Here is a 56,341-nt window from a genome sequence, read left to right as displayed (position 1 = left end):
CTCTGAATTCCGGGGGCCCCCCCGGAGAGGGTTACTGTTTTTTCAGCGCGTCGCTGACCATGGCGTCAAATTGCTCCCAGGGGATCCAGCCCGACAGCATCTCGTCGCCGACGATTGTGGCTGGCGTACCCTGAATGCTGAGTTTTTCGGCCACCAGCAGGCTTTGCTTAATCGTCGCCAGGCTTTGTTCATCCGGCGTTGCTACGCTGACCCCGGCCTTCGTCTTGGCTTGCTCAATGCTGGCGCCGTCGTGATATCCCTTTTTTGCCATCAGGATATGGTTAAATTTCACAAACTGTTCAGGATGCGCACGCCACAGAGTTAGCGCAGCCCTTGCCGAAGTCAGCGAACTTTCAGAACGCCAGGGCAGAAATTTAAAGACCACGGCAACATCCGGATATTTCTCGACAATCTTCTGCAGATACGGGTCAAACTTTTTGCAATACGGGCAGTTGTGATCCGTAAAGACGACCAGCGTCAGCTTCGGTCGCTGCGCGCCGATACGCGGCGAGTTGGGATCGTGAAAGATAACATCGCCGTACTGAGTAAGAACCTGCTGAAGCTGTTCCTGCCCGGCAAGGGCATTCTGCCGATCGAGCTTTTCGGCGGCGGCGATCAAGATTTCGGGATGATTAAGCAGCGTCTCCTGCACCAGTGCCTGGACGCGAGCCTCCTGCGCAGGGGTCAGCGGCGAAGATGCCAGTGTCGGCAAAGAGGCCGAAAGAAGAGTGAAAGCGAGCAGCGTTTTTTTCATCGTAAATTAACCTTTGGCACGGCTGAGGGCGTTGAGGACGGTTTGTTTATCGAGCAGCGGCGACAGTATGTCGCCTTGCGGCTGGCCTGGGCCGTAGACCTGATTAAACGGAATGGCGTAGCGATTTCTGCTTTGCAGGAAACGGGCGATCGGTTCGGAGGGCAGACTCCAGTCACCGCGCAGTGCCACCACGTCGGGCTGGGAGAGCGCGCTGATGATGGCGGGCTGATTTAATACCCGATGTTCATTCACTTTGCACGTCACGCACCAGTCGGCCGAAATATCGACAAAGACCCGTTTGCCCGCCGCCAGCGCGTTCTGGATAGCCTCCTCGCTAAGGGGCTGCCAGCGGATCGGCTGAGCCATTGCCTCCGTGGTAGCGCGCGCGGGCTCCCCTGCCAGCAGGCCGCGAAGCTGGAAGCCGGCAAACGCCGCCAGCGCAATAATCACCAGCCAGAAGGCAGATGTCGTACGCTTATGGGTTACCCGTAGGGCGGCCAGCGCCGCCAGGGTAAGAACTAGCGCAATAATGCCGCCGGGGGTCTCACCCAAATGGAGGCCCAGCAGCGTCGTCAGCCAAAAACTGGAGGCCAGCATCATGAGGCCGAGCGCCATTTTCAGTGAATTCATCCAGCGACCGGGGCGCGGGATCAGAGCGGCCGACCCGGGCAACAGGGCGACGAATAGCCAGGGGATGGCCATACCCAGCCCGAGCGCCAGGAAAATTAGCCACAGTTCCTGCAGTGGGGCAGCAAGCGCAAAAGCGACGGCGGTCCCCAGGAAGGGGGCAGAGCAGGGGGTCGCCAGCAGCGTGGCAAAAATGCCTTCACAGAAACTGCCCGCCATGCCGGTGCCGCCGGCGGTCGCCATCCGGTTAACGGCTGATGACGGTAGCAGCACCTCGAAGACGCCAAACAGGTTGAGCGAAAAGATAAACGTAACGGCAATCATTAAGCCGATAAACCAGGGGTTCTGGAACTGGATCCCCCAGCCCAGGGACGCGCCGGTAAGCTTCAGTATCGTTACCATCAGCGCCAACAGGACAAATGAGGTCAGAATACCTGCGCTGGTAGCAAGAAAACGCCGCCCGATCGCGCGCTTATCTGACCCGGACTGCAGCACGGCGCTGAGCTTCATGCCCATTACCGGCAACACGCAGGGCATCAGGTTAAGAATTAATCCGCCGATCAGGGCAAAAAGCAGCATCTTCCAGAGGCTAACCGTTGAGGTTGGCGCAAGATCTGCGCCGATCGTCAGACTGGTCTGCTGCGCCTTTGCGCCATTTGTCAGCACCAACGACAGCGCTTTCCCCGCAAGGGTTGCGGGCTCTTCTCCCCATTCATTGGTTACCGGTACCGTTACCTTGAGGCTGGCGCCCTCGGTACGGAGGCGCGGAGCGCCAGCGATTATCCCGCCCTCCATGGGATCAAAAAAGATAGCGGGTTTTTTCCACTCACCGACCGTGGTGGCGGTTATCACCAGGTCGCTGCCGACCCGATGCGCGGCGAGATCGCCCGACACGCCTTTATCAGTCGGAATGGTTCGCATCGCCTGTGCAAAAGCCTCCTGAAAACCGGCAGTGGCGGGCTGACTCAAATCCAGACGCAGCCTGTAGTCGGTTAACAAACAGACGTTGCTGCAGGTGGATAGCGTGAGCGTACCGTCCAGCAGGTCGCCGGGAACGGCGGTGATGATTATCGGGATAACGACCCGCTGATGGTAGCCCTGGGTCGTCAGACCGGAAATCTCGAACCTTGAGGGAACCGGCCAGTACCACTGCGCCTGTTCACCGTTATGCCAGACGATTTGCGGGGCGAGGCCGCCCTCACCTGGCGAGCGCCAGTAAGTTTTCCAGCCGGACGCCAGCTCAATAGAGAGCAGGGCGTCTATCCGATCGTTCTCTTTCTCCGCCTGGAAGCGGACCCGGGCGTGGTCGTTCTGTGGGGATGTCAGCCATCCGGTGTCTGCCGCATGAGCAACGCTCGCGCAGGTCAGCAACAGGAAGACGAGGCCCCTGAAGATATTCAGCATTATTTTCTCCGTGAATTAAAAAATTAATCGTTTAAAAAAACGATTTTTTCATTCACGGAAAACGCAGTTTTTGAGATGAATTCGTAGCGTGGGCGGCCGAACGGGATCGACCCGGAAGACCCAGGCACGTGCCGCGGCAGTCAGCTGAAGCAGAGTAAGGAACAGAATGATGGCCGGTAAGGCGCCATCGAAGAACAGCGGCTGCGCGCAGAGCAGAGATTTGGCGCTCAGCTGACAGGGAGAGGGCCCTTGCTCAGCTTCATCCGCTGGCGGCTGCTGCGACAGCGCGCTGACGGCGGGTTCCTCAACCTGGCGCGCGGCGTTGTCCAAAAAATGGTGTACATAGACCGCCCGCTGAACAAGGCAAATAGCCATGACCAGGCAAGTCAATACCAAAAACCATTTTCCAGGAAGCTGACGATTGCGCATAGGTGACCCGTACGTTTCAGAACCGAGGATCATAAACAATACTTATCAATGTTCAAGAGGGTACCGTGTAAGGTTTTGTCTGTCTGCTTAACGGGGCGGCGACTTTCCAGCAGATAGCGCTGTCACAGGGATATTTCATGCATTTATATTATTTACATGGCTAATTATTCTCGATACCATGCGCGCCGCTCTTCGTTATCGGCACGCCGCTGCTGACGTTGAGCGATTAGCATCTGACCGCCATTAGCTCATCAGGAAGAGCGAACGACGTACGTTGTAGGGAACGGGGTTCGAGGCCTCGATGGCGGCCCAAATCCGATTTAGCCCACTGATTAACATTGCACACCTGGCAACCGCCGACCGTCCGTCAGCCTTTCCCGGTCATGACGCGCACTAAAGACGCTAGCGCTGAAATTAACGATTTCTTTATCACAGTCCGATAATCGCTTTATGACGATTACTACATTGAGGTGACCATTACGCGTGTAATAGTTTCCGTTGTCAGTTATTCATCGCGATGGAATGTTAATGAAAAGTATTATTGGTTACCGCCGGTAAATTAATATCTGGATTTTGGTTTTTTCTGCGATTTACCTAAGAACATCTTAATAATTTCAATGAGAATTAACTTATTCGGATTAAGTCGCGTATTTTTCAGAAATTTCACCACTTTTTATATGGTATTCTCTTTTGTTCAAGGAGTGAACGAAAGGAAAAATAATGCTTTACCGCTATGCCGTTTTCTCCAGAAAACACAACACGTTTCATATTCTTCTGCTGTTTACCATTTTACTAATAAGTTTCGTCCATTTGAGCGTGCTGCTGGAAACCGATAACACATGGCTACTGTGGCCGATGATGATTTATCTGCCTGTTTTTTTGCTTTGGCGAAAGGTCTCAGTGTTACGAAGCAGGATCGCTGATTAATGTGCTGGTGGAGTTCCCTACATGAGTGAAAATACAATATCTAAACCAACCTCTGAACCGAAAGTCCTGCAGCCCGTATTACGGAAAGTCGATCTTAACCTGCTGACTATTTTCGATACCGTTATGCAAGAGCAAAGCTTAACCAAGGCGGCACAAACGCTCGGCATGTCTCAGCCAGCGGTGAGCAGTGCGGTATCGCGCCTCAAGGTGCTGTTTAAGGATGAACTGTTTGTCCGCAACGGTCGTGGGATTAAACCGACCGATCGCGCCTTTCAGCTATTCGGCTCGGTTCGACGCGCTCTGCAACTGGTGCAAAATGAGCTACCGGATACGCTGTTCGATCCGCTGGACTGCGAACGTATTTATCATCTTTGCGTCTGTAGCCCGCTGGATAACTATCTGACACCGCTTATTTTTAACAAAGTGAGCGAGATTGCGCCTCGGGTCAGTCTCTCCTTTAAATCTACCCTAAGCCAGCAGGTCATCAACCAGCTTCGCTATCAGGAAGTTGAATTTGTTCTCGATTACAACAAGTTCAACCACCCGGAGTTCACCAGCATCCCGCTGTTCAACGATCGCATGGTGCTGGTGGCCAGGCGGAATCATCCGCGTATTGCATCGCCGTTGACCGAGCAGGATATTTATCGCGAGCAGCACGCTACCGTCGCGCTGGATCGCTATGCCTCATTCAGCCATCCCTGGTATAGCTCTGAGGAACAGCAGGCCTGCGTCGCATTCCACGGAAACGCCATGGTCAGCGTGCTGAGCGTGGTGTCGCAAACCAATATGGTGGCCATCGCGCCTGAGTGGCTGGCCAAAGAGTTTGAAGAACAGTTTGCGCTCCAGCTGCTGCCGCTGCCTTTAGAAATGAACAGTCGCACCTGCTATCTTTCATGGCATGAAACGGCGGCCCAGGAGAGGAGCCACCGCTGGATGGCGGAATTGCTGATTAACATTTGCCAGCGTTAATGCTATTGCAAAAAATGCCTGGTGGCACGCCAGGTATTTTATGACTCCTTAATCAATCCTGGAACAGAGAAATATAATCATATCTGATTTTTTCGCTTCCTGGCGGCATAATTATCTGACGAAATGCGCTATCTAAATCTTATTCATCTTTAAAACTACATTTAAATATCTTTTTGCAGAAAATTTATCATTTCTCAGGCAGGGGCCACCGACGATTTCTATACTCTGATTATCCAACCGGGCGGCGACCTCAAGCAGAGGATGATGTTAATGGGCACAAAGATAACCATCGCCGTGGCGAGTGCTGCCCTGATGGCTGCGTCGACGGCCGCAGAGGCTGATGAAATCACTCTTTATTCGGTTAATACCGGCTCCTGGATCTATCATCTGTCAAACAATCACGGCCAGTACACCGAGGGCTTTGATAACCAGTTTGCCTCGGTTGAACGCAAGTTCTCCGAGGATTCGAAGTACAGCCTGCTGGTCGGGACGATGAAAAACAGCTTTGACGATCGCTGTATTGCGCTCGGGGTACGCCGCGACTGGGCGTCGTTGGGCAGCGGCTGGGTATTTAAGGGGATTTATGGCTACGTCGGCGAATTTTTCTTCGATGCTTTTGAGCACTGCGGCGACCATGGCTCATATAAGGATTTTAAAGATGCGACCGGCATTGGATTTTCTCCCTATATTTACCATGGTCTCCAGTATAACTTTACCGATTATTTCGGCATCGAAAGCGGAATTATTCTCCCGGCCGTTTTTGTCATCAGCGTGCAGTGGAGTTTTCGTTAATACTGCATACAACATTCGCCAGCCGCGATGTTTTTCATGTATCGCGATAACGCCTTTACTTCATAAGATTATTGCTTGAGGCAATGGAGCCTGTTAAATCGTACTTATTCGTCATTAACCCTCGGTGCCCCCGCTGGCTTATGATTGATTGTATTACGGGCAGGTCACAGGCCAACGCCGCCGGGCTATAAATCAATGCACAAATTCGCTGACCGGCTGCGCGAGCAGCACAGGGCTATCTGCTGCGCGCTGGCGGATTTCTCTGCCTCCGACTGCACGGTATCGCGGTGGTCGACGATGCCTTCAATAACCGGCGTCAGGCAGGCGCCGCAAATCCCCATTTCGCAGGAGAGGGGGACGGCGATGCCGTTCTCCTGGAGGACCTGAGCGATGGTTTTATGCGCGGGTACCGGCCAGCGTTCGCCCGAGGAGGCAAGGATCACGTTAAAGGTGTTTTCCTCTGCGCACGCCGCTGGCGTAGCGACAGGCTGAAAGGCTTCGCTGTGGATCCGCGCTTCCGCCCATCCCTGCGCCAGGGCGGCCCGGTGCGCGGCGGCCATAAATCCTGCCGGCCCGCAGAGATATATCGGCTGCCCGGTATGCGCACTATTCAGCGCCGCATCCAGGTTTTGCCTGGCGCTGCGCCCTTCGCTTGAACAGTGAATTACCACGCTTTCGGCGCTAAATCGCTGTTGCAGTTCGCGGATAAACGCCCCGCGCGCGCGGCTCTTAAGATAGTAGTGCAGGGTAAACGGTACGCCTTCTGCCTCCAGCCTTAGCGCCATGGCATACAGCGGCGTAATCCCGATGCCGGCGGCCAGCAGCGTCACCCGCTCCGCCGCCTGCAGAGGGAACAGATTGCGCGGAGGGGAAATCAACAGCGTCTGGCCGGGGCGCAGCTGCTGATGAATGTAGCGCGAGCCGCCGCGGGATGCGCTGTCGAGGGCCACGCAAATCAGATATCCGTCAGCGACGCTATCAGGGCCGGTAAGCGAATACTGGCGGATAATGCCGCACGGCAGATGAACGTCAATATGCGCGCCGGGCTGCCAGGCAGGGAGCGTCTGACCCTCCGGCGCCACCAGCCTGACGGCGAGGCTCTGGCTTCCCTGACGCCAGAGGCCGTCGACAATGACCTGTAATACCTCATTCATATTGCTGCTCCACTTACACGAGGAAAAAATCGCCGAAGCCCATTTTCTTCAGCCCGCGCCGATAGGCGATGGAGCTGCGGTCGGCAGGAATATGCGCTTCCAGCGTTAAATCCAGCGGCAATCTTTCCGGGCGCTGGGTCTCTACCATCATGCGGTCTTCCTCAAAGACGCGCAGGTTAAAGGCATGGACGTCTTCCACCGGTACGTGCAGATCGAAATTGCGCGCGATGGGCGCGAACATACGGGTAATGCGCGAGGATACCGGCGAGGCGGCGTTCATAATCACCAACCTGGCGTCCCCCGGAAAATGAATCGTCAGGGTGGCGGTAAACGGCAAATGCATTTCAAAATGGCGCAGCCACTGGAAGCCTTCCGGCGCGCGAAATTCGGTGCTGGCGGGATAGTTGCCGACTGAACTCCAGTAATCGGCGATAAACCCAAACGCCGTTTCCTGCGGGTTGTAGTCCGGCACCACCTGGTTATTGGGGTCGGCGAAAGTCCCGGTATGGATCCAGGCAAAATGGGCAACATCAAGAAATCCCTCGACCTGGCGACCCGCAAAACCGTTGACCTCAAAAGCCGGGCAGTTGATTTGCTGAAAGCCATCGTCGTGCCAGTGCGGCATCACCGGCAGCGGCATCGGGTCTTGCGGATCGAAGGCCAGGCAGGTCCAGATCAGGCCATAACGTTCTTCTACCGCAAAGCTGGTGAGGTTGAGTTTCGCCGGTACCGGCTGGTCGGGGCTGGAAGGGATACGGTTGCAGCGGCCATCCTCACCGAAGCGCAGGCCGTGGTACGGGCAGACAATCCCCTCTTCATCGTGAAAACCGAGCGTCAGTGGTACGCCGCGATGGGGGCAGACGTCGCGTGCAACGACCACCTGGCCCTTAATACGATAGATGACCAGCTGTTCATCAAGCAGGGTGGCTTTCACCGGGGCGGGGCCAATATCGCAGGCGCGGGCAACCGGGTGCCAGCATTTTGCCAGGCGCAGCCAGTCCTCTGGCGCAAAGGTGCAGTGGGCGGGTGGGGTAGGTTGTGGTCTGTTCATGGCTTCTCTTCCTGCTCACAAAAATATTTGTTTAATTGTTGTGAGTTTATTGTTGCCATATTAGGGTGTTGACATCCATCAGCAAGAATTCATTCAGCTGTTGCAAAAAAGAGAACAGGTCCACGATGAGCCCATTTTCACGTTTCGCTATCTATTTTACCGAAGTGGCGCGCAGCGGTAGCCTGCGGCGGGCCGGGGAGAAACTGCATATTTCCGCTTCGGCTATCAACCGGCAAATTCTGCAGGCGGAAGAGGATTTCGGCACGCCGCTGTTTGAGCGTCTGCCGGAGGGGCTACGCATGACCACCGCCGGCGAGCTGCTGTACGACAATCTGCTGCGCTGGCAAAAGGAGTTTCAGCTGACGCGGCAAAAGTTTGATGAGCTGCAGGGGCTTAAACGCGGCTCCGTCAGCCTCGGCATGGTGCAGGCGCTGGCGGAAGGGAGCTTTGCCGCCGCGCTGGCGGACATTATCAGCAGCTGGCCATGGCTGGAACTGGATCTGCAGGTGGCGGATAGTCATAGCGTCAGCCAGAAGGTACGGCAGGCGGATCTCGATTTCGGTCTGATTCTCGATCCCGAAGGCCAGGCGGGGCTTAGCGTGCTGGCTTTTGCCGAACTGGAGATGGGGGTGGTGATGTGTCCGGATCACCCTCGGGCGCAGGCTAAAATGCTGTCTTTGGGCGAGCTAAGCGAGGAGCGGCATATTCTTCCCGGCGCGCCGCTGATCGTCCACGAGCGGGTCGCGATGCTCTATCGCCATTATGATTTTTCCCCGACGAACAGCATCAGCTGCAACGATATTCGGTTGATTAAATCGCTGGTGCTTAAAGGCGGCGGCGTGACCCTCCTCAGCCGTCTGGACGTGCTGGAGGAGATCGCGCTCGGCCAGCTGGCGTTTGTCCCGCTGCGCAACCGTCTGCTGCGGCCGCTTACCCTGGCCCTGTGCGCCGCGCCATCACGCCAGCTTTCACGTCCGGCGCAGATGGCGATCCAGAAGCTGACCGCGGTGATGGAGGCGATACAGGGCGGGACAGCGGCTTCCCTCCCGTCTGCGTAAACTGTCCGGCCTGCAATTCTCTGCGGCCTGCTTCCCCGGTGGCGTTGCTGTATGACCGGGCTACGGGTTCCCCGGTGTCTGCGATCCGGTAGCCCGGCTAAGGCGTTTACGCCGCGAGCCGGGAACAGGCCCGGCCTGAAATACTCTGCGATCTGCTTCCCCGGTGGCGCTGCGCTGACCGGGCTACGGGTTCCCCGGCGTCTGCTCACCGGTAGCCCGGCTAAGGCGTTTACGCCGCGAGCCGGGAAGGGGGCTGATGCCAGGATCTTTACCCCAGCGGGCCGCCCTGAATGGTTTCGCACAGGCCGTTGATAATTCGCTCTCCGGTTTCGGATTTCAGCTCCTGATACCAGGCTTCCGTCAGCGCCATATCTTTACCGTGGGTCACATCGCAGCGCTTACGCGCCTTCAGCACCAGGTCGCGCACCCGGTCGCAGCGCTGCGCTTCGTACTGACGCAAAACCCCGCTGATATCGCGGCTCTGGCTGAACACCTCCCCCAGCACCACCGCATCCTCCAGCGCCGCGCAGCCCCCCTGGCCGATATCCGGTGTGGTGCTGTGTCCGGCATCGCCCAGTAGCGCAACTCTGCCGTGAACCAGCTTGGCGAAAGGTTCAATATCGTGGATTTCAATACGGTTGGTGGTCTGCGGGTCGAGGGCGGCGATCAGCGTCTGCACCTGCGGCGCCCAGCCGCTGAAATAGCGGCTGAGATCCGCCCGCAGGGTGCTGCGGTCCTCGGCCAGCCCCGCCGGGAGCGGGACATCAAAGAAAAAGTAAAATCGCCCCCCGGAAACCGGCATCAGCGAAACGCGTTTCCCTTCTCCGACGAAGGTCGTCCACTGATTGCCGGGCGCAATCGCTTCATCAATATTGACCAGACCGTTCCAGTTAACGTAGCCCGCGTAGCGGCGTTCCGGCGTATAGCCGAGCACGTGCGGGCGTAGCGCCGAATGGCTGCCGTCGGCGGCAATCAGAAAATCGCCCTCCGCCATCGATCCGTCGGTAAACCAGACCCGAACGCCGTCGGCGTTTTCTTCGCAGCGGGTAACGCGTTTACCAAACTGCACTGCCTCCCGTCCCCAGAATTTGAGCATTTCGCGCTGCAATTCGGCGCGGGAAACCGGGCAGGGGCGTCCGCCGGTGCGCGCAATCAGCGGAGCGAGGCTAAATTGAGTCAGCGTCTCTCCCCGCAGATACTCCTTGTAGGCCAGAAAATGCATCGGTCCGCCGTAGTTTTCGATAATATCGCCCATGCCTAAATGCTTCATGCACTTGACGCCGTTAGGCCAGATGGAGATGGCCGCGCCCACCGGCTTGATTTCTTTCACCGCTTCAAACACTTCACAGTGGATACCGGCATTTTTTAATGCCACCGCCGCGCTCAGGCCGCCGATTCCGCCGCCGATAACTAATGCTTTCATTTCCTTCTCCTTTACATACGTCGTTATTGGCTTGAGCAATTTGCGTACCACTTTGGCGCAGGCGCTGATTTCGCCGATTCGGGCTCCCCGCTACCGTGCGATTGCACAATGTTGGTGCGCAGAGCGGCTTTTATTGCCTTTTTATGAATCAATAATTTCTAAATTTTCAATTGAGAATCTAATGTTTCATAGGCGCGCCGAGGTCATATAGCGGGAACGTCGCGAAAATGATGTGTTATCTGTTTGAAAAAAATGAATAAAATTAAATGTTGCTCAGATGTGAGTGAGTTTGGCCTGTTTTGTGCACCCGTTCCCGCACGCTTATTCGCAACGGGATGAAACGATCATGTCAGATGAAAAAAACGGCGGCTTACTGTACGGCCTTGAGCAGCGGATCCCGCCGCTCCCGGCCTTTTTTAGCGCCTTACAGCACGTACTCGCCGGGCTGGTAGGCATTATTACGCCGCCGCTGATTATCGGCGCGGCGCTGGGGCTGGGGGAGTGGCTGCCCTATTTGATCAGCATGTCCCTGCTGGCTTCCGGCATCGGGACCTTCCTGCAATCCAACCGCCTGTGGGGGATCGGCGCGGGCATGATCTGTATGCAGGGAACCAGCTTTGCGTTCCTCGGGGTGGCGATTGCCGGCGGTATGTGGGTAAAAGGGCAGGGCGGCACGCCGCAGGATATTATGGCCATGCTGTTTGGCGTCAACTTTGTCGCCGCGCTGGTGCCCTGCCTCGTCAGCCGCTTTATTGAACCGCTGAAGCGTATTTTTACCCCGGTGATTACCGGCAGCGTGATTGCGCTGATCGGCATTAGCCTGATCAAAGTCAGCGTGATTAACTGGTGCGGCGGTGAGCAGGCTAAAGCCTTTGCCAGCACGAGCAATATTGCCCTCGGCGCGGTTACGCTGGGGACCATCGTTCTGCTGAGCTGCGCGAAAAACCGCTGGCTACGCCTCTCGTCGGTGGTGGTGGGGATGGCCGTCGGCTGCGCGGCGGCGGCGCTGAGCGGCTCGTTCCAGCTTAAAGGCGTCGGCGATGTCTGGTTTCGCTTACCGCAGCTGTTCCCGTTTGGTTTCCAGTTCAACAGCGCCATTTTTTTGCCGATTGCCCTGGTGTCGCTGGTGTGCATTCTTGAGGCGGTGGGCGACCTGACGGCCAACTGTCTCATCTCTCAGCAGTCGATTGATGACGAAGCCTTCCGTTCACGGCTGAAAGGCGGCATTCTGGCTGATGGCATCAGCTGCATGGTGGCGGCGATGCTGTGCGCGTTCCCCAATACGACCTTTGCGCAAAACAACGGCGTGATTCAGATGACCGGCGTCGCCAGCCGCTACGTTGGCCGCTACATCGGGGTGATTTTGATTCTGCTGGGTTTGTTTCCGCCGTTCGGCGAGATACTGCGCCAGATCCCGGCGCCGGTGCTGGGCGGCGCGACGATGGTGATGTTTGGCTGCGTTGTGGCGGCGGGGATCCGCATTATCACCCAGAAACCGCTGACCCGCCGCGATATGCTGATCGTCGGTCTGGCCTTTGGTTTTGGTCTCGGCATTGAAGCGGTCCCGGCGTTTCTGACCCACTTCCCGCCGATCGTCGGCAACCTGTTCGGTTCCGCGGCGACCAGCGGCGGGCTGGTGGCGATTGTCCTGAATCTGATTATCCCGGAAGAGAAACCGGCCGCGGCGGCGGCCACAAGGAGTACTGATGATCGCGCTGAATCACTTTAATCAGCTGAGCGGCGAACAGGCCGTCGCCGTGCTGGAACCCTGCGTGGCCGTCTCTGGCTGGGCGGCGACGCTGGCAGCCGGTCGGCCATGGCGCAGCCGCGCGGAACTGCTGGACGCCGCCCAGCGGCTGATGGCAGGTTGGGGGGAAGCGGAGCTGGCTGAGGCGCTGAACGCCCATCCGCGTATCGGCGAAAAGCCCACCGGGCAGCAGGCCCATGCGGCGCTCTCCCGCCAGGAGCAGGGGAGCGTTGATGACCGTGATGCTGCGCTGGCGCAGGCGCTGAAAGAGGGTAACGCCCGCTACGAGGCGCGGTTTGGCCGGGTCTTTTTGATTCGCGCCAAAGGGCGCAGCGGGGAGGAAATCCTGGCGGCGCTGTCGCGTCGGCTGCACAACAGCGATAGCGCAGAAGTACGGGACGCGTTAGCCCAGCTAGGCGAAATTACCTTGTTAAGACTGAAAGGAGCGATTGGCGAATGAGCACCTTAAGCACCCATATTCTCGATATTTCCACCGGCCGACCGGCGCAGGGCGTAAAGATTACGCTGGAGTGCGAAGGCGCGCAGGTTGCCTGCGGCGTCTCCGATGATAACGGCCGCATTGGCGAACTCGGTGCCGGGCCGCTGGCGCCAGGACATTACCGGTTAAGCGCGGAAATTGGCGCGTGGTTTGCCGCCGGCGGGCGCGAGACGCTCTACCTGAGTGCGCAGATTGATTTCGTCATCCGCGAGGAGGCGGATGAGCACTATCATTTACCGTTTTTAATTGCCCCCGGCGGCTGGTCCACCTATCGCGGCAGCTAAATGGCCCCGGCGGCGCTACGCCTGGCAGGGCTACAGGTTCTGAATTTCCCCGGAGGCGGCGCTGCGCGCCTGTCCGGGCTACGAGTTCGGCACTGCCTGTGGTCTGGCAGCCCGGACAGGCACAACGTGCCGCCTCCGGGAAAGGGACTACTCCGCAGCCGCATCTCCCCATACGCGCTCGCCGTTCACCCACGTCTCGCTGATATTACGCTCATCGCCCAGGGTCATCAGGACGAACAGCTGCTCATAGATATCCTTGCAGCGCCCGCCGCGTAACCTTTGCAGCGGCGTGACCGCCGGGTCGATAACCACAAAATCGGCCTCTTTACCGGGCTGGAAATTACCAATCTTCTCATCAAGGCGCAGGGCGCGCGCGCCGCCGAGGGTCGCATGGTAAAACGCTTCGCTGGCGCGCAGACGATAGCTTTGCAGCTGGCTGACCTTATACGCCTCGCCGAGGGTGCGCAGCATACTGAAGGTGGTGCCCGCGCCAACATCGCTACCGATACCCATCCGCACCTTGTTCTGCCAGCAGGCCGGTAAACGAAACAGCCCGCTGCCGAGGAACAGGTTTGACGTCGGGCAGAAGGCCAGCGCCGAACCGGTCTCGTGCAGGCACTGCCACTCCGCATCCGCCAGATGAATACCGTGGGCAAATACGCTGCGCTCGCCGGTCAGTCGATAGTGATGATAAACATCCAGATAGTGTTCATGCTCCGGCCAGAGGCTTTTAACCCACGCCACTTCATTGAGGTTTTCGCTCAGGTGAGTATGCAGCCAGGTATCGGGAAACTCTTCCCGGAGCTGCTGCACCGCCGCCAGCAGCTCCGGCGTTGAGGTCGGCGCGAAGCGCGGCGTAATGGCGTATCCCAGACGGCCGCGCTGGTGCCAGCGCTGAATCAGTTCGCGGGTTTGCCGGTAGCTCTGCTCCGCGCTTTCGCTCAGATATTCCGGTGCGTGGCGGTCCATCATCACTTTCCCGGCGATCAGGCGCATATTGAGGCGCAGCGCTTCGTTAAACAGGGCATCCACCGATTCAGGGTGCAACGTACAAAAGACCAGCGCGGTGGTGGTGCCGTGGCTCAGCAGCTGGTTGACAAAAAATTGCGCGATCTCCGCGGCGTAGTCGGCATCGGCAAACTGGCTCTCCACCGGAAAGGTATAGGTGGTGAGCCACTCCAGCAGCTGCTCACCAAATGCGCCGATCATCTCGGTTTGCGGATAGTGGACGTGGGCATCGACAAAGCCCGGCAGCAGCAGCTTACCGCGCAGGTCGCGATAGCCCTTCTGCGGGTGCAGAAGGCGTTCGCCCTCCTGCCACGGCAGCAGCGCCTGAATGCGTCCGTCGCGAAGAAACAGCACGCCATCCTCCAGATAGCGCGCCTGGCGGGCGATATCGTCGGCGCTCTCGGCAACCTCGGCGATATCGAAAAATGCGCCGCGAACCGCGGCATGGTAGTCAAACATCATAGCTGCCCTGTGGGTAAGCGAAAGGATAGGTGGATAGAGCAAGATTGATGCCAGGTTGTGCGGGCGGAAAGTCGCCGCGACGTGACGCCGCGGCGGGGATGCAGGGTTACTCTTTCTGGGCGAGAGGGCTGAAACCGGCGGTGGCGCCGACGCGTTCGTCGCGGGCGATCCAGCGATAGGCCGCGCCGCTCAGGAAGACGCCGATAAACCAGCTAAAGTTAGCCACTTCGTGCAGGGCCGGAATAAAGCTGATGATCAGGCCAATGGCGACGGAGGGCACCAGCGCGGCGATCGCTTTCGGGTTAAAGCCGTTGCGGTACCAGTACTGGCCCCTGGGCGTGTCGTCAAACAGGTCGTTAACGGAAACCTGCCCGCGCTTAATGATGTAAAAATCCACGATCAGGATGCCGAACAGCGGGCCGATAAACGCTCCCAGCACGTCGAGGGTGTAGTGGATCAGCTCCGGCGAGTTAAACAGGTTCCACGGCGTCAGCAGAATAGACCCTACGGCGGCAATCATCCCGCCGGTGCGGAAGCTGATTTTCTGCGGCGAACAGTTAGAGAAATCGAAGGCCGGAGAGACAAAGTTGGCCACAATATTAATCCCGATGGTGGCGGTGATCATGGTCAGCAGGCCAATGGCGACCGCCAGGTCGTTGCCTACGCGGCTCACGGTCTCAATCGGGTCGGTGATCATGCGGCCAAACAGCGACTGCGTGCCGGAGACAATCACCACGGTCACGATGGAGAACAGCAGGAAGTTAAACGGCAGGCCCCAGCGGTTGCCGCGGCGGATCTCGCCCATGCTTTTGCCATAGCGCGAGAAATCGCCAAAGTTGAGCAGCGGGCCGGAGAAGTACGAGACCACCAGCGCGGTGGCGGTGATCATCTGCCAGGTCTGCTCCCCGGCGCTCAGCGATTTGCTGGCGAGGGTAAAGGAGATCCCGTCAAAACCGGTTTTGTATACAATCCATCCCGCCAGCGCCAGCATCACCACGTAGACCGCCGGGCCGGCGATATCGATAAAGCGCTTGATGGCGTTCATCCCGTGCCAGAACACCATCGCCTGCAGCAGCCACATGGTGGCGAAGCAGAGCCAGCCCAGATGCGACAGGCCCAGGAAGCTGGATGCGGTGAGGGTCGACAGCGACGGCCAGAACTTCAGCAGCACCAGCATCAGCGCGTTAGCGGCGAGATAAGTCTGAATACCGTACCACGCGAAGGCGATAAGCCCGCGGATCACCGCCGGGATATTAGCCCCAAAGACGCCGAACGCCTGACGACAGATCACCGCGTAGGGCACCCCCGCCATCTGGCTGGGCTTTGCCACCAGGTTAGCGCACAGCTGAACGATACAAATCCCCACCAGCAGGCACAGCAGCACCTGCCAGCTCGCAAGACCAAGCGTAAAGAAGCTCGCCGCCACCACGTAGCCTCCCATGCTGTGCACGTCCGACATCCAGAAAGAAAAGATGTTGTACCAGCTCCAGTTCTGGTCGCGCGTCGGCGCCAGATCCTCATTGCAAAGCCGTGGGCTGTATCCAGCGTGGGGATCAGCGGCCTTAACCTGATGCATCGCTTGTGTATTTGGCATGAAACCTGCTCCTGTAAATGAACACCCGTTGAAATGGATTGCTGGTGTCGTTGCAGGATTTGGGCCAAATAGTTAATTTTGTATACAAGAAATCAGTTTTATGTATACGATTCGGTGTCAAAAAGTAAAATTTGGAGTGGTTAATGAACAACCAACAACGGCTGCAGGCCGCGCCAGAGCTGCATGACAAAGACGAGTCCATCTTTCAGGCGCTGATGACCGCTATCGTCGAGCATCAGCTACCGCCGGGCAGCAAACTGCCGGAGGAGGCGCTGGCGGAGGTGTTTGGCGTGAGCCGTACCGGGATCAGAAAAGTGCTGCAGCGACTCGCAACCGTGCAAATGGTCATCCTGACGCCCAAACGTGGTGCACAGGTCGCCAGCCCGACGGTTGAAGAGGCGCAGGCGATCTTCCGTACCCGCGCGCTATTGGAAGTGGCCAACCTGCCGGATGTGCTGGCCCGCTGTCAGCCGCCGCACCTGGCGGCGCTGGAAGCCATCACCCGCCAGGAACAGCTGGCCCACGAAAGCCATGACGGCCCGGCGGCGATTCGCTATTCCGCCGAGTTTCATATTCAGCTGCAGGCGATCTCCGGCAATCAGGTGCTCACTGAGATGGTGACCCGCCTGAGCCAGCGCTCTTCATTAGTTATCGCGGCGTGGGGATCGCCGTGGCGGCAGGGCTGCCGCTGCGACGATCACGAACGGCTGATCCAGCTGCTGCGCGATAAAACGCTGCAGCCCCTGAGCGACGCCTTAAGCCACCATTTTGAACATATTGTCGCCAGTCTCTGCTTTGAGCGTTCTGGCGTGACCCTGCCTGATTTTGCCCGGCTGTTTGCCGGCTATAAGGAGCCGTAATGGCCGCCGTTTGTATACAAATCATCAATCCCAACACCAGCCTGGCCATGACGGAAAGCATCGGCGCCGCCGCGCGGGCGGTTGCCGCGCCGGGAACCGAGATTCTGGCGGTCTGCCCCGGCGAAGGGGTGCCGTCGATAGAGGGCCACTTTGATGAAGCCATCGCCGCTGTCGGCGTGCTCGAGCAAATTAAGGCCGGTCGCCAGCAGGGCGTTGATGGTCACGTAATCGCCTGCTTTGGCGACCCCGGACTGCTGGCGGCGCGCGAGCTGGCGCAGGGACCGGTGGTGGGAATCGCCGAAGCGGCGATGCATATGGCGACGCTGGTGGCCACCCGTTTTTCCATCGTGACCACGCTGCCGCGCACCCTGATTATCGCCCGCCACCTGCTGCACCAGTACGGTTTCCATCACCACTGCGCCGCCCTGCACGCCATTGATTTACCGGTGCTGGCGCTGGAGGACGGTAGTGGTCTGGCGCAGGAGAAGGTGCGCGCGCGCTGTATTCAGGCGCTAAAGGAGGACGGCTGCGGGGCTATCGTACTGGGATGCGGCGGGATGGCGACGCTGGCTCAGGAGCTGACCCGCGAGCTGCGCGTACCGGTAATCGATGGCGTCAGCGCGGCGGTCAAAATGGTTGAGTCGCTGGTGGCGTTAGGCCTGTCGACCAGCAAGCAGGGCGATTTAGCCTTTCCGGAAAGCAAGGCGTTGAGCGGCAAATTTCAGGCATTAACCCCGTTTTAAATGAAAGAGGTGGCAGATGGCATTTTTGGCAGAAGATTACCCGCGCGACCTGCGCGGCTACGGCGGACAGCCGCCGCACGCGCGGTGGCCGAACAACGCGCGCATCGCCGTGCAGTTTGTGCTGAACTATGAAGAGGGCTCGGAGAACCACGTGCTGCACGGCGATGCCGGTTCTGAACAGTTTCTGTCCGATATTATCGGCGCCGCCAGCTATCCTGACCGGCATATGTCGATGGATTCGCTGTATGAGTACGGCAGCCGCGCCGGTTTCTGGCGCATCCATAATGAGTTCAGCAAACGGGGATTGCCGTTGACCGTGTTCGGCGTCGCGATGGCGCTGGCGCGGCATCCCGAGGTGGTCGAGGCGATTAAGAGGGCGAACTATGACGTGGTCAGTCACGGCTGGCGCTGGATCCATTACCAGAATATGCCTATCGAGCAGGAGCGGGAGCATCTTCATAAAGCCGTGCAGGTATTAACCGACCTGTTTGGCAAACCGCCCACCGGCTGGTATACCGGGCGCGACAGCCCCAATACCCGCCAGTTGGTGGTGGAGCACGGTGGTTTTGATTACGACAGCGACTATTATGGCGACGACCTGCCGTTCTGGAGCGAAGTGGCCTGTAGCGACGGTTCGCGTAGGCCGCACCTGATCGTGCCTTATACCCTCGACGCTAACGATATGCGTTTCGCCACTGCCCAGGGGTTCAATACCGCCGAGCAGTTTTATACCTATTTAAAAGACAGCTTCGATGTGCTGTACGCGGAGGGGGCCAGCGCGCCGAAGATGATGTCCATCGGTATGCACTGTCGTTTGCTGGGGCGCCCGGGCCGCTTCCGGGCGCTGCAGCGCTTCCTTGATTATGTGCAGCAGCACGACCAGGTTTGGGTCTGTACCCGTCAGCAGATTGCCGACCACTGGCGCGACGTTCATCCGTTCAGGGGGTAAAGTCGTTCCCCGGGTAAGCGCAGCGCAACCCGGGGGATACCGGGAAATGCGCAGGGCTTAACTCATCAAACTGACCTGAGCGGCGACGATGCGCCAGCCAAAGGGGAAGCGTACCCAGGTCTGCTGCTGGCGACCGATGCGCTCGCTGCCTGCGCGGGTGAATTCGGTGCTACACACCGCGTAATCCTCGCCAAAGGTGGTGATGATGGTATGCCGCAGCTCGCGCTGCAAACCCGCTGCCGGACGGGCGGCGCGAAAGGCGCGGATTTCATCGATGCCGTAGAGATTTTCCCCGGCCCCCAGCCGCACCGTGCGCTTATCGTGCCAGAACAGCTCATCCAGCACCGCGATGTCGTTGCTCACCAGCGCTTCCTCATAGCGGTAAAACGCCGCCGTCACCTCGGCGAGAACCAACGGGCGATTAATCTGTTCTGGGCTCATCATGCGGCGATCTCCACCGGGCGGGCGTCGGTGATGCCCATCTCTTCCAGCGCCCGCGCCGCGCGCAGACAGGCTTGTTCATTAAAGGGCGCGGCAATCAGCTGCAGGCCAATCGGCTGACCGTTCGCCGTGCGCAGCGGCACCGTGACGACCGGCAGGCCAAGGAAGGAGATGGGCTGGGTCAGCATCCCCATGCTGGCGCGAATCGGCAGCGACTGGCCGTCGATCTCCATGGTCTGCGCGCCGATGAGCGTCGCGCTGCACGGCGTGGCCGGGGCGATTAGCACATCGGCATGAGCGAACAGGCCTTTGAACGCCTGCTGCGCATAACGGCGAAAGCGCTGAGCCTGGAGATACCAGGCGGAGGGGATCATCGCGCCGGCCAGCAGCCGCTCGCGGGAGTTCGGCTCAAAACGTTCGGGCTGGCTCCGCAGCGCGGGCAGGTACTGGTTACCGCCCTCGGCGGCGCTGATAATAAACGCCGCCGAGCGGGCCAGTTCGGCCTCCGGGAATATCAGCTCCTCATGCGCCTCAAGGGCGTGGGCAACGCTGGCAACCGCCGCACGGGCATCGTCATCGCACCATGTCGTAAAATAGCCGCCGAGCGCGGCGCAGCGCAGGCCATCGAGACCACGCGGCAGCAGATTCGCCGTACGCTCGCTGGCTTTATCGGCCTGAAAACCATCGCTCGGATCGCGCCCCTGCAGCGCATCGTAAACTGCCGCAAGATCGCCGACGCTGCGGGCAAAAGGACCGATATGGTCAAGGCTGGCGACAAAAGGATGACTGCCGGAGCGTGACAGGCGGCCAAAAGTGGGCTTAAGGCCAAAGATCCCGCATAGCGAGGCCGGGACGCGAATGGAGCCGTTGGTATCGCTGCCCAGCGAGAAATTCACCAGCCCGGCGGCCACTGCGGCTGCCGACCCGCCCGAGGAGCCGCCGGCGATCCGTGAAAGATCGTGCGGGTTATGCGTCGCCCCGTAGTGGCTGTTTTCCGTGGTAAAACCGTAGGCGTAGGCATCCATATTTAGCATGCCGGATAATAATGCGCCCGCGCTGTGCAGCTGGCGCACCGCCCAGCTGTCGGCTACGGCGGCAGGGCGATCGCTCAACAGCTGCGCCCCGGCAAGGGTGGTATGGCCGGCGACATCGAACAGATTTTTCACCGCGTAGGGAACGCCTGCCAGCGCGGGCAGGGGCTTTTTTTCCCGTCGCAGGGTGTCGATATTCTCCGCCTCAGTGAGCATGCGCTTTTCGCTGACGTGGGTCCAGGCGTTGATCTGCGGGTTAACGCGAGCGATATTCTCCAGGGTGTGGCGGGCGATCTCTTTGGCGCTGAGTTCGCCGGTGGCCAGCGCGCGCTGGATTTCGTGAATGGTCATTTCAGGCAGCTTCATGCTTTATAGACTCCGGCGATTTCGACGCGCTCGTCGAGGGGAAAGGCCATCAACGGCCCGGCCATGGCGGCAATGCGGCTAAACTGCACTCTGAGTTCTGCGCGCCGCGTATCGTCCAGCTCCAGCGCCAGCAGCTGTTCCATTTGCGAGAGCCAGGCGTCCCATTCGTTCTGCGATGTTGTCATTATCAGCTCCTAATATCCGGCGGCGGAGCCGTTGCTGCGCGGATCGCTGGCCCCCTCAAACAAGCCGTTGGGATGACGTACAATCGCTCCCGCATGGCCCATGGCTTCGCTGAAATCGGCCAGCACTTCAACCTCGTGCCCCAACTGACGCAGGCGGTCAACGCTTTCGGCGCTGAAGCGGCCCTCCAGCTTGAGCGAGTCGGAAGTCTGCCCCCAGGTGCGCCCCAGCAGCCAGCGCGGTCGGGTGATGCTTTCCTGCAGCGGCGCGTTTTGCATGACGTAGCGGGTGAAGATAGCGGCCTGGGTTTGCGGCTGGCCGTCGCCGCCCATGGAGCCGTAAACCATCACCCGGCCATCGTTCAGCTTTGCTGCGGCCGGGTTGAGGGTGTGAAACGGCTGTTTACCGGGCGCCAGCGCCAGCAGGTGGCTCGGGTCGAGGCTGAACGATGCCCCGCGGTTCTGCCAGACAATGCCGCACTCCGGCAGCACCACGCCGCTGCCGAATTCGTGGTACAGGCTTTGGATAAAGGAGACCGCCAGCCCGCTTTTATCGATCACCCCCATCCAGACGGTATCGCCCGGGCCTTTACCTGCGCCCCACGGAGCCGCCCGCTGGTCGTCGATGTTATCCGCCAGCGGCTGCAGCGCCGCCGGTGTCAGCAGGCTCTGAATATCAACATCAAGGTGGCGCGGATCGGTGATGTGCGCGTCGCGCAGGCCGAAGGCCAGCTTGGTCGCCTCCACAATACGGTGGACGGTCATCGCATCGTCGGCGTCGGCCATCGCCAGCCTGTCGGTGATGCCGAGGATCGCCAGCGAAACCAGCCCCTGAGTCGGCGGCGCGAGGTTCCACAGTTCGCCGTGTCGATGCGCCAGTCTGAGCGGCTGGGGGCGGCGAGCGCGATGCTGCTGCAGGTCGCTAAGGGTGACGGGCAGTCCGTATTTTTCCATCCCGCGGGCCAGCTGCTCCGCCAGCGGCCCGCGATAGAAGCTATCCAGGCCTTCTTCGGTTAATCGGCGCAGGGTGTTCGCCAGCGCCGGCTGCAGAAAGCGGCTCCCGGCCTTCGGCGGCTGGCCGTCCACCAGAAAGGTTTCAGCGAAGCCGGGCTGGTCGCACAGTTCACTGAATTTATCGGCGCTCGCGCTGGCCTGCGACGCGGTAACCGGGATACCGTTCGCGGCGTAGCCGATGGCATCTTCCAGCAGACGCGTGAGCGGCAGGGCCGCGCCGGTTAACTCGCGCGACACCTTAAGCGCTTCGTCCCAGCCGCTGACGGTGCCCGCCACGGTCAGCGCCGCCTGCGGACCGCGATGGGGGATCTGCGCGAGGCCGGCGTAGGCCTGCGGTGTCGCCAGCGAACCCGCCGCGCCGCTGGCGTCAATGGCGATGGGGTCGCCCTCGGGCGGCACGATAAGCCAGAAACCATCGCCGCCGAGGCCGTTCATATGCGGATAAACCACCGCAATGGTCGCGGCGGCGGCGACCATGGCTTCGATGGCGCTTCCGCCTTCGCGCAGTACCGCCAGCGCGCTTTGGCTGGCCAGATGATGGGGGGCGACCGCCATCCCGTGGGCAGCAACATGACTTTGCATGAATTTTCCTCAATTAAGCGACTCGTCCGCTGAGGGTTGCAAAAGCTGTTCCATATCTGAACGTAAAGTTTCACCTGTTGCCGACAACGCGCTTTTTTTGGCGGGACTGGCATACATTATGAATGCGGATACGGTTATGATGCGGTGAAACGAAAGTTACAGAGGTCTTATGCAACAGCTTGATGAACGACTGAAAGAGCAGTACCCGTCATTATCGCCGCAGGAGCAGCGGGTGGCGGATTTTATTTTCGATCATTTTGATGACCTGATTAGCTACAACAGCGCAGAGCTGGCGCAGCTTAGCGGCGTGTCAAAAGCCACGGTCAGCCGGCTGTTCAAGCGCCTGGGCTATGAGAAGTATAAGGATATGCGCGATGAGCTGCGTACCCTGCGCCAGAGCGGTATGCCGCTGACCGACAATCGCGATGCGGTACAGGGCAATACTCTGCTGGCGCGCCACTATAAACAGGAGATGGCCAACCTGACACAATGGGTTAACGCGCTGGATGTTCAGCAGTTCGCCGAGGCGATTCAGGCGCTGGTCGCCGCCCGGCGTATTGTGATTGTCGGCATGCGTAATGCTTATCCTGCGGCGCTGCATCTGCGTCAGCAGCTACTGCAGGCGCGCGGGCAGGTACTGGTGCTGCCGCAGCCCGGACAAAGCCTGAGCGAGGAACTGGTGGATCTCAGCGCCGACGACCTGGTGGTGGTGATGGCATTCCGCCGCCGCCCGCGAATCATTCGCCCTCTGCTGCAGCAGCTACAGAGCAGCGATATTCCGGTGCTGCTGATGTGCGAGCCGCAGGCCCACGGTCTGTTTCCGCTGGCGCGCTGGCGGCTTTGCGCGCCGCTGGATAGCGTGTCGGCCTACGACAGCTACGCGTCGGTCAACAGCCTGATCAATCTGCTGTCGAACGCCTTTTTGCATGAAATTCTCGATAAAGGTCGCCCGCGCATTCACGATATTGCCACGCTTTATCAACAGCTGGATGAGCTGGAACAGCGATGATGGGGCGCCAGCGTGGTGCTTTGCATGGTTTTGGTGCAATGAAATATGCAGAAATCAGCGCCGCTGGTTCCTCTTTACTCTTCTCTTTCTCTTGTTTTACTGGCCTTTAAGCGAAGCGTTGCCGATGGCGCAGTGCATAAATTTATCTGGCACATTAGTTGCAAAAGTGACTTTAAAGAATCTTTTGTTTCATGCTAACGTAACGGGTAAATATCATGAAGAAACTGTTGATCGCGCTGGCCGGGGCCGCTTGTCTGTTAACCCACCTCTCGGCGGCGAAAGCTGACCAGCTGCAGGATATCGAAAAACGCGGCGTGATCCGCATTGCGGTGCCGCAGGATTTCCCGCCGTTTGGCTCGGTGGGCACCGACCTTCAGCCGCAGGGCTACGACATCGATATGGCGCGCTATCTTGCCAAAGAGATGAAGCTCAAGCTGCAGCTGGTACCGGTGACCAGCGCCAATCGCGTGCCTTATCTGCAAACTGATAAGGTAGATCTGGTGATTTCCAGCCTGGGTAAAAACGCCGAGCGCGAGAAGGTGATCGATTTTAGCCGGGCCTACGCGCCGTTCTTTCTCGGCGTATTTGGCGCGAAAGGCGCTGAGCTGAAAGACCCGGCGGCGCTGAGCGGTAAAAGCGTTGGCGTAACCCGCGGCGCGGTGGAAGACATGGTGCTGACCAGCGTGGCGCCGAAAGAGGCGCAGATTAAGCGCTACGAAGACAACAACACCACGCTGTCGGCGTACCTTTCCGGTCAGGTGCAGTATGTGGCTACCGGTAACCTGGTGGTGGCGGCCATCGCCCGGCAGAACGCCGATAAAGCGCCGGTGCCGAGCTTTATGCTGAAAGATTCGCCGTGCTTTATTGGTCTGAAAAAGAACCAACCGGCCCTGAAGGCGAAAGTGGATGCGCTGATTGAGCAGGGGGTAAAAGACGGCACTCTCAACGGCCTTTCCGAGAAATGGCTGAAAGCGCCGCTGCCTGCCAGCCTCGGCGCATAAGGTCCGGGCATGACGGAGCAACTTCATTTCTCTGCGCTCTGGCCGCACTGGCCGGAGCTGCTGGCGGGGCTGTGGGTGACCATCCAGCTAACGGTGCTGGCGACGCTCGGTGGCCTGACGATTGGCATCTTCGGCGCCGCCATCCGCAGCGGGCGGCCCACGTGGTTCAGCCGGATTTGGGGCGGGTATGTCGAATTGATTCGCAACACGCCATTTGTGGTACAGCTGTTTTTTATCGTCTTCGGCTTACCGAACCTGGGGCTAAAGATGACGGCGGGCGAGGCCGCGCTGCTGGCGATGGTGGTCAATCTTGGGGCCTACAGTACCGAGATCGTGCGCGCCGGTATTCAGGTCACGCCGAAGGGGCAGTGGGAAGCAGGGCGCGTGCTGGGGCTGACCCGGACGCAGACCTTTATTCAGGTGATTCTGCCGCCTGCGCTGCAGCGCATTTATCCGGCGCTGGTGAGCCAGTGCATCATCGTCATGCTCGGTTCGTCGGTAGTGTCGCAGGTCTCTTATGAAGAGCTGACCTTTGCCGCTAACCTGATCCAGTCGCGCACCTTCCTCAGCTTTGAGGTCTACCTGGTGACGACAGGAATTTATTTGGTGCTGTCGATAACGATGCGCCAGCTGCTGATGGCGGCAGGACGAAAATGGCTGGGGGTGCAGGCATGATGACCACCTTTACCGATTGGGACATTGTTCGCAATCTGCTGCTGGCCGGGCGCTGGACGGTGCTGCTGTCGCTGGTGGCGTTTCTCGGCGGCGCGCTGGTCACGCTGCCGCTGCTGCTGCTGCGCATGACCGGCGGGCGTCAGATAAAGCGCCTGATCCGCGGCTATGTTGAGCTGTTTCAGGGAACGCCGCTGCTGATGCAGCTGTTTCTTGCCTTTTTCGGCGTGGCGCTGTTCGGCATCGATGTTTCAGCGTGGACCGCGGCATCGCTGGCGCTGACGCTGTATACCAGCGCGTTTTTGCTCGATATCTGGTTTGGCAGCATCCGCGCGCTGCCAAAAGGGCAGTGGGAAGCATCGCGCTGTCTGGGGCTGAGCTTTGGCCAGACGCTCTATCGGGTCGTTGCGCCGCAGGCGCTGCGGATCGCCATCGCCCCGACGGTGGGGTTTGCCGTGCAGGTGATTAAGGGCACGGCGCTGGCGTCGATTATCGGCTTCGTTGAGCTGACCAAAGCGGGCACCATGCTGACCAACGTGACGTATCAGCCGTTTAAAGTCTTCGCGCTGGTGGCGCTGGGCTATTTCATTCTGTGTTATCCGCTGTCCCGCTACAGCCGTTATCTGGAGAACAAATTCAATGCCTCTCATCACCATTAATCAGATGCAGAAGTATTACGGCGATAATCACGTGCTCAAGGGCGTCGATCTGGATATCGATATGGGCGAAGTGATCTCGATTATCGGCCGCAGCGGGTCCGGCAAAAGTACGCTGCTGCGCTGCATCAACGGCCTGGAAGGCTATCAGGATGGCAGCATTAAGCTCGGCGGGATGACTATTACCGACCGCGACTCGCAGGCGCGGGAGATCAGCCGCTCTATCGGCATGGTGTTCCAGAACTTTAACCTGTTCCCGCATATGACGGCGCTGGAAAACGTGATGCTGGCGCCGCGTCGGGTGCTGAAGAAGAGCGCCGCCGAGTGTCGGGAGCTGGCCCAGCGGATGCTGGAAAAGGTCGGGCTTGGCGACCGGCTGGATTACTACCCGTCCAGTCTTTCCGGCGGTCAGCAGCAGCGCGTGGCGATTGCCCGTGCGCTGGCGATGTCGCCAAAAGTTTTACTCTGTGACGAGATCACCTCGGCGCTGGATCCCGAGCTGGTTGGCGAAGTGCTTAAAGTGCTGGAGCAGCTGGCGGCGGAGGGCATGACGCTGATTCTCGTGACCCATGAAATGAATTTTGCCCGCGAAGTGGGCGACCGCGTGGTGTTTATGCATCAGGGGCGCGTCTGGGAGCAGGGGGACAGCAAAACGCTGTTCGCTAACCCGCAGACCAGCGAACTGAAGCAGTTTATTTCATCCGTGCGCGGCTTAAATCAATAAGGAATCAAAAATGGACATGACACAGTTTCCGCAACTCAATCCGCCGGCGCGTCTGCTGATGGGGCCAGGCCCGATTAACGCCGACCCGCGCGTGCTGCGCGCCATGTCGAGCCAGCTGATCGGCCAGTACGACCCGGCGATGACCCATTATATGAACGAAGTGATGGCGCTCTACCGCGGCGTATTTCGTACCGAAAACCGCTGGACGATGCTGGTGGATGGAACCTCAAGGGCCGGGATTGAGGCGATCCTGGTTTCGGCTATTCGGCCGGGGGACAAGGTGCTGGTGCCGGTATTTGGCCGCTTCGGCCATCTGCTGTGCGAAATCGCCCGCCGCTGTCGGGCGGAAGTGCACACCATTGAAGTGCCGTGGGGTGAGGTGTTTACTCCGGACCAGGTGGAGGATGCCATCAAACGTATTCGTCCGCGCCTGCTGCTGACGGTGCAGGGCGACACGTCGACCACTATGCTGCAGCCGCTGGCGGAGCTGGGGGAGATCTGCCGCCGCTACGACGTGCTGTTTTACACCGACGCCACCGCTTCGCTGGGCGGCAACCCGCTGGAAACCGATGCCTGGCAGCTGGACGCGGTCTCGGCGGGGATGCAAAAATGCCTCGGCGGCCCGTCCGGCACCTCGCCGATTACCCTCAGCGCGCGCATGGAGGAGGCGATTCGCCGCCGCAAATGCGTCGAAGAAGGGATTCGCACCGATGCCCACCGCGACGGCGACGAGGAGATGATCTACTCCAACTATTTCGATCTCGGCATGGTGATGGACTACTGGGGACCAGAGCGCCTTAACCACCATACCGAGGCCACTACCGCGCTGTTCGGCGCCCGCGAATGCGCGCGTCTGATCCTCCAGGAGGGGCTGGATAACGGCATTGCCCGCCATAAGCTGCACGGCGATGCGCTGCTAAAAGGCATTCAGGCGATGGGGCTGGAGACCTTCGGTGACCTGAAACACAAGATGAACAATGTGCTTGGCGTCGTTATCCCACAGGGGATAAACGGCGACCAGGCACGCAAGTTGATGCTGGAAGATTTCGGCATTGAAATCGGCACTTCGTTCGGCCCGCTGCACGGCAAAGTGTGGCGTATCGGCACCATGGGCTACAACGCGCGTAAGGATTGCGTGATGACCACGCTCAGCGCGCTGGAGTCGGTACTTAACTATCTCAAATTCCCGACCACTCAGGGCGCCGCGATGCAGGCCGCGTGGGATCACTATCGCAGCGAGAGCGCGCAATGAGTCAAGCACAACGCCAGCAGGCGGATATGCAGCAGGCTGCGGCCCGGGTGTTGGCCCGCGCCGATGAGCTGGCGGCGATCAGCGAAACGCCGGACGCCCTGACCCGGGTTTATCTCTCCCCACAGCATCTTGCGGCTAACCAGCGGGCGGCGCTGTGGATGACCCAGGCCGGGATGACCGTCTGGCAGGACAGCGTCGGCAATATTTGCGGTCGCTATGAGGGTGAGCAGGAGGGCGCGCCGGCCATCCTGCTGGGGTCGCATCTTGATACGGTGCGCAACGCCGGGCGCTATGACGGTATGCTCGGCGTCCTGGCGGCGATTGAGGTAGTGCATCGCCTGCATCAACAGGGGCGACGGCTGAAAAAAGCCATTGAGATTGTCGGCTTTTGCGATGAAGAGGGGACGCGTTTCGGCATTACGCTGCTTGGCAGCCGCGGGCTGACCGGTACCTGGCCTGAGAGCTGGCTGGCGCAGACCGATGCCGATGGCGTCAGCGTGGCGCAGGCGATGGTGCTGGCCGGGCTGGATCCGGCGCGCATTCACCTGGCCGCCCGCAGCCAGGAGGAGATCGCCGCGTATCTGGAACTGCATATCGAGCAGGGGCCGTGCCTGGAGCAGGAAGGACTGGCCTTAGGCGTAGTGGAAGCGATTAACGGCGCGCGTCGGCTGAACTGCCGCTTTACCGGCGAGGCGGGACACGCCGGGACCGTACCGATGAGCCATCGGAAAGATGCGCTGGCCGCCGCCGCCGAGTGGATGGTGCTGATAGAGTCTCTGACCCGCCAGCAGGGCGGAAACCTGGTCGCCACGGTGGGCACGCTGCGCTGCGCGCCCGGCGCGGTTAACGTTATCCCCGGCGACGTTACGCTAACTCTGGATATTCGCGGACCGCACGACCAGCCGCTCGAGGCGCTGCTCGAGACGCTGCTGACGGGGGCACAGGCGATTGCCGCCCATCGCCAGCTGCAGTTTAGCGCGGAAGAGTTTTACCGCATTGCCGCCACCGCCTGCGATAGCGGATTGCAGCAGGTACTGAGCGAGGCGGTGCAGGCGGTGCAGGGGCGTTCGCTGACCCTGCCGAGCGGCGCCGGACATGACGCTATCGCCATGGCTGAACGTTGGCCGTCCGCGATGCTTTTTGTCCGCTGTAAAGGCGGCATCAGTCATCATCCTGCCGAGTCGGTCACCGCCGACGATGTGGCGCTGGCGATTGAGGCCTATTTTCGCGCGGTGACGGCGCTGGCAGCCGGGAAGTAAGCGCCGGGCTGTCCCGTCGCGGTACGGTCCCCCACCGGTGGCGATGGGGGCCAGTTTTATTTTTTGCCGTTCGGTTTCAGCTGCTCACCGGGTCTGAGCCTGAACAGCTCGTCATCTCGGGTGGAGTAGCGCACGGTTCCGTCAGCCATCCGATAAGCGCCTTCCGTGAATCCAGCGCCGTTCAGGAACGGAGCGACCGCGTCCGGCGTGTTGCGGAAGGCGGCTTCCAGGGCGAGAAGCGCATAGGGGGCGATACTATCGATACTGGCATATTCTGCCTCAGGAACATCGACAAAAAAGCCGTTGAGGCGCTGCTTGTTGATGATGTTCGCGCCGATGCGATCCGCCAGCGTCAAATAATCCCCCTGCCCGGTGGCCTGCCACAGGTCGATAAGCGCGAAAATCGCATACGGCTGATGATTCTCCGTTTGGCTATTCAGCCTGCGGTTTGTGCCGCCGGGTTCACCGATATCGCCTAACCCCTGGCCTTTCGCGATGCCGCGGGCGACCTTCCAGATGGCATGATCCGGTTCAAGCGTCCAGGCGCGGGCATAGGAGAGAAGAAATTCATTTCCCGCCGGATAGGCTTTGAGCACCGTCCCTTTTTTTCCATAATAGCCATCGCGTTTTAACGCGTAGTCGGAGAGATCCGTGCCGTTGGCCAGCATCGGGCGGAAGGTATTATTCTGCTCATCGTAAGCGTAGGTCGCGAAGGCCTTGAGGCCATCAAGAGTCCATTTTTTGAGATCGTCACCGTCTTTGCCGAGCGATTTTGCCAGGGCAAGCTGCATCAGCGCATTTTCTGAATAGAGCGTACTGGTTCGGCCCTTAAGCAGCATATTGCCTTCCAGCGCGTCCGGGCCCAGTTCCGGGCCAAACTGACGCTGCGCGCGGTCGCCGTATTTCGAATGCGTGTCGCTGTCATCGCTGGTATCGGCGCGTTTTAACGGTTGGGTAAACTGGTATACGCCCAGCCCGGTCTTCTTATCTCGCGGCAGAACGTACTGTTCGGCCAGCCGTTTTGCCCACGTCAGTGCGCCAGCGTCACCATCGTATTGATACAGCAGCGATGCGGAGTAGATCAGGTCGTTGCCGGCATTGAGAAAGCTCAGACCTTTGGTGGCGAAAAAGGGCGGCTGTTGGACAAAATCACTTTGCCAGAGCGCGCCCATCGGTTTGCCGTACTCCCCGTGGCGGCTGGTTTCCAGCGTTTTCCAGTCGTAAACATGGGCATTCCAGAAAGCCTTGATAAAGCGCGCGGTCGCCTGGTCATCGACGGCAAACATCATGTCGTAATAGGGATAGGCATTCTTAAGTTCATGAACCCGCTCTTTTTCACTTGGGCCTTGAGGCTGCAGCGTTTTTAAATCAACAAAACGATGCCCTCCCCATAGCAGCAGCCCGCTCGCATCCTGATAGTGGTCAAAGTAGTAGCGTATATTCTCCGCGACCCGCTGTTTATATTTTGTTTCGCCGGTCAGGTTGCTTAACCCTACCAGCACCCGCATCAAGTTTTGCTGGGCAGAGAAGTTCGACAGCACGGTCACTTTACCGTCCGGAAATACCCATTCCATTTGTTTGCCGGTGCGTGGGTCCACGCCATTAGCCAGCAGGGGAGAGTGATGCCCGTACCGATCGCTTGCTTTGTCCAGCACGACGTCGGCGAACTGCTTTACGCTGCTCAGGCGCTCGTTCTCCTGGGCACCCGCATTCAGTGAGAAGAGACTCAGAACGCCCAATGCCAGGGTGATTTTTGCAATCTTCATTATTTTCCTCTTAATGAAAATAAGGGTTTAATTAAACCCTTATTTATTTTTTATCTGACTGACAGGACGTTATCAGAAGGAATATTTCACGCCAACGCGATAACGCGTTTGGCGTTCATCGGTGGATTTACTACCGGAAACGTTGCCGATGGCCATATAAGGAGACCAGTTTTTATCAAATTTATAGGTCAGCTTAAAATCATGGGTCCAGTCATAGCTTTCGTTATCCGCTAAAATAACCCCGGCGGAGTTGGCTTTTTTATAGTCCAGCTCATAATCCAGTTGATAATCTTTGAGGAATTTCCAGGAAATAACGCTGGTCAGATTATAGCCGTTCTCCGAGGTGTCTTTAGACGTGCCAATATTGCCTGAATTGCGCTTGTAGTAAGGGCGATAGCGCAATGAGGCGCTGAGATCGTCGGTCAGATTCGCTTTACCGCGCAGATAGGGCCGATAGTTATTTGAGGACGAACTGGTATCCAGAGAGAAGCCGGGCTCAATCTGGAAGGTCTTATTTATTTTATGCACGTAGCTCGCCACCACTTCGGTGCCGTTACTCACGGTTTCATCATAGGCTTTATTTTTATCTTGCGATCCTTTCCATTTTCCTTCCAGCGATAAGCCAAAGCCATTGGCAAAACGGTGAGACATCAACAGACGATCTTTATGATTGTTCCCGGCTTTGTCATTCGTTTCATGACGATAATCAAAGGTCACCGCGTGAGCAGCAATACTGATGAAAGGAATTGTGACTAATAATAATGAGCGAAACATAGGGTGCCTCTACTTTTTTTATTTTCCAAAGGTACAAGAAATGACCTGCCGTAAAGCAGGCAGAACGATACAAATGAAATTTTTAAATGGTTGTGTGGTGCCGGGTGCCTCCCGGTGAATCAGGCGCTGACTTCCTGATCCGTCTATAAAAACGAAACGTCGATGAGGGTATTCCTCTATTCAGCATGACCCCGCCGCTTAGGGGGATTCACCACACATTATTCTTTATTCCCCGGTGATGACGAGTTTGTACTGCTTGTGATTTTATTGAAAATAACTTTTACACAAAATGAAATGATGTTTTGAGATCAAGATCGGAATATTTAAAAGAGTGATTAAATAATTTTTATTACATTTATAAAGATAATCCTAAAGAAAATTAACATTTATAATCATGGGGTTGCGGTGTTTTTGGTGTTTTATTTCTGGTCTATGCACGGCTTTAATTGAATTAACGGTAATCTTATTCCTATATTTTTAAGGGTTTATTTTGTTAAAAATTAAAAAATATTCCGGCGGTATCAATGGTTAAATCGGGGCTAATGCTTGCGATGTGCTTTAGTTAAACAAAAGCTAAACGGATAGGCTCGCGGTATTGATCTGCCTGACTGACGACATAACACTCACAAAAACGCGTCCATGTGGAAGGATAATAAAAGACGGTGACCTCGGGGCTACAAGATGACCATTTATGGAAAGGATCGTGTATTTATTTATGGAGTAGAAAAGATACTGCAGGCGCTTAGCGATGAGGCGGGAACGGAGGCAGAGAGCGATGCGGCCTGTATGTACGTCACCCATGGGATGGATATTCAGGAGATCTATGCTCTTTTCTTCCGCCACCCGCCGGAGCACTACGCCATCTTCATCACCTCCGAACGCCATTTTGAGGCGATCAACCGCCTGTTTCCGGGCCTGTTAAAGCTCTGTTTAGCTGAGCGGTTGACGGTAGACGAGCTGCATCAGGCGTTAAGGGTGATGCGCCTGTTCTCGGCGCAGAACCAAAGCGTGGCCTATTTGCCCGCCAGGTTGAATTTTACCCATGCCGAGCGACAGATTATGCGGCTCAGTTTGCGCGGCCATTCCCTGGATGATATTGCCCGTATCCGTGGGGTTAGCCCCTCTACGGTCAGCGTCCAGCGTACCCGGCTGATGAAGCGTATGGGAACCAAAAGCCTGCAGGAGCTATGCTCCCTCTATGCGGCAATGCGCGCCAGCGATTGTTCACGCACTCCGGCTAAGCTGAATGAGGATCGCGTTTATTGATTAATGCAGCCCGTTGGGTAAGCGCGAAAGGCGAACGCGAGATAATATTGTTTGCACGTCAGTCGCCAACGTACCGCCCGCAGGTTGTTGCGGGCATACCGTCAGTAAACAGGAGAAAGAATGGCCGTCGATCGCAATGGCGACATTGCCCTGCCAAAAGTGAACGCAATGCAGCCCGAATTCGCCCGCGTAGTGGACGGGGTCGTGGCAACGCTAACCCGGTGCTTCCCTGAACTGATGCATAGCCTTTATGTTTACGGTAGCGTGGCGCAAGGACGAGCAACGCCCGGCAAGTCCGATCTCGACATGAGCGTGATATTCCACGATCGCCCCGATCGGGCCGCAGCGGCGCGGCTCGCTGAGATTAAGCGTGAACTGGAAAAGAACTATCCGGTTGTCAGTAAAATCGATTTTGATTGCGGTGTGCTGCCGCAAGTCCTGCACCCGGATCATACGCTGAGCTGGGGATACTGGCTTAAACATCATTGCGTCTGCGTGTACGGCGAAGATCTGAGCCGCCGGTTTGCTCCCTTTAAACCGGCAAAAGCTATCGCCGTTGCCGTAAATGGGGATTTCCTGCCGGTACTGGAAAAATTCATGGCACAAATACGCTCATCCGCGGATAAGAATGAAGGGTTACAGCTGCAGCGCGCTGCCGCACGCAAAATCATCCGCGCAACCAGTATCCTGCGTAGTGAGTACGACAAAGACTGGCCGGACACCCTTGCTGAGCACCATGGTAAGCTCATTGCCCGCTATCCTGAAAAAGCTGATGACATGGATTACCTGCTGGCAGTGAGTCATGAACCTCAGGGAGACCTGGCCGACTTTGAAAAAAGGATTCTGGCTTTTGCCCGCTGGCTTAACGTCGAGTTTCATCGTCGTCAAAGCTGAGCGGAAAAGCGCCCTGGCCTCATGCTCTGCTAACCATAGCCGCGATATAAAGCCCGCATCCCCAGGCCAGGTGCGTAAGCACGCTCAGCAAGCGAGCCAGCCACGGGCGCGAGGTACGCGACGCCGCCACACCAAAGCCCAATGCGGGTTGAAGAATCAAGAACGGCGCAAATAACGTTAGCACGCCTGCCAGCAGGCCTGCCGTCAGCGTCGGCTCGTTTAACCAGACGGTTCCGTTCAATGCCAGCGGGACAAAAGCAAAAATGGCCCCGGTCAGGTAGTGAAACACCCAGCCGATAACGCTCTCTCCACGCAATGCCGGCGTGGAAGCGATGGTATTATGGCAAAGCTTTCCTCTGAAAAGCCATGCAATCCAGCGACCCACCAGCGCATAGTTTAGCGGCGGCAGCTTGAGCAGGTATTTTTGGCCGAATGACCAGAGATCCATTATCAGCGTCGCGCCAATACCCGTTATGACCGTTTTTACTACCATCATCGTCTCCAGGGTGTACTCCTTTTCCAATGCATGTCAGGCTGGTAGCCAGTGTGCAACTTGAAGCGAGGTTTAAGTCAACCATGAAAGCCCTCGATATCCGGGAAATTGCCGATCTTTCTGGCATAAATCCCTCCGCGCTGCGTTATTACGAAAAAAAAGGATTAATTCAGCCTGTTGGCCGTAACGGTTTACGACGGCAATATCACCAAAATGTGCTCAATAAACTGCAGCTCATTACGTTGGGGCAGGCGGCAGGGTTTACGCTGGATGAACTTGCCGCGATGTTTGGTTCGCAAGCCGGGGTCACGATTGACCGGGGGCTGCTCCTCCAGCGGGCGAAAGAGATTGATGCCACCGTGCGCAAGCTGCAGCTGTTAAGCCGCGGGCTGAAGCACGCAGCGCGCTGCACGCAGCCGGAGCCTGTTCATTGTGAAGAGTTCAAAAGAGTGGTGGCGAAAGGGTTGAGGCTGGTTGGCTGATTAATTACTTCAGACTGTGATGAGAGCATAATAATGGACAAAAATTTTACACCTGAGCAAATCGAAATCATTAATCGCGTGGTTTTTGCGCGCGTCGAACAAATGAAAGAGCAAGTGACTGACCTTATTGCGCAGACAGAGCGCGATGCGCACCAGCAGCTGGCGGATTGCGGGATTGATATGACCGATTTCTGTCCGGCTAATCAGCACTTTCTTATGATGACAATCGTCCAGGCGCTGATAGATCGGGTGCACGGCGGCGACAGGGCCCTTGCCCGGAAGATAATAACCATGGAGGCGAAGAGACTGAACGTCAGCGTTAACGTTGAAGCTGATAGTTCGAGATAGCCTTGAGGCTGAGTCTGCGGCGGACCAGAGCGTTATAAACTGCATCAGCACTGCCTTGTTTGCATAGCAGAGTCAGCCCCTTCAGCATCGGCCATCGGGCTAAAAATGGAAGACCGCTCCCGGAGTCCAGAAAAGGCCTTTCCCCCAGCACCGATTGCCACATCCTCGTAGCGTTAACTCTTTATTATTCGCGCCACTGACTTCGTCGCCATGGATTGGTAGTAGGTTGGAACATTCCGCGGGGTCAGTCCACTCTCTTCTGCTCGCTGCTGCGCATCGTCAGGCTGCGCGCCTTTAAAGTTCGCTCAATCGCTCTGCGCTGTTATGCTAAAAGTCTGGCAAGCCGCGCTGTTAAGAGACCTGACCATGCCCGAACGCGAGAAAAACATCCATATTCAACCCTCATCTTCAATCTCCCGCACCCATATTCTACCGGCGCTGCTGGCCATCGTCGCCGTGACCGGACTGTGCGCGTATATCTCGTCGCCGCTGGGGCCGTGGCGCGAAATTTTGATTAATCCCGGAATGTATATCGATCTGCTGGCGCTGCTATTTCTGCTGTTTATGCTCTGGAGCTCCACCAAAGTGCGCATGAATCACGTGGCGGTTAACTGGGTACGCTACGGACTGCTGCTGTGGATTGCCGGCGGTACGTTCGATCTGATGGATGAAATCTTTCACCAGCCGCGCTGGATGGGGTACTACTGCGAAGATCTGCTGCGCCTGTCCGGCATGCTGCTGAGCGCAGTCGGGGTCTACAAAATTATTGAGCGCATCAATCTGCTGTACGTTGATGCGCGTTCCCAATCATTAAAGGATGAGCTGACCCAACTGCCTAACCGTCGCTTCTTTATCGACACCATCCGCGAGAAGGAGGGACGCAGGCTGGGGCTAATGATTGTCGATATCGATTACTTCAAGAAAATTAATGACACCTGGGGCCATCTGGTGGGGGACGAAGTCCTCTTTGCTCTCGGTAAGCAGCTGGCTAAGCTCACCAGCGATAAGGTGCTGCCTTCGAGGATTGGCGGCGAAGAGTTTGCCATTATTGTCGACGGAATGACGGCGCAGGAAGTGGATGAACTGGCGCAGGCTATTCTGCAAAACGCCCGGGCGATCCTGATCAACCACGACCATCCGCTGTCGATCAGTATCGGCGTTGGTCTGCGTAACAAAGGGGAACCGCAAAACCTGTTCATTAAAAAGGTCGATGACGCCCTCTATAAGGCCAAAAATAACGGTCGCGGGCGGGTCGAGTGGGCCGTCTGAGTCAGCCCTGCTGCGCGCTGCGGCAGTGGCGACGATATTCTGATGGCGAACGCTCGGTGTAGCGTTTAAACACCCGGCAAAAATAGTTGCTGTCGACGAACCCGCAGTTGTGGGCGATCTCTTTTACCTTGAGATCGTAGCCGCGCAGCAGCTTTTTGGCCTTTTCCAGGCGTACGCTGGTGAGAAACTCATTAAAACCGACGGAGCCGGATTTTTGGAAAATATGCGACAGGTAATTGGGCGTAATATGAAAGCGTTTCGCCACCGACTCGCGGGTCAGGGGCTGGCTGAGATGCTCTTCGAGATAGTCCTGCACCGCCAGAAACAGATCGCGACTGCGGCTGACGCGCATCTCCAGCCCCACCAGCTGCTCAAGGCAGTGGCTTAACAGGGCCGCGACCACCAGCCTGGCGGTCACCGGATCCGGCTGCAGGCAGATTTCATTAAGCGATAGCAGCAGATAGGAGCCGACGCGGGGCCCGAGGCGGGCAACGTTCTGCTTTTCCGTGCGCAGCTGCTTGCCGTCCCAGTACTGAACGCAGAATCCGAGCTTCTGGCGGCCAAAGAGGATGCTTAACGTCGATGCTGGCCCGGTCCACTCCGGCAGCGTCCACTTGCCCGCCTGAACGTAGAGCACCTGCGAGGCGGAGAGCATCGTCTCCGATAGCGGCAGCCCGCTCTCCTTAAGCTCACCCTCAAGCACAATTTCCAGCCGCGGAAAGGGCACTTTAAACGCCAGCGCAGGCTCGGAGATATCCGGGTCGGGGAATCTGACGTGCAGATTATCTTTCTGATTTACTAAACGATTTAAAATATCCGCCAGATCGTCAATCATTCCGTACGCCTTAGAAGAGAACAATTATCTTGTTGATTATAATCTATTTTATCAGTGGTGATTTGTTCTGTGTCAGGCTGGGTCGCGAATGTTTGCCCTACAGAAAGAGGAAAAAAGCTGGATTTTGATAGCCATCACACTTTTCTTCCTCGCGTACGCTTGTCCAGTTTTTCGTAGTTTTGGCCTCATGTATTCCCGGTCGGTGCAGATTAGAGTTTGTTTTGTGTTATCGATAAGTTAAGGAATAGAAATATGGAACAACAATCTGCGGTTTATCTGGATGCGCTGGGGGCGAATGTTGCGCTGAGCCCGACAATGAAACAGGAACTGGATACCCTGGGCTACACCGTCGTGCATAACGTGGTGGACGCGGAGTGGCTGGCGGCGATGCGCGAGCTTATCGACGCCATCGTCGAGAGAGAGGGCGACAGTCTGGCCATTGAACACCACCAGGAAGCGACCGCCACGCGCATTGCCAACCTGATTAATAAAGGGGTGATTTGGGAAAAGGTCTGGTCGCATCCGCTGATACTTTCCGCCTGCCGGTATATTTTTCAGGGCGATTTTAAAGTCTCCAGCCTGAACGCGCGGGAAGCGTTGTTTAACGGCGGCCATCAGCCGCTGCATGCGGACTGGAAAAAACCGCGTCCTGACTTTCCGAAAGTACATCTGGTGAATACGATATGGGCTATCGATGACCTGAGCGCTGAAAACGGCGCACCGCGCATTATCCCCGGCACCCATTTGCGTCCGGAGCTGCCGGAAGAGGTGCTGGACGACCCGGAGCTGGCGCATCCTGATGAAGTGGTGTTCGCCGCGCCGGCGGGCAGCGTGATGATTTATAACGCCCACGCCTGGCACGGCGGGACGCGCAACCGCGTCGGCAGCAGAAGGCGGGTGCTGCACGGCTTATATATCGACAGAGCGGATACCGCGCAGCAGGATCAGCAGCGCTGGCTGACGCCGGAAACCGCCAGCCGTTTGACCCCCGCGCAGAAATGGCTGCTGGGGGTGGCGTAAATTAAATTGCCGAAACACGGTGTTCCCGGAGGCGGTGCTGCGCACCTGTCCGGGCTACAAAATCGCTGAGCACCGGTAGCCCGGACAGGCGCATCGCGCCGCCTCCGGGATTTCCCGCTCTCAAGGGATCTCAATATAAACCACCGGTTTTTTCATAATGCATTTCACCGCGTCGACGATCTGCTGCGGCTGCAGCAGAAAAGTTTTGATGCTGGTCTTAATGGTGCGGATGCCGTTGAAGCGTCTGGCATCGTCAATTTCAATATCCGTCACCAGCAGTACGACATCGGCATGGGCAATATCGTCAGCGGTAATTTTGTTCTCAACCCCCAGCGCGCCCTGGGTTTCTATTTTGATATTCCATTTCTCATGGTGGCCGACCTTTTCCAGGCGTTCGGCCGCCATATAAGTGTGAGCGACGCCGCTGACGCAGGCCGTGACGGCAACGATATTGAAATCCATAGCATCCTCCAGGCGTTATCCGCCAATGGTCACGCTAAAACCGGCCCGTTCGGCCAGCGTCTTGAATGGCTGAATCTCAGATTCTGCAGGGGCCTTAATCATCGACATCGACCATTTTTTTCCCAGTAAATGATATTTTGGTTCGCCGAACTGATGGAACGGCAGAAGATGAATTTCGCGCAGCTTAAAGGGGGCCAAAAACGCCAGGATCTGGCGGAAATTCTCTTCGTTAAGCGTAAATCCCGGAATCAGCGGCACCCGGGGAATAAGCGGGATTTGGGCTTCGACCAGACGGGTGAAGTTATCCAGCACCCGCGGCATATTCATCCGCAGCTGCTCCCGGGCCAGCGTTTCATCCATGATTTTCAGGTCGAACAGCACTTCGTCGCACGCCTGAGCCAGCGGAAAAAAGCGGCTGAACGCGGTATCGCCAGCTGTTTCAATCGCCGTTCTGATCCCCCATTCGCGCAAGCGGCGCAGAAAACGCGCGGCAAATTCGGCCTGCATCAGGACTTCGCCGCCCGACAGGGTCACGCCGCCGCCCGAGGCGCGGAAGAAGATCTCATCCTTCAGCACCTCTTTAAGCAGATGATCGAGGGTAACATCGCGGCCAATCTGCTCCCACGCGCCGGAGGGGCACTCGACCACGTCCTGCTGGCAGCGCGAGCAGCGCAGGCACTTGCTCTCCCGGCGTACGGTCTGAATTTTCGGCGAGATCGACTCCGGATTAGCGCACCACGGACAGGTATGCGGGCAGCCCTTAAAAAACACCACGGTGCGGATCCCCTGACCGTCATTCAAAGAGTAGCGCTGGATGTTAAAAATGCGCGCCTCATCGGCGCGCGTTTCCATGACCTCACAGCTGATGCGCGGTGCGGCGGATAATGTCATCCTGAATCTCCTGCGACAGCTCAACGAAAAAGGCGCTGTAACCCGCAACGCGCACCACCAGACCGGCAAAATCCTGCGGCCGCTGCTGGGCTTCGCGCAGCGTATCGGCATTGACCACGTTGAACTGAATATGCTGTAGCCTCAGCCTGGTGAATGCCTGCAGGAAGTCGGCCAGCTTATTCAGGCCGCTGTCGCCGGCAAGCGTTGCCGGGGTGAATTTGACGTTCAGCAGCGTACCGTTGGAGAGCAGAAAGTTATCCAGCTTGCTGACCGACTTGAGCACCGCGGTCGGTCCCTGAACGTCCTGGCCGAGCATCGGCGACAGCCCGCCGTCCGCCAGCTGTTCTCCCGCCAGGCGTCCGTCCGGGGTGGCGCCGACGACCGAACCGAGCGGCACGTGGGCAGAGACGGTATAGGAACCCGGCGTAAACTGACCGCCGCGCGGGTTCTGGTATTGTTCTACCTCTTTGCAGTAAAAGCGCAGTAGATCGGCGCTGATGTTGTCCACTTCGTCAATATCGTTGCCGTATTTCTCGAAGCGGTTGATCAGGCGAGCGCGAATTTTTTCCCCTTCCGGCGTCTGGAAATTGGCTTTCAGCACTGCGATAAGTTCAGCGAAGCTGAGCCGTTTTTGCTCAAAAACCATCCCTTTTAGCGCGTGCAGCGAGTCGCTGAGGTTAGCAATGCCGATGCCCTGGACCCCGGAGAAGTTATAGCGCGCGCCGCCTGCGGTAATATCCTGACCGTGCTGCACGCAATCCTCAATAAAAGAAGAGAGCAGGGGAACCGGCGCCCAGTCGCGGTGGCCGATATCGCAAATGTTGCTGCCTTCCACCATCAGCTTAATGTAATAGCGAATCTTGTCGCGGATCTGGTTAATCAGCCCATCCCAGGTGATATCAGGATTGCTTTCGTTTTCCAGCATCACGATTTCCATCACCTTCAGCAGGTTAAACATGGCGATATCGTGCAGGCCGTAGGTGCGCCCCGGGATCGACAGCTCAACGCAGCCAACCACCGAATAATCCCGCGCGTCCTCCAGCGATACGCCGCGGTTGAGAAATGCCGGGATCACCACTTCATCATTAAAGATTTGCGGAATGCCGGTACCGAGGCGAATGGTCTCGGCGGTTTTGCGCAGGAAAGGACGATCGATGAGCTCGTTGACGCGTACGCCAAGGTTCGGCTGCGGCAGTCGAACGTTCTGGTAGGCGTCGAGGGACAGAAACGACAAAATATTGACCGCGCTGCGTCCGGTCTCGGTCAGGCCGCCGAGCAGCGCGGTATAGCCGGTCGGGAAGCCTGCAAAGTAGCGCGCGCTGCTGGTGGAGCGTAGCAGAACGATATCGTTGCACTTCACCCACAGCGACTCCAGCAGCTCCTGAAGAAACTGCGGATCCTGGCCGCGATTCAGCGAAGCCTGATAGTACGGCAGCATGTACTGGTCAAAGCGTCCCAGCGAGATAGAGCTGGCGTTGGATTCATACTGCAAAATGATGTTCATATACCAGAAGAGCTGGCAGGCCTGCCAGAAATCTTCCGGGCGGTGTACCGCATTATGGCGGGAGATGTTGGCGATGGTCTCCAGCTCTTTGCGCCGCTGTTCATCAGCACAATCGGCGGCCATTTCATCGGCAAGGGCCGCATAGCGCAGAATATGGCGCTGGGAGGCTTCCAGCAGGATCAGCACCGCCTGATAAAAACTGTTCTGCGGGTGCTGCTGACGCACCGCCTTAATCTCCGTCACCAGCGCGGCGAGGCCGTTTTCCAGCAGGCGAGGGTAGTCGATAATGATATGTCCCTGGCCCTTATCGGTCTGGTTGACGCTAAAAATCTGCGTGCTGACGGCGTTTTTGACTTCATCAGTCATCTGGGCGTTGATGAAGTCCTTCATCGAGCGATTTTCCCAGTAGGGGAACAGCTCTTCGCGATAGATGCGCTTGTCTTCTTCGCTGATATTGAAACGGTCCTGCGGGCGGGTCGGGAACTGGTCCAGCTCCTTGAGCAGCCAGTAGGGGTCCATCTCCGGGGACATAATTCCGGCGCGCGGCTTGATGGTCCGGTTGCCGGCAATCAGTTCATCATCACGAATCGAAATCTGCACATGATCGAGGATCCATGCGGTCGCTTTCGCCCGGCGGATCATTACCGGCTCACCCTCCGTCTGTTTATGGCTGGCGGTGTAGAGCAGCGCCCGCTCGAGTGAGATTTCGCGCGGGTTGGCGAACAGACGATCTTTTAAGCGTTGAGTGCGATTGGTCATGACAAACTCCATGTTATTTTGCGGGGCGCAGGGCGCGCCCCGGGCATTCAGTCAGGCATTCTGTGAAAGGTGGCTGTCGATTTTGTTCATAATGGCTTCGGCGCGCTTCACGGCATCGCTGATGTTGACGCGCACAATGGTTTTACCGGCAAAGCGTTCTTCAAACTTAATGCCGATATCTTTGGTCAGAATCACCATATCGGCGCTGGCGACGTCTTCTGCGGTCAGCTCGTTCTCAATGCCGATGGAGCCCTGAGTCTCGACTTTGACCTGCCAGCCTTTTGCTTTAGCGGCGCTCTCCAGCGATTCGGCGGCCATATAGGTATGGGCAACGCCAGAGGGGCAAGCGGTAACGGCGATAATTTTGGTCATACGATATTCCTTCCACTGTTTCAGTTAATTTCGAAATCAAGATCCATCTCGTCATCGGCTTTGGCGTCTGACGTTTTCTTTTTCGCCAGGGCTTTGAGCAGAATAACGCAGGCGGCGCTGACGATGGCGCCGACCGCCAGACCGGCAACAAACCCGCCTTTACCTTCGACGACCGGCAGAACGATGAGCCCGCCCCAGCCGGCGTAGCACTGGGCGCCGAGCAGCGCGGCGGTGACGCAGCCGGCGGCGGCGCCGATCATATTGGCCGGGATAACGCGCAGCGGGTCGGCGGCGGCGAAGGGGATCGCGCCTTCGGTCACGCCAACGCAGCCCATCACCAGCGCGGCTTTCCCGGTTTCGCGCTCTTCCGCGGAGAAATATTTACGCCCAATCAGCGTTGCCAGGCCCATGCCCAGCGGCGGCACGGCGATACCGACGGCGGCGATGGCCACAACGCTGTAAACGCCCTGGGAAACGCAAATCAGCATGAAGGCGTAGGCGACTTTATTCACCGGACCGCCCATGTCGAAGGCCAGCATCAGACCCATAATGATGGCGAGAATAACGATGCTGCCTTCGCGCATGCCCTGCAGCCAGCCGGTCAGACTGGCGGTCAGCGCGCCAATCGGCTCGCCGAGACCCCACATCATGATCCCGGCGGTTATAAAGGTGCCGATAATCGGGATAACGAAGATGGGCATCACCGAGCGCAGCACCTTGTGCACCGGGATTTTCTTCAGGTAGTAAACCACCAGCCCGCCAATGATCCCGGCAATCAGCGCGCCGAAGAAACCGGCGCCGAAGCTGTTGCCGACCCAGGCGCCGATGGCGCAGGGGGCCAGAGCCGCGCGGTCGGAGATGGAGTAGCCGATATAGGCCGCCAGAAATGGCACCATTAGCGTCAGACCGGCGACGCCGATATCAAACAGTTTTTTCAGGTTAGGGTCGGTGGCGGCATCGGGCACCGCGCCCTTGCCATACAACATGACGGAGACTGCCAGCAAGATCCCACCGGACACGACAAACGGGATCATATGTGAAACCCCGGTCATGAGGTGCTGGCGGGTATTTTTTAATATTTGCACCAGTTCGTTCATTGTTTTTCTCCTGAGCGCTGCGTGGCCCGTGACTGAGTTGATGTCTCAACATTAGAAAAAGGGCGGCGCATAAAATAGTAGAGAAAAAGTGCATTTACTGGATATTTGTAAGGCGAGGAGAAAATTGCGATCCACCTCAAATCTTAGTTCTGGTGGGTTTTTAATGCCCTTCACGAGGCGATTTGTGACCACGAGCATAAAAAAGATTCAGCCATACAATTATCCAGTAATTACCACTTTTATCGTGTAGTGGCGGGCGGCTTCTTTCTTTACCTTTTGGCTAATACGCATTATTCAGGAGGAAGGCGATGGCTCTGGTAATTGAATTCATATGTGATTTGCCCAACGGCGTACATGCGCGTCCGGCAAGCCTGGTAGAAACGCTGTGCAATACTTTTTCATCTTCAGTCGAATGGGTAAACACCCGCACAGAAGGACGCGGAAACGCCAAAAGCGCGCTGGGGATTATTGGCACCAATACCTTAAAGGGCGACCGCTGCCAGCTTGTTGTCAGCGGTGAAGATGAACAGCAGGCGTTTAATACGCTGACGGCGTTCATCACCGACGAGTTCCCGCACTGCGATGCGCCGCTGCCGGCGGCGGAGCAAATGGCCGTTCAGCCGGTTCCTGAATCCCTCTCGCGTCTTAATCCTACCCTGTTTCACGCGCTGCCGGTCTGCGCCGGCAGCGCGGGCGGCAGGCTCACCCATCTTAAGTCCCTCGACCTGCGTGATTCAGGCGCGCTGCCTGCAGCGGGCGCAATTGAACAGGAACAGGCGGCGCTGGACAGGGGCCTGACCCTGCTGGTGAAAAATATTGAGTTCCGCCTGCTGGATAACGACGGTACCGCCAGCGCGATCCTTGAGGCGCATCGCTCTCTGGCCACCGACGCCTCGCTGCGCCAGCATCTGCTGGACGGGCTGTTGAACGGTCTGAGCTGCGCTGAAGCGGTGGTCGCGACCGGCGAACATTTTTGCGCCCAGTTTAGCGCTTCCGGCAATAGCTATTTGCAGGAGCGGGTGCTGGACGTGCGCGATGTGTGCTTCCAGCTTCTGCAGCATATCTACGGTGAGGATCGTTTTCCGGCACCGGGTAAGCTGACCGAAGAGGCCATCTGCCTCGCCGATGAACTCACCCCCAGCCAGTTTCTTGAACTGGATAAAACGCTGCTTAAAGGCCTGCTGCTGCGCAGCGGCGGCACCACTTCACATACGGTGATCCTCGCGCGTTCGTTCAATATTCCCACCCTGGTGGGCGTCGATATGGAGGCGCTGCTGCCGTGGGTCGATCGCCGGGTACAGATTGACGGTAACGCCGGGCTGGTGGTGGTGAATCCCGATGAAGCGGTGGCGCGCTACTATCAACAGGAGGCCTGGGTACAGGCGCAAATCCGCCGCCAGCAGCAGGCCTGGCTGGATAAAGAGGGCCGAACGGAAGACGGTATTCGTCTGGAGGTGGCGGCCAACATCGCCCATTCGGTAGAGGCGGCGGCGGCCTTCAACAACGGCGCGCAGTCGGTAGGACTGTTCCGCACCGAGATGCTCTATATGGACAGGCCCAGCGCGCCGTCGGAAAACGAGCTGTATAACATCTTTTGCCAGGCGCTGGAGCCGGCCAACGGGCGCAGCATTATCATCCGCACCATGGATATCGGCGGCGACAAGCCTGTGGCCTACCTCAACATCCCGGCGGAGAATAACCCGTTCCTCGGCTACCGGGCGGTACGTATTTATGAGGAGTATCAGGCGCTGTTCCGCACTCAGCTGCGGGCGATTCTGCGCGCTTCCGCGCACGGCGCGCTGAAAATCATGATCCCGATGATCTCCTCGATGGAAGAGATCTTATGGGTCAAAGAGCAGTTGGCGGATGCTAAACAGTCGCTGCGCAGCGAACATATCCCGTTTGATGAAAAGATCCCGCTGGGCATTATGCTTGAGGTGCCGTCGGTGATGTTTATCATCGATCAGTGCTGCGAAGAGATTGATTTCTTTAGTATCGGCAGCAACGACCTGACCCAGTACCTGCTGGCGGTGGATCGCGATAACGCCAGGGTGACGCGCCACTACAACAGCCTCAATCCGGCTTTTCTGCGCGCGCTGGATTACGCGGTTCAGGCGGTGCATCGTCAGGGGAAATGGATTGGCCTGTGCGGCGAGCTGGGGGCTAAAGGTTCGGTGCTGCCGCTGCTGGTGGGGCTGGGGCTGGATGAGTTGAGCATGAGCGCGCCGTCGATTCCGGCAACCAAGGCGCGTCTGGCGCAGCTTGACAGCCGCGCCTGCCGTCAGCTGCTTAACCAGGCGATGCAGTGCCGTACGTCATTAGAGGTAGAACATCTGCTTGCCCAGTTCCGCATGACCCAGCAGGACGCGCCGCTGATTACTCCGCAGTGCATTACGCTGAACAGCGACTGGCGTAGCAAAGAGGAGGTCATTAAGGGCATGACTGATAATCTGCTGCTGGCCGGGCGCTGCCGCTATCCGCGTAAGCTGGAAGCCGATCTGTGGGCTCGCGAAGCGGTGTTCTCTACCGGCTTAGGCTTTAGCTTCGCCATTCCCCACAGTAAATCAGAGCATATCGAGCAGTCGACCATCAGCGTCGCCCGTCTGGCGCAGCCGGTAGCGTGGGGCGACGACGAGGCGCAGTTTGTGATTATGCTGACGCTTAATAAGCATTCGGCGGGGGATCAGCATATGCGTATTTTCTCGCGGCTGGCGCGGCGCATTATGCATGAAGAGTTCCGGCAATCGCTGGTGACGGCGCAGAGCTGCGAGGCGATCGCGGCGCTGCTGCAGCGCGAGCTGGAGCTGTAATTCGGTCCGGAGAATCTCCCCGGTGGCGCTTGCGCTTACCGGGGCTACGGGTTTCCAGCGATCTGCGGGGCGGTAGCCCGGGTAAGGCGTTTACGCCGCGACCCGGGATATCCGGGCCCGGTGCCTCCGGGAATGTATACGTATTCCGTTCACCGCTATTCGGCAGAAAATGTATTTCCGTCGAACGTGAACGGGTAAAGGGGGAGAAAACCGTCTCCCCCTTTACAATCCCCGCGGTCCCGCAAAGAAATCGGTGCTGCGCACTGCGCTCACCTCCCGGCCCTCAGCCTGCGGTCGGCTCAACTCGACATTACTCGTCCCATCCCTGGGACTCGCCCCTACGGGGCCAGCGCAAGCGCTGTTCAAAATTGCTCCAGGCAATTTTGTCGTGTCTCGATTCGCCTCTGTCCGCCATCCCTGGCGGCCAGCCCTTGTCTTCGGTCCTCCGGTTCGCCGATTTCAGCGGGGGCCAGGGCATCGCTGCATAACACGTTGTTTCAGAGACATATCCGTAGCTGCATGAAACTCTCCCGGAGGCGGCGCTACTTTTGTTCAACAATAGCCCGACAAATGGCCTCGCCCACCTGCTGGGTGGAGGCGGTGCCTTTCATATCCGGCGTCTTTGGTCCGCTGGCAATGGTCTGCTCAATCGCCGCGAGAATGCCGTCATGGGCGGCCTGGTAGCGAGCGTCACCGTTGCCGAGGAAGTCGAGCATCATCGCGCCGGCCCAGATGGTGGCAATCGGATTGGCGATATTTTTGCCGTAGATATCCGGCGCCGAACCGTGTACCGCCTCAAACAGCGACGGAAAGGTGCGATCCGGGTTGAGGTTTGCCGATGGGGCAATGCCGATGGTGCCCGTACAGGCCGGGCCGAGATCGGAAAGGATATCGCCGAACAGATTAGAGCCGACCACTACGTCAAAACGCTCCGGCTGCAGGACGAAACGGGCGCACAGAATATCAATATGCTGCTTATCCCATTTCACCTCCGGGTATTGCTGCGCCATCGCTTCGACGCGCTGGTCCCAGAAGGGCATGCTGATGGCGAGGCCGTTAGATTTGGTCGCCGAGGTCAGGGTTCTGCGCGGGCGGCTTTGCGCCAGCTCAAAAGCGTAGCGCAGGATGCGGTCAACGCCGCGGCGGGTAAACACCGACTCCTGAATCACCACTTCATGTTCGGTTCCCGGATTCACATGGCCGCCAAGAGCGGAATATTCGCCTTCGGTGTTTTCACGAACCACGTAGAAATCGATATCGCCGGGCTGTTTACCCGCCAGCGGGCAGGGGACGCCGGGGAACAGGCGCACCGGACGCAGGTTGACGTACTGGTCGAATTCGCGGCGGAACTTCAGCAACGAGCCCCAGAGGGAGATATGATCCGGGACGATATCCGGCCAGCCGACCGCGCCGAAATAGATCGCATCAAAGCCTTTCAGCTGCGCGTGCCAGTCCTCGGGCATCATAGTGCCGTGTTGGGCGTAATAATCGCAGCTGGCCCACTCGAAGTGCTCGAAGCTTAACGCCAGCCCCCAGCGTTCGGCGGCGGCCTGCAGTACGCGCACCCCTTCCGGCAGCACTTCTTTACCGATGCCATCGCCGGGGATGGCGGCAATACGTAAGGTTTTATTCATCGTTATTCTCAGTTTGAGGTAAGGAAAATTGACTTCATCTCTATCCTATAATTGACTAATTCATAATTAATCCCGTCAACTGGTGAAACATAAAACACGAATCATGAATAATCTTCCGCTGCTGAACGACTTACGCGTTTTTATGCTGGTAGCCCGCCGCGCCGGTTTTGCCGCCGCTGCGGAAGAGCTCGGCGTCTCTCCGGCATTTGTCAGCAAACGCGTATCGCTGCTGGAGCAAACCCTTAACGTCCAGCTGCTGCACCGCACTACCCGGCGAGTGGCTATCACCGAAGAGGGCGAGCGCATCTACGAATGGGGACAGCGCATTCTGCAGGATGTCGACCAGATGATGGATGAGCTCTCCGATGTGCGGCAGGTGCCGCAGGGAACGCTGCGGATCATCAGCAGCTTTGGCTTTGGTCGGCGGGTGGTCGCGCCGGCGCTCTCCGAGCTGGCCCGCCGCTACCCGCAGCTGGAGATCCGTTTCGACGTCGCCGACCGGCTGGTAGATTTGGCTAATGAAGGGGTCGATCTGGATATTCGCGTCGGCGACGATATTGCGCCCAACCTGATAGCCCGCCAGCTTGCCAGCAATCATCGTATCCTTTGCGCCTCGCCGGCGTTTGTCGCCCGCCATCCCTCGCCGAAACAGCTGAGCGACCTTGCCGCGCTGCCGTGTCTGGTGATCAAAGAGCGCGACCGGCCTTTTGGCGTCTGGCAGCTGCGCGATGATAAAGAAGGTGAGCACGCCATCAAAGTGACCGGGCCGCTGTCGTCAAACCACGGTGAAATCGTCCATCAGTGGTGCCTCGACGGGCAGGGGATTGCGCTGCGCTCATGGTGGGACGTAAAGGAGAATATCGCCAGCGGCAATCTGGTACAGCTGCTGCCGGAGTACTATCAGCCCGCCAATATCTGGGCGGTATACGTGTCTCGGCTGGCGACTTCGGCCAAAATTCGCACCACCGTGGAGTTTTTACGCCACTACTTTCAGCAGCGCTTTCCGCAGCAGTGCGGGGCGGCGATATTGCCGACGGCGGGCGCCGTCGGCCGGGGGGATTAAACGCCGAGCCGATCGCGCAGGCTGTAGTAAGCCGCGCCCATGGCGGTAAACGGAATGCGCAGGCTGCGTCCGCCGGGGAACGGGTAGTGCGGCAGCTTCGCGAAGGCGTCAAAACGTTCGGCGTCCCCGCGCAGCAGCTCCGAAATTAGCCGTCCGGCGAGGTGGGTACAGGTGACCCCGTGGCCGCTGTAACCCTGCATATAATAGATATTGTTATCGAGGCGGCCAAACTGCGGCATCCGTGAGAGGGTCAGCAGGAAGTTGCCGGTCCAGCGGTAGTCGATTTTCACCCCCTTCAGCTGCGGGAAGGTTTTCAGCAGCTTCGGCATAATCAATCGCTCAACGTCGTCCGGATCTCGCGCGCCGTAGACCACGCCGCCGCCGTACAGTAGACGGTTATCGGCGGTCAGACGGTAGTAATCCAGCAGATAGTTACAATCCTCCACGCAGTAATTTTTCGGGATCAGCGAGCGCGCCAGTTCCTCAGACAGCGGTGCGGTGGTGACCACCTGGGTGCCGCACGGCATGCTGCGTTTCGCCAGCTCCGGCTCGATCTTATCGCCGAGATAGGCGTTACCGGCGACGATCACGTAGCGAGCGGTCACTTGTCCGCGCGCGGTGGTCACTACCGCCGGGCTGGTGTGCTGAATGCGGGTAACCGGTGATTGCTCGTACACCCGGCCGCCGTTTAGCCGAATGGCGTCAGCTTCGCCAATTGCCAGGTTGAGCGGATGGATATGGCCGCCGCTGCGATCCAGCAGGGCGCCGGTGTAGCGATCGCTGTCGACTTCGCGGCGAATAGCGCTGGCATCCAGCAGCTCCAGCTGGGTATTGCCGTAGCGCTCCCAGTTGGCTTTCTGCTCTTCCAGAGTTTCCAGCTGTTTATGATTCATCGCGACAAACAGCCCGCCGGGGCGATAGTCGCAGGCAATCTGATAGCGCTGGATGCGCTCGCGAATAATATCGCCGCCTTCAAACATCATGCTGCCGAGCATTTTCGCCGCGTCCGGGCCGTAGGTTTTCTCGATGACGTCGATATCGCGGCTATAGGAGTTAACTAACTGGCCGCCGTTGCGTCCGCTGGCGCCGAAGCCGATGCGCGCGCCTTCCAGCAGCACCACATCGTAGCCCATTTCGGCCAGATGCAGCGCCGAAGAGAGGCCGGTATAGCCGCCGCCGACGACGCAGACGTCGCAGCCGATCGTTTCTTCCAGCGCCGGGAACGGTTCATAGCGGTTGGCGCTGGCGGCGTAATAGCTGGTGGTATGTTCGGTCATGATTAAGACTCCAGGGCAATCCAGATAGTTTTCAGTTCAGTGAATTTTTCCAGCGCATGCAGCGACTTATCGCGTCCGTTGCCGCTCTGCTTATAGCCGCCGAACGGCACGGTCATATCGCCATCGTTGTAGTTGTTTACAAAGACGGAGCCGGCTTTCAGACGGCGGCTGATGCGGTGCGCGCGGGAGAGATCGCGGGTCCAGACCGCCGCGCCGAGGCCATAGCGGCTGTCGTTGGCCAGCGCCAGCGCCTGCTCTTCGGTTTTAAAACGGGTGACCACCAGCACCGGGCCGAAGATCTCCTCCTGGCTGAGCGCGGAGGCGGGATCGACGTCAACGAAAATGGTCGGGCCAACCGCCGCGGGCCACGGATTTTTGCGTCCATCCAGCAGCAGCGTGCTATGCGCTTCGCCGGCGCGAATAAAGCTGTGGACGCTATCGGCGTGGCTGTTGTCGATCAGCATGCCCATGGCGGTATTCGGGTCGAGCGGATTGCCCGGCTGCCAGCCTTTGGCCTGCTCTTTAAGGAGATCGAGAAACCTGTCGGCAATGCTCTCCTCAAGCAGCAGGCGGGTTCCGGCGATACAGACCTGGCCCTGGTTGTAAAAAATACCGCCGGCGGTAGCGTTAACCGCTTTTTGCAGATCCGGACAGTCGGCAAAAACGATATTGGCGCTTTTACCGCCCGCCTCCAGCCAGACGCGTTTCATATTGCTGTCGCCTGCGTCCTTCAGCAGCTGTTTACCCGTGCGGGTAGAACCGGTAAAGGTAATCACTTCGACGTCAGGATGCCGCGCCAGCGCCTGGCCGGCTTCATGGCCGAAACCGCTCACTACGTTGAACACGCCGTCCGGCAGTCCGGCCTCTTTCGCTAAGCCCGCGAGTCGCAGGGCGCTGAGTGGGGATTTTTCCGACGGTTTGAGCACTACGCTATTACCTGACGCCAGCGCCGGGCCAAGTTTCCAGCAGGCCAGCAGCAGCGGAAAATTCCACGGCACCACCGCCGCAATCACGCCAATCGGTTCGCGGACGATCATGGCCAGTTCGTTGCCGCCGGTAGGGGCAACTTCGCCGTAGACTTTATCGATAGCTTCGGCATACCAGCGAATCGCGCGGGCGGCGCCGGGGATATCGTCGCGCAGGCTGTGACGGATCGGTTTGCCGGTGTCCAGGGTTTCCAGCAGCGCCAGCTCTTCGCAATGGGCCTCCATCAGGTCGGCAAACTTATTCAGGACCGCTTTACGCTGGGCAGGAGAGGCCTGCGACCAGTCGCCGCGCTCGAATGCGCTGCGGGCGGCCTGGACCGCGCGATCGACATCGGCCTTTTTGCCGCGCGCGACTTCGGCGAGCGTTTGCTGGGCGGCAGGGTCGATGGTGGCAAACACGCTGTTATCGGCGGCGGCGCTGTATTCGCCATTAATAAATAACCGCGTTTCAATCGCGATGTTCTTTGCTTTTTCTTGCCAGTAAGCCAGGTTGTGAAAATCCATCATGACTCCTTAATGACATAATCGGAAAAAAAGTGGTGATTTCAGACCCTCAGGGCGCAGGGCGTCCCCGGGGTTGAGTACCGTTTAAATTGCCCATTAACAGGCTTGAATTATCCGGGGCCAGCGGAAAACGTTTTTCCGCATTGCGCAAGGTGAACTGCGTTATCTTCGCGCCGCCGGAATTCACCCCGGGCGGCGCAGGCCTGAAGAAAACCTGAGAAAGGCTCAGGCTAATAAATCAGAAGGTGGTGGGAGTATGGGCGCTGATAATTCGGCAGATACCTGCCGAAGTGTTGCTGAAGCTATGCGGTATGCCGGTGTTAATGGCATAACTTTGCCCAGCCACCAGGTGATACGCCTGACCGTTAATGGTCAACACGACTTCACCCTCCAGTATGGTGCCTATCTCTTCACCCTGATGCTTGATCCTCTCCCCGGTTGTGGTTCCAGGCTGGTACGTTTCAAATATCATCGCCAGCGTGCGGTTCGGATTGCCATTGTGAACCAGCTTCATCGATACCCCCTGGCTGCCGATTTCAATCAGATCGTCCTGATTGATAACCACCTGCGGTTCAGCCGGTTTTTCTGGTTCAGAAAAGAATTCCGAGAGCGACAGCCCGTAGACTTTCAGCAGCTTTTGCAGCGTGCTGATGGCAGGACTGACTTTGTCCTGTTCTATGGTGCTGATGGCACTATGTGTTAACCCAGACAGTTCGGCGGCACGACGCTGTGAGAGACCCAGCTGTTGGCGGATCGCTGACAAACGTTTCCCTGGCGCCAGTCCGTCATCGCTCATATTTGCATTTCCTTAACGGTAGTGGTCAGAGTCGCTGTTTTTCAGCGATATAGTTCTGACAGGCGGTGATAAAACCTTCAAACAACATTCGCGACAGGGCGTATTCGCTACTGTTCCATTCAGGATGCCACTGCACGCCGAGGGCGAAAGGATGGTCGTTAACGCTGACCGCTTCCGCTAGCCCGTCCGGAGAACGCGCTTCCACGCGCAGCCGTGGACCCGTCGTTTTTGCTCCCTGCCCGTGTAACGAGTTTACCCAAAACGTGTTGCAGCCCGGTATTAACTGAGAAAGTAATCCTCCCTCCTGAACCTGAACTTCATGCGAGGGCGCGTATTGCTGCTCGACGGGAAGTTCGGGGTCTTCGCGGTGCTCAAGAAGCTCAGGCTGCTCGAACAGACGACGATACAGAGTCCCGCCGGTGGCGACAACCAGTTCCTGTAGTCCACGGCAGATGGCGAAAATGGGGATGCGCCTTTCGAGCGCGGCGTTAATCAGCGCCATGCTCAGAAGATCACGCCCGGGATCGGCGTCAGGCTCATCGCCGTTTTCACCATAAAGGTGCGGCTGTACGTTGCTCGGGCTACCGGGCAGATAAATGCCGTCCAGTTTCGGCAGTAGCGTAGCAAGCAGTTCCGGCTCGGCCAGCGCGTGCGGCAGGGCAATCGGTACGCCGCCGGCGTGAACAATCGCGTTCAGGTACTTCTCTTGCAGAGTCTGGGTCTGGTGACCCTTAAGCCTGTTTCGGCACATCACTACGCCAATAACTGGCTTGTACATTATATTTTCCATGATCGCCCTCACAAAGTGGACTAAATTATGACCGGGTTAGCGGGTAAAACGGCCATTTCGTTCAATATTTTCTCAATCTAGCAGTGGATATTGCCCTTTGCAAACTTAATTTAACATTTGACAAACAATTTGTTTGCATACACATTCGAAGGGTGGACATTATATTTAACAGTGCAATTCAGGGTCCGAAACTACAACAACGGCGGTGAATCATGGAAACCAATATCGTAGAAGTTGAGAATTTTGTTCAGCAGTCGGAAGAGAGACGGGTCAGCGCATTCACCTGGGAAGTGAAGCGCTACCTTGAGCGTTACCCCAATACGCAATACGTTGATGTGCTGTTAACCGATCTGAACGGCTGCTTCCGCGGTAAGCGGATCCCGGTCTCCAGCCTGAACAAGCTGGAGAAGGGCTGCTATTTCCCGGCTTCGGTATTTGCCATGGATATTCTCGGCAACGTGGTGGAAGAGGCGGGGCTCGGCCAGGAGATGGGCGAACCGGATCGCACCTGCGTGCCGGTGCTGGGGACCTTAACCCCGTCCGCGGCGGACCCGGAATACATTGGTCAGGTTCTGCTGACCATGGTTGATGAAGATGGCGCTCCCTTTGACGTTGAGCCGCGGAACGTTCTGAACCGCCTCTGGCAGCAGCTGCGCCAGCGCGGGCTGTTCCCCGTGGTAGCGGTAGAGCTGGAGTTCTATTTACTTGACCGCAAGCGCGACGCGGAAGGCTACCTGCAGCCGCCTTGCGCGCCCGGAACCGGCGATCGCAATACCCAAAGCCAGGTTTACTCCGTCGATAACCTCAACCATTTTGCCGACGTGCTTAACGATATCGATGAGATCGCCCAGCTCCAGCTGATCCCCGCCGACGGCGCGGTGGCGGAAGCTTCTCCCGGCCAGTTTGAAATCAACCTCCACCATACCGATAACGTACTCGATGCCTGCGATGATGCGCTGGCGTTAAAACGTCTCGTGCGTTTAATGGCGGAGAAGCATAAGATGCACGCCACTTTTATGGCGAAACCCTATGAAGAGCACGCCGGTAGCGGGATGCATATCCACATCAGCATGCAGAACAACAAAGGCGAGAACGTGCTGGCTGACGCCGACGGTGAAGATTCCGCGATGTTAAAACGCGCGCTCGCCGGGATGATCGATCTGATGCCGGCGTCGATGGCGCTGCTGGCGCCGAACGTGAACTCGTATCGCCGTTTCCAGCCGGGAATGTATGTGCCGACCCAGGCGTCGTGGGGGCATAACAACCGGACGGTGGCGCTGCGCATTCCATGCGGCGATCGGCACAACCATCGCGTCGAATATCGGGTGGCCGGGGCGGATGCCAACCCGTACCTGGTGATGGCGGCGATTTTTGCCGGCATCCTCCACGGGCTGGATAATCCGCTGCCGTTACAGGAAGAGGTGGAAGGCAACGGCCTTGAGCAGGAGGGGCTGCCGTTCCCGATTCGCCAGAGCGATGCGCTGTGGGAGTTTATGCAAAACGACCACCTGCGCGAGCGGCTTGGCGAACGCTTCTGCCACGTTTATCACGCCTGTAAAAATGACGAATTACTGCAATTTGAGCGTCTGATCACAGAGACTGAAATTGAGTGGATGTTGAAAAACGCCTGATTTTCGCCCCGCAAGGGGCGCTTTAGCATTATCACGAGTAGCATCATACGGCCTGAGCGGAGCCTGGTCGGACGTTTTTGCTGGGAGCCCAGCCATTCCCGGATGCCGCGTTAAGGAGCGCAGGCGGCAACGGGGCTTCAGTTAACGACACAGTGTGTAACGAGGTAGGAAATGATGCAGATGTTTAAATATCCGCAGGGAGAAGGGGGCCGTCATGGCCGCATGGAATGCGCCGCTACCGCCGCTCGTCGGTTCTTTTTACCTTTTGATTTGCCATTAACCCCGTTGCGAAGCAGGTTGGTTTCCCGGTCTCTACGACCGCAAGCCCAGGCGTGCAGCGGGGGAAATGGCCATGGCTATTAATCCCTCTCTCGACAACGCCTCCGGGGCGGGGAAACCGCGCCTGCGCAAATCCCTCAAGCTGTGGCAGGTGGTGATGATGGGCCTCGCCTATCTGACGCCGATGACGGTTTTTGATACTTTCGGCATTGTTTCCGGCATCAGCAACGGCCACGTTCCGGCATCCTATCTGCTGGCGCTGGCCGGCGTGCTGTTTACCGCCATCAGCTACGGCAAGCTGGTGCGCCAGTTTCCCCAGGCGGGCTCAGCCTACACCTATGCGCAGAAATCGATCAGCCCGCACGTCGGCTTTATGGTGGGCTGGTCGTCGCTGCTGGATTATCTGTTCCTGCCGATGATCAACGTGCTGCTGGCGAAGATTTATCTTTCCGCGCTGTTTCCGGACGTGCCGCCCTGGGTATGGGTGGTGACCTTTGTCGCGATTCTGACGGCGGCGAATCTGAAAAGCGTCAATCTGGTGGCGAACTTCAACACCCTGTTCGTGCTGGTGCAGATCTCGATTATGGTGGTCTTTATCGTGCTGGTGGTGCAGGGGCTGCATAAAGGGGAAGGGGTGGGCACCGTCTGGTCGCTGCAGCCTTTTATCAGCCAGAATGCGCACCTGATCCCGATTATTACCGGGGCGACGATCGTCTGCTTTTCATTCCTCGGCTTCGATGCGGTGACTACGCTTTCCGAAGAGACGCCGGACGCCGCGCGGGTAATCCCGAAGGCGATCTTTCTGACCGCGGTCTATGGCGGAGTGATTTTCATTGCCGCTTCGTTCTTTATGCAGCTCTTTTTCCCCGATATCAGCCGTTTTAAAGATCCGGATGCGGCGCTGCCGGAGATTGCTCTCTACGTCGGCGGCAAGCTGTTCCAGTCGATCTTCCTGTGCACGACGTTTGTGAATACGCTGGCCTCCGGCCTGGCGTCGCACGCCAGCGTTTCACGACTGCTGTACGTCATGGGCCGCGATAACGTTTTCCCGGAGCGTATTTTTGGCTACGTCCATCCGAAGTGGCGTACCCCAGCGCTCAACGTGATCATGGTGGGGATTGTCGCGCTGTCGGCGCTGTTCTTTGACCTGGTTACCGCCACGGCGCTGATTAATTTTGGCGCGCTGGTAGCATTCACCTTCGTTAATCTATCGGTGTTCAACCACTTCTGGCGGCGTAAAGGCTTTAACAAAACGTGGAAGGATCGCTTTCACTATCTGCTGCTCCCGATGGTCGGCGCGCTGACGGTGGGGGTGCTGTGGATTAATCTGGAAGCGACATCCCTGACGCTCGGTCTGATATGGGCGGGGCTGGGGTTACTCTATCTGACTTACCTGACCCGCCGTTTCCGTAAACC

The 56,341-nt window shown here is 57.9% G+C and carries 51 protein-coding genes and 1 pseudogene (1 of these 52 cut by a window edge); 26 read left to right on the top strand and 26 right to left on the bottom strand.

Going from position 1 to position 56,341, the window contains the following annotated elements:
- Positions 1-31 precede the first annotated feature (31 nt).
- The 3 genes from ABLV11_RS12940 to ABLV11_RS12930 are packed head-to-tail and all read right to left on the bottom strand — an operon-like array spanning position 32 to position 3,214.
- Positions 32-754 carry a DsbA family protein gene (locus ABLV11_RS12940; RefSeq protein WP_004100861.1) on the bottom strand — a complete coding sequence of 241 codons (723 nt, stop codon included), beginning with the start codon at positions 752-754 and terminating at the stop codon, positions 32-34.
- Between the two features lie 6 nt (positions 755-760).
- The gene (locus ABLV11_RS12935; RefSeq protein ID WP_126488888.1) at positions 761-2,785 is read right to left on the bottom strand and encodes a protein-disulfide reductase DsbD domain-containing protein; all 2,025 of its coding nucleotides are present in this window, start codon (positions 2,783-2,785) and stop codon (positions 761-763) included.
- 48 nt (positions 2,786-2,833) lie between these two features.
- The gene (locus ABLV11_RS12930) at positions 2,834-3,214 is read right to left on the bottom strand and encodes a hypothetical protein (RefSeq protein ID WP_126488889.1); all 381 of its coding nucleotides are present in this window, start codon (positions 3,212-3,214) and stop codon (positions 2,834-2,836) included.
- A gap of 948 nt (positions 3,215-4,162) precedes the next feature.
- Between ABLV11_RS12930 and leuO the strand changes: the two genes are divergently transcribed.
- Together leuO and ABLV11_RS12920 are read left to right on the top strand one after the other, a co-directional pair.
- The gene (gene leuO / locus ABLV11_RS12925; RefSeq protein ID WP_004100865.1) at positions 4,163-5,110 is read left to right on the top strand and encodes a transcriptional regulator LeuO; all 948 of its coding nucleotides are present in this window, start codon (positions 4,163-4,165) and stop codon (positions 5,108-5,110) included.
- 312 nt (positions 5,111-5,422) lie between these two features.
- Positions 5,423-5,902 carry a hypothetical protein gene (locus tag ABLV11_RS12920; protein ID WP_348855339.1) on the top strand — a complete coding sequence of 160 codons (480 nt, stop codon included), beginning with the start codon at positions 5,423-5,425 and terminating at the stop codon, positions 5,900-5,902.
- Positions 5,903-6,087: 185 nt separating this feature from the next.
- On the opposite strand, the gene ABLV11_RS12915 is transcribed toward ABLV11_RS12920, so the two are convergent.
- A complete protein-coding gene (locus ABLV11_RS12915) occupies positions 6,088-7,056 on the bottom strand; it encodes a PDR/VanB family oxidoreductase (protein ID WP_004100867.1) in 969 nt (322 codons plus the stop codon).
- Between the two features lie 13 nt (positions 7,057-7,069).
- A complete protein-coding gene (gene hpxD / locus ABLV11_RS12910; RefSeq protein ID WP_024273997.1) occupies positions 7,070-8,107 on the bottom strand; it encodes a molybdenum cofactor-independent xanthine hydroxylase subunit HpxD in 1,038 nt (345 codons plus the stop codon).
- A gap of 125 nt (positions 8,108-8,232) precedes the next feature.
- Between hpxD and hpxR the strand changes: the two genes are divergently transcribed.
- Complete coding sequence (gene hpxR / locus ABLV11_RS12905; RefSeq protein ID WP_004100870.1) at positions 8,233-9,165, top strand: LysR family hpxDE operon transcriptional regulator HpxR; 933 nt, start codon at positions 8,233-8,235, stop codon at positions 9,163-9,165.
- A 268-nt stretch (positions 9,166-9,433) separates the two neighbouring features.
- Here hpxR and hpxO read toward each other — a convergent pair whose 3' ends face one another.
- Complete coding sequence (gene hpxO / locus ABLV11_RS12900; RefSeq protein WP_047720007.1) at positions 9,434-10,588, bottom strand: FAD-dependent urate hydroxylase HpxO; 1,155 nt, start codon at positions 10,586-10,588, stop codon at positions 9,434-9,436.
- Positions 10,589-10,934: 346 nt separating this feature from the next.
- Between hpxO and ABLV11_RS12895 the strand changes: the two genes are divergently transcribed.
- The 3 genes from ABLV11_RS12895 to uraH are packed head-to-tail and all read left to right on the top strand — an operon-like array spanning position 10,935 to position 13,118.
- Entirely contained in the window at positions 10,935-12,317 is a 1,383-nt protein-coding gene (locus tag ABLV11_RS12895) for a nucleobase:cation symporter-2 family protein (RefSeq protein WP_032728017.1), read from the top strand.
- Positions 12,295-12,795: a 2-oxo-4-hydroxy-4-carboxy-5-ureidoimidazoline decarboxylase gene (uraD, locus tag ABLV11_RS12890; RefSeq protein WP_004100882.1), complete on the top strand. Its 501-nt coding sequence runs from the start codon at positions 12,295-12,297 to the stop codon at positions 12,793-12,795. Before ABLV11_RS12895 ends, uraD begins: the two co-directional genes overlap by 23 nt.
- On the top strand, positions 12,792-13,118 hold the full coding sequence (gene uraH / locus ABLV11_RS12885) for a hydroxyisourate hydrolase (protein ID WP_224330020.1): 327 nt from the start codon (positions 12,792-12,794) through the stop codon (positions 13,116-13,118). Before uraD ends, uraH begins: the two co-directional genes overlap by 4 nt.
- A gap of 147 nt (positions 13,119-13,265) precedes the next feature.
- Here the strand turns inward: uraH and guaD are convergent, their stop codons facing one another.
- Together guaD and ABLV11_RS12875 are read right to left on the bottom strand one after the other, a co-directional pair.
- Positions 13,266-14,585: a guanine deaminase gene (gene guaD / locus ABLV11_RS12880; protein ID WP_348855337.1), complete on the bottom strand. Its 1,320-nt coding sequence runs from the start codon at positions 14,583-14,585 to the stop codon at positions 13,266-13,268.
- 109 nt (positions 14,586-14,694) lie between these two features.
- Positions 14,695-16,182 carry an NCS1 family nucleobase:cation symporter-1 gene (locus tag ABLV11_RS12875; RefSeq protein ID WP_023320685.1) on the bottom strand — a complete coding sequence of 496 codons (1,488 nt, stop codon included), beginning with the start codon at positions 16,180-16,182 and terminating at the stop codon, positions 14,695-14,697.
- Positions 16,183-16,325: 143 nt separating this feature from the next.
- Between ABLV11_RS12875 and ABLV11_RS12870 the strand changes: the two genes are divergently transcribed.
- The 3 genes and pseudogenes from ABLV11_RS12870 to puuE all read left to right on the top strand — a co-directional run bounded on the left by ABLV11_RS12870 (position 16,326) and on the right by puuE (position 18,734).
- Complete coding sequence (locus ABLV11_RS12870) at positions 16,326-17,042, top strand: GntR family transcriptional regulator (RefSeq protein ID WP_004100889.1); 717 nt, start codon at positions 16,326-16,328, stop codon at positions 17,040-17,042.
- A pseudogene (gene hpxA / locus ABLV11_RS12865) lies at positions 17,042-17,917 on the top strand (allantoin racemase). Before ABLV11_RS12870 ends, hpxA begins: the two are co-directional and overlap by 1 nt.
- The gene (puuE, locus tag ABLV11_RS12860) at positions 17,802-18,734 is read left to right on the top strand and encodes an allantoinase PuuE (protein ID WP_348855330.1); all 933 of its coding nucleotides are present in this window, start codon (positions 17,802-17,804) and stop codon (positions 18,732-18,734) included. The pseudogene hpxA and the gene puuE overlap by 116 nt, the downstream one beginning before the upstream one ends.
- A 57-nt stretch (positions 18,735-18,791) precedes the next feature.
- Here the strand turns inward: puuE and hpxZ are convergent, their stop codons facing one another.
- From hpxZ to hpxW, 4 genes are read right to left on the bottom strand one after another with little or no spacing between them, the layout of a single operon-like run.
- Positions 18,792-19,178 (bottom strand): oxalurate catabolism protein HpxZ, encoded by a 387-nt coding sequence (gene hpxZ / locus ABLV11_RS12855; protein ID WP_004100894.1) that lies wholly within the window; start codon positions 19,176-19,178, stop codon positions 18,792-18,794.
- Positions 19,175-20,572, bottom strand: coding sequence for an AtzE family amidohydrolase (locus ABLV11_RS12850; protein WP_348855329.1), 1,398 nt, complete (start codon positions 20,570-20,572; stop codon positions 19,175-19,177). The genes hpxZ and ABLV11_RS12850 overlap by 4 nt, the downstream gene beginning before the upstream one ends.
- Entirely contained in the window at positions 20,569-20,757 is a 189-nt protein-coding gene (gene hpxX, locus ABLV11_RS12845) for an oxalurate catabolism protein HpxX (RefSeq protein WP_004100898.1), read from the bottom strand. The genes ABLV11_RS12850 and hpxX overlap by 4 nt, the downstream gene beginning before the upstream one ends.
- Positions 20,758-20,766: 9 nt before the next feature.
- On the bottom strand, positions 20,767-22,350 hold the full coding sequence (hpxW, locus tag ABLV11_RS12840; RefSeq protein WP_134882569.1) for an oxamate amidohydrolase: 1,584 nt from the start codon (positions 22,348-22,350) through the stop codon (positions 20,767-20,769).
- A 169-nt stretch (positions 22,351-22,519) separates the two neighbouring features.
- On the opposite strand from hpxW, the gene hpxU reads away from it, so the two are divergent.
- The 7 genes from hpxU to hpxK all read left to right on the top strand — a co-directional run bounded on the left by hpxU (position 22,520) and on the right by hpxK (position 28,923).
- Complete coding sequence (gene hpxU / locus ABLV11_RS12835) at positions 22,520-23,359, top strand: MurR/RpiR family transcriptional regulator HpxU (protein ID WP_004100902.1); 840 nt, start codon at positions 22,520-22,522, stop codon at positions 23,357-23,359.
- A 215-nt stretch (positions 23,360-23,574) separates the two neighbouring features.
- Complete coding sequence (locus tag ABLV11_RS12830; protein ID WP_004100904.1) at positions 23,575-24,360, top strand: transporter substrate-binding domain-containing protein; 786 nt, start codon at positions 23,575-23,577, stop codon at positions 24,358-24,360.
- Between the two features lie 9 nt (positions 24,361-24,369).
- Positions 24,370-25,035, top strand: a complete 666-nt coding sequence (locus ABLV11_RS12825; RefSeq protein WP_004100905.1) for an amino acid ABC transporter permease — start codon at positions 24,370-24,372, stop codon at positions 25,033-25,035.
- Positions 25,035-25,691, top strand: a complete 657-nt coding sequence (locus ABLV11_RS12820) for an amino acid ABC transporter permease (protein WP_032704835.1) — start codon at positions 25,035-25,037, stop codon at positions 25,689-25,691. Before ABLV11_RS12825 ends, ABLV11_RS12820 begins: the two co-directional genes overlap by 1 nt.
- Positions 25,672-26,412, top strand: coding sequence for an amino acid ABC transporter ATP-binding protein (locus ABLV11_RS12815; RefSeq protein WP_004100907.1), 741 nt, complete (start codon positions 25,672-25,674; stop codon positions 26,410-26,412). Before ABLV11_RS12820 ends, ABLV11_RS12815 begins: the two co-directional genes overlap by 20 nt.
- Before the next feature lie 10 nt (positions 26,413-26,422).
- Complete coding sequence (locus ABLV11_RS12810) at positions 26,423-27,664, top strand: alanine--glyoxylate aminotransferase family protein (protein ID WP_004100908.1); 1,242 nt, start codon at positions 26,423-26,425, stop codon at positions 27,662-27,664.
- A complete protein-coding gene (hpxK, locus tag ABLV11_RS12805; RefSeq protein ID WP_023320687.1) occupies positions 27,661-28,923 on the top strand; it encodes an allantoate amidohydrolase in 1,263 nt (420 codons plus the stop codon). The genes ABLV11_RS12810 and hpxK overlap by 4 nt, the downstream gene beginning before the upstream one ends.
- Positions 28,924-28,979: 56 nt before the next feature.
- On the opposite strand, the gene ABLV11_RS12800 is transcribed toward hpxK, so the two are convergent.
- Positions 28,980-30,689: a pectate lyase gene (locus ABLV11_RS12800; RefSeq protein WP_348855328.1), complete on the bottom strand. Its 1,710-nt coding sequence runs from the start codon at positions 30,687-30,689 to the stop codon at positions 28,980-28,982.
- 72 nt (positions 30,690-30,761) lie between these two features.
- Positions 30,762-31,463 (bottom strand): oligogalacturonate-specific porin KdgM family protein, encoded by a 702-nt coding sequence (locus ABLV11_RS12795; RefSeq protein ID WP_004100915.1) that lies wholly within the window; start codon positions 31,461-31,463, stop codon positions 30,762-30,764.
- Positions 31,464-32,144: 681 nt separating this feature from the next.
- Here ABLV11_RS12795 and ABLV11_RS12790 point away from each other — a divergent pair.
- Both ABLV11_RS12790 and ABLV11_RS12785 read left to right on the top strand, forming a co-directional pair.
- On the top strand, positions 32,145-32,729 hold the full coding sequence (locus tag ABLV11_RS12790; protein ID WP_126488895.1) for a LuxR C-terminal-related transcriptional regulator: 585 nt from the start codon (positions 32,145-32,147) through the stop codon (positions 32,727-32,729).
- Between the two features lie 120 nt (positions 32,730-32,849).
- Complete coding sequence (locus ABLV11_RS12785) at positions 32,850-33,623, top strand: nucleotidyltransferase domain-containing protein (RefSeq protein WP_126488896.1); 774 nt, start codon at positions 32,850-32,852, stop codon at positions 33,621-33,623.
- Between the two features lie 19 nt (positions 33,624-33,642).
- Here ABLV11_RS12785 and ABLV11_RS12780 read toward each other — a convergent pair whose 3' ends face one another.
- Positions 33,643-34,116: a DUF2938 family protein gene (locus ABLV11_RS12780; protein ID WP_126489706.1), complete on the bottom strand. Its 474-nt coding sequence runs from the start codon at positions 34,114-34,116 to the stop codon at positions 33,643-33,645.
- Positions 34,117-34,199: 83 nt separating this feature from the next.
- Between ABLV11_RS12780 and ABLV11_RS12775 the strand changes: the two genes are divergently transcribed.
- The 3 genes from ABLV11_RS12775 to ABLV11_RS12765 all read left to right on the top strand — a co-directional run bounded on the left by ABLV11_RS12775 (position 34,200) and on the right by ABLV11_RS12765 (position 36,215).
- Complete coding sequence (locus ABLV11_RS12775; protein ID WP_017146155.1) at positions 34,200-34,598, top strand: MerR family transcriptional regulator; 399 nt, start codon at positions 34,200-34,202, stop codon at positions 34,596-34,598.
- Between the two features lie 33 nt (positions 34,599-34,631).
- On the top strand, positions 34,632-34,946 hold the full coding sequence (locus tag ABLV11_RS12770) for a hypothetical protein (RefSeq protein ID WP_004100922.1): 315 nt from the start codon (positions 34,632-34,634) through the stop codon (positions 34,944-34,946).
- A 366-nt stretch (positions 34,947-35,312) separates the two neighbouring features.
- On the top strand, positions 35,313-36,215 hold the full coding sequence (locus tag ABLV11_RS12765; protein ID WP_024274011.1) for a GGDEF domain-containing protein: 903 nt from the start codon (positions 35,313-35,315) through the stop codon (positions 36,213-36,215).
- 1 nt (position 36,216) lies between these two features.
- Here ABLV11_RS12765 and ABLV11_RS12760 read toward each other — a convergent pair whose 3' ends face one another.
- On the bottom strand, positions 36,217-37,050 hold the full coding sequence (locus tag ABLV11_RS12760) for an AraC family transcriptional regulator (protein WP_004112046.1): 834 nt from the start codon (positions 37,048-37,050) through the stop codon (positions 36,217-36,219).
- Between the two features lie 252 nt (positions 37,051-37,302).
- Here ABLV11_RS12760 and ABLV11_RS12755 point away from each other — a divergent pair, with 252 nt between their 5' ends.
- Positions 37,303-38,070, top strand: coding sequence for a phytanoyl-CoA dioxygenase family protein (locus ABLV11_RS12755; RefSeq protein ID WP_004100928.1), 768 nt, complete (start codon positions 37,303-37,305; stop codon positions 38,068-38,070).
- 120 nt (positions 38,071-38,190) lie between these two features.
- Here ABLV11_RS12755 and ABLV11_RS12750 read toward each other — a convergent pair whose 3' ends face one another.
- From ABLV11_RS12750 to ABLV11_RS12730, 5 genes are read right to left on the bottom strand one after another with little or no spacing between them, the layout of a single operon-like run.
- Entirely contained in the window at positions 38,191-38,532 is a 342-nt protein-coding gene (locus ABLV11_RS12750; RefSeq protein WP_049593331.1) for a PTS fructose-like transporter subunit IIB, read from the bottom strand.
- Between the two features lie 15 nt (positions 38,533-38,547).
- Entirely contained in the window at positions 38,548-39,423 is an 876-nt protein-coding gene (locus tag ABLV11_RS12745) for a [formate-C-acetyltransferase]-activating enzyme (protein WP_126488897.1), read from the bottom strand.
- Positions 39,389-41,686, bottom strand: a complete 2,298-nt coding sequence (locus ABLV11_RS12740; protein ID WP_004112053.1) for a formate C-acetyltransferase — start codon at positions 41,684-41,686, stop codon at positions 39,389-39,391. Before ABLV11_RS12740 ends, ABLV11_RS12745 begins: the two co-directional genes overlap by 35 nt.
- Before the next feature lie 51 nt (positions 41,687-41,737).
- Positions 41,738-42,058, bottom strand: a complete 321-nt coding sequence (locus tag ABLV11_RS12735) for a PTS fructose-like transporter subunit IIB (protein WP_004100938.1) — start codon at positions 42,056-42,058, stop codon at positions 41,738-41,740.
- A gap of 20 nt (positions 42,059-42,078) precedes the next feature.
- Positions 42,079-43,155 carry a PTS fructose transporter subunit EIIC gene (locus tag ABLV11_RS12730; RefSeq protein ID WP_004100940.1) on the bottom strand — a complete coding sequence of 359 codons (1,077 nt, stop codon included), beginning with the start codon at positions 43,153-43,155 and terminating at the stop codon, positions 42,079-42,081.
- Positions 43,156-43,463: 308 nt separating this feature from the next.
- Here ABLV11_RS12730 and ptsP point away from each other — a divergent pair, with 308 nt between their 5' ends.
- Positions 43,464-45,965: a phosphoenolpyruvate--protein phosphotransferase gene (gene ptsP / locus ABLV11_RS12725; RefSeq protein WP_049593328.1), complete on the top strand. Its 2,502-nt coding sequence runs from the start codon at positions 43,464-43,466 to the stop codon at positions 45,963-45,965.
- 542 nt (positions 45,966-46,507) lie between these two features.
- Here the strand turns inward: ptsP and ABLV11_RS12720 are convergent.
- Positions 46,508-47,599, bottom strand: coding sequence for a tartrate dehydrogenase (locus ABLV11_RS12720; RefSeq protein WP_016807388.1), 1,092 nt, complete (start codon positions 47,597-47,599; stop codon positions 46,508-46,510).
- Positions 47,600-47,681: 82 nt separating this feature from the next.
- Here ABLV11_RS12720 and ABLV11_RS12715 point away from each other — a divergent pair, with 82 nt between their 5' ends.
- The gene (locus tag ABLV11_RS12715) at positions 47,682-48,662 is read left to right on the top strand and encodes a LysR substrate-binding domain-containing protein (protein WP_160887672.1); all 981 of its coding nucleotides are present in this window, start codon (positions 47,682-47,684) and stop codon (positions 48,660-48,662) included.
- On the opposite strand, the gene ABLV11_RS12710 is transcribed toward ABLV11_RS12715, so the two are convergent.
- The 4 genes from ABLV11_RS12710 to puuD form a co-directional block, all read right to left on the bottom strand.
- The gene (locus tag ABLV11_RS12710) at positions 48,659-49,939 is read right to left on the bottom strand and encodes an FAD-binding oxidoreductase (RefSeq protein WP_004112063.1); all 1,281 of its coding nucleotides are present in this window, start codon (positions 49,937-49,939) and stop codon (positions 48,659-48,661) included. The two genes, ABLV11_RS12715 and ABLV11_RS12710, sit on opposite strands and share 4 nt — an antisense overlap.
- 2 nt (positions 49,940-49,941) lie before the next feature.
- Positions 49,942-51,429 (bottom strand): aldehyde dehydrogenase PuuC, encoded by a 1,488-nt coding sequence (gene puuC, locus ABLV11_RS12705; protein WP_016807390.1) that lies wholly within the window; start codon positions 51,427-51,429, stop codon positions 49,942-49,944.
- Between the two features lie 238 nt (positions 51,430-51,667).
- Positions 51,668-52,225 (bottom strand): HTH-type transcriptional regulator PuuR, encoded by a 558-nt coding sequence (gene puuR, locus ABLV11_RS12700; RefSeq protein ID WP_004100955.1) that lies wholly within the window; start codon positions 52,223-52,225, stop codon positions 51,668-51,670.
- Positions 52,226-52,250: 25 nt separating this feature from the next.
- Positions 52,251-53,003: a gamma-glutamyl-gamma-aminobutyrate hydrolase gene (gene puuD / locus ABLV11_RS12695; RefSeq protein ID WP_160887670.1), complete on the bottom strand. Its 753-nt coding sequence runs from the start codon at positions 53,001-53,003 to the stop codon at positions 52,251-52,253.
- A gap of 224 nt (positions 53,004-53,227) precedes the next feature.
- On the opposite strand from puuD, the gene puuA reads away from it, so the two are divergent.
- Positions 53,228-54,646, top strand: a complete 1,419-nt coding sequence (puuA, locus tag ABLV11_RS12690) for a glutamate-putrescine ligase (protein WP_004112067.1) — start codon at positions 53,228-53,230, stop codon at positions 54,644-54,646.
- Between the two features lie 352 nt (positions 54,647-54,998).
- Positions 54,999-56,341 carry the 5' portion of an APC family permease gene (locus tag ABLV11_RS12685; RefSeq protein WP_004100961.1) on the top strand. It continues 49 nt past the right edge of the window, so 1,343 of the gene's 1,392 nt are visible here — the first part of the coding sequence; it begins with the start codon at positions 54,999-55,001; its stop codon lies beyond the right edge, outside the window.

Origin of the sequence: Klebsiella sp. GW_Kp181 (assembly GCF_040062315.1) — a bacterium.
GTDB lineage: Bacteria > Pseudomonadota > Gammaproteobacteria > Enterobacterales > Enterobacteriaceae > Klebsiella > Klebsiella oxytoca.
Note: the sequence above shows the minus strand (reverse complement) of the source record. Positions and strands in the feature narration are given on the sequence as shown.

Coding starts and splice junctions, on each gene's coding strand:
- ABLV11_RS12720 (WP_016807388.1), bottom strand. CDS start 47,599: ATGAATAAAACCTTACGTATTGCCGCCATCCCCGGCGATGGCATCGGT.
- ABLV11_RS12730 (WP_004100940.1), bottom strand. CDS start 43,155: ATGAACGAACTGGTGCAAATATTAAAAAATACCCGCCAGCACCTCATG.
- ABLV11_RS12930 (WP_126488889.1), bottom strand. CDS start 3,214: ATGCGCAATCGTCAGCTTCCTGGAAAATGGTTTTTGGTATTGACTTGC.
- guaD (WP_348855337.1), bottom strand. CDS start 14,585: ATGTTTGACTACCATGCCGCGGTTCGCGGCGCATTTTTCGATATCGCC.
- ABLV11_RS12780 (WP_126489706.1), bottom strand. CDS start 34,116: ATGGTAGTAAAAACGGTCATAACGGGTATTGGCGCGACGCTGATAATG.
- hpxD (WP_024273997.1), bottom strand. CDS start 8,107: ATGAACAGACCACAACCTACCCCACCCGCCCACTGCACCTTTGCGCCA.
- ABLV11_RS12850 (WP_348855329.1), bottom strand. CDS start 20,572: ATGAAGCTGCCTGAAATGACCATTCACGAAATCCAGCGCGCGCTGGCC.
- ABLV11_RS12830 (WP_004100904.1), top strand. CDS start 23,575: ATGAAGAAACTGTTGATCGCGCTGGCCGGGGCCGCTTGTCTGTTAACC.
- leuO (WP_004100865.1), top strand. CDS start 4,163: ATGAGTGAAAATACAATATCTAAACCAACCTCTGAACCGAAAGTCCTG.
- hpxR (WP_004100870.1), top strand. CDS start 8,233: ATGAGCCCATTTTCACGTTTCGCTATCTATTTTACCGAAGTGGCGCGC.
- hpxX (WP_004100898.1), bottom strand. CDS start 20,757: ATGACAACATCGCAGAACGAATGGGACGCCTGGCTCTCGCAAATGGAA.
- puuC (WP_016807390.1), bottom strand. CDS start 51,429: ATGGATTTTCACAACCTGGCTTACTGGCAAGAAAAAGCAAAGAACATC.
- ABLV11_RS12820 (WP_032704835.1), top strand. CDS start 25,035: ATGACCACCTTTACCGATTGGGACATTGTTCGCAATCTGCTGCTGGCC.
- ABLV11_RS12870 (WP_004100889.1), top strand. CDS start 16,326: ATGAACAACCAACAACGGCTGCAGGCCGCGCCAGAGCTGCATGACAAA.
- puuR (WP_004100955.1), bottom strand. CDS start 52,225: ATGAGCGATGACGGACTGGCGCCAGGGAAACGTTTGTCAGCGATCCGC.
- ABLV11_RS12810 (WP_004100908.1), top strand. CDS start 26,423: ATGGACATGACACAGTTTCCGCAACTCAATCCGCCGGCGCGTCTGCTG.
- ABLV11_RS12915 (WP_004100867.1), bottom strand. CDS start 7,056: ATGAATGAGGTATTACAGGTCATTGTCGACGGCCTCTGGCGTCAGGGA.
- ABLV11_RS12940 (WP_004100861.1), bottom strand. CDS start 754: ATGAAAAAAACGCTGCTCGCTTTCACTCTTCTTTCGGCCTCTTTGCCG.
- ABLV11_RS12775 (WP_017146155.1), top strand. CDS start 34,200: ATGAAAGCCCTCGATATCCGGGAAATTGCCGATCTTTCTGGCATAAAT.
- ABLV11_RS12935 (WP_126488888.1), bottom strand. CDS start 2,785: ATGCTGAATATCTTCAGGGGCCTCGTCTTCCTGTTGCTGACCTGCGCG.
- ABLV11_RS12920 (WP_348855339.1), top strand. CDS start 5,423: ATGGCTGCGTCGACGGCCGCAGAGGCTGATGAAATCACTCTTTATTCG.
- ABLV11_RS12770 (WP_004100922.1), top strand. CDS start 34,632: ATGGACAAAAATTTTACACCTGAGCAAATCGAAATCATTAATCGCGTG.
- uraH (WP_224330020.1), top strand. CDS start 12,792: ATGAGCACCTTAAGCACCCATATTCTCGATATTTCCACCGGCCGACCG.
- ABLV11_RS12895 (WP_032728017.1), top strand. CDS start 10,935: ATGTCAGATGAAAAAAACGGCGGCTTACTGTACGGCCTTGAGCAGCGG.
- puuA (WP_004112067.1), top strand. CDS start 53,228: ATGGAAACCAATATCGTAGAAGTTGAGAATTTTGTTCAGCAGTCGGAA.
- ABLV11_RS12790 (WP_126488895.1), top strand. CDS start 32,145: ATGACCATTTATGGAAAGGATCGTGTATTTATTTATGGAGTAGAAAAG.
- ABLV11_RS12740 (WP_004112053.1), bottom strand. CDS start 41,686: ATGACCAATCGCACTCAACGCTTAAAAGATCGTCTGTTCGCCAACCCG.
- ABLV11_RS12735 (WP_004100938.1), bottom strand. CDS start 42,058: ATGACCAAAATTATCGCCGTTACCGCTTGCCCCTCTGGCGTTGCCCAT.
- hpxU (WP_004100902.1), top strand. CDS start 22,520: ATGCAACAGCTTGATGAACGACTGAAAGAGCAGTACCCGTCATTATCG.
- ABLV11_RS12755 (WP_004100928.1), top strand. CDS start 37,303: ATGGAACAACAATCTGCGGTTTATCTGGATGCGCTGGGGGCGAATGTT.
- ABLV11_RS12815 (WP_004100907.1), top strand. CDS start 25,672: ATGCCTCTCATCACCATTAATCAGATGCAGAAGTATTACGGCGATAAT.
- ABLV11_RS12785 (WP_126488896.1), top strand. CDS start 32,850: ATGGCCGTCGATCGCAATGGCGACATTGCCCTGCCAAAAGTGAACGCA.
- hpxW (WP_134882569.1), bottom strand. CDS start 22,350: ATGCAAAGTCATGTTGCTGCCCACGGGATGGCGGTCGCCCCCCATCAT.
- ABLV11_RS12760 (WP_004112046.1), bottom strand. CDS start 37,050: ATGATTGACGATCTGGCGGATATTTTAAATCGTTTAGTAAATCAGAAA.
- hpxK (WP_023320687.1), top strand. CDS start 27,661: ATGAGTCAAGCACAACGCCAGCAGGCGGATATGCAGCAGGCTGCGGCC.
- ABLV11_RS12745 (WP_126488897.1), bottom strand. CDS start 39,423: ATGACATTATCCGCCGCACCGCGCATCAGCTGTGAGGTCATGGAAACG.
- ABLV11_RS12795 (WP_004100915.1), bottom strand. CDS start 31,463: ATGTTTCGCTCATTATTATTAGTCACAATTCCTTTCATCAGTATTGCT.
- ABLV11_RS12710 (WP_004112063.1), bottom strand. CDS start 49,939: ATGACCGAACATACCACCAGCTATTACGCCGCCAGCGCCAACCGCTAT.
- hpxO (WP_047720007.1), bottom strand. CDS start 10,588: ATGAAAGCATTAGTTATCGGCGGCGGAATCGGCGGCCTGAGCGCGGCG.
- puuD (WP_160887670.1), bottom strand. CDS start 53,003: ATGTACAAGCCAGTTATTGGCGTAGTGATGTGCCGAAACAGGCTTAAG.
- ABLV11_RS12800 (WP_348855328.1), bottom strand. CDS start 30,689: ATGAAGATTGCAAAAATCACCCTGGCATTGGGCGTTCTGAGTCTCTTC.
- ABLV11_RS12825 (WP_004100905.1), top strand. CDS start 24,370: ATGACGGAGCAACTTCATTTCTCTGCGCTCTGGCCGCACTGGCCGGAG.
- uraD (WP_004100882.1), top strand. CDS start 12,295: ATGATCGCGCTGAATCACTTTAATCAGCTGAGCGGCGAACAGGCCGTC.
- puuE (WP_348855330.1), top strand. CDS start 17,802: ATGGCATTTTTGGCAGAAGATTACCCGCGCGACCTGCGCGGCTACGGC.
- hpxZ (WP_004100894.1), bottom strand. CDS start 19,178: ATGATGAGCCCAGAACAGATTAATCGCCCGTTGGTTCTCGCCGAGGTG.
- ABLV11_RS12765 (WP_024274011.1), top strand. CDS start 35,313: ATGCCCGAACGCGAGAAAAACATCCATATTCAACCCTCATCTTCAATC.
- ABLV11_RS12875 (WP_023320685.1), bottom strand. CDS start 16,182: ATGCCAAATACACAAGCGATGCATCAGGTTAAGGCCGCTGATCCCCAC.
- ABLV11_RS12750 (WP_049593331.1), bottom strand. CDS start 38,532: ATGGATTTCAATATCGTTGCCGTCACGGCCTGCGTCAGCGGCGTCGCT.
- ptsP (WP_049593328.1), top strand. CDS start 43,464: ATGGCTCTGGTAATTGAATTCATATGTGATTTGCCCAACGGCGTACAT.